Below are 57,671 nucleotides of genomic sequence, written 5' to 3' on the forward strand. Positions count from 1 at the left end.
AAGAGGTTCAGGTCAGCCATCCGACCGGCAAGCGCGCCATAAGAGACGATCGTGCCACCCATATTCAGCAACGCTGCGATATCCCCTAACAAGGCACCGGCAAGGCCGTCAAATACGACTGGAACGTCGCCACCCGCTGCCTTACGGACAGCGTCCTGCCAGTCACTCGACGAGGTATCGACAATGTCCTCGCCCGGCAGTACCGTGCTCAGACGCCTTGCACTTTCTGGCGAGCGGACCAGCCGGATCGGCGCGAGGCCATTCTTCAGCGCAAGGACGGTGATGAGTTTGCCGACCGCGGACGCCGCGGCGGTTTGCACGATCCGGCGCGGCGTCACCGGCAGCGCACGTAAGGCCGTCCGTAGAACATGTCGCGCCGTGATGGTATTGATCAGTATTTGCGTCGCGACGCTATCGGGCAGGTCGTCGGGTACGGCGACAAGGCTGGCCGCGGGCACAACCGCCCGGCTTTGCCATGCCCCCGGTGCGAAGAAGGCGACTCGCGAACCGAGCGCAATCCCGGTGCCATCGAGCGCGCGAGGCGCCGCTTCCTCGACTACGCCTGCGGCCTCAAGGCCTGGCACGCGGCCAGCAGGGATCGCCGGCGTGGGTTGCGAATACCTGGCCTCCACCAGTTGCAGATCGCCGGGATGGATGATGCTACGGGCTACACGTACCCGCACCTCGCCCTCAGAGAGCGGAGGCACGGCAACATCTTCCTCAACCCGAAGTACCGCATGCGGGTCGCCGAAGCGGTACTGGACGATGCGCCGCGAAAGATCCGTCACGCTGTTCATTACGGAACCTCCTTCCGTTCTCCATTGATCGCTGGAAACGAACGCGGCGCCGGCCAGGGGACGAAGAAATCGTGGCCGGCGACCGGCGCACCGACGGCCTGTATGCGGCCGCCGTCTCGTAGCGAGCCGAGGTCAACCGGTGCAAAGCCGAAGCTCTCCAGGAGATCCGCCACGGTGTCCTTCGCATCCTGACTGTCGCCAGACAGAAAAGCCACGCGACGCAGCTGCCCGGAGGCTGGCGGCTTGGCGAAATTCGTCATGAACACTGTGTTCAGCGCCTTGACCACACGGGCACCTGAAGCCAGTGCAGCTACGCGTTCGCTGGAACTGTCACCCTGAAAATCAACAAGGCCGCCGGCAGGATTGCCGCCGTGGAAGGCGTTGGTCGGATCGATCAGAATCTGGTCACGCCACGCCGGGAGCGCGCGCAGGGCCTCCTCAACCTTCGGCCAGGGAACGGCAAGCAGGACAATCGGTTGATTCACCGCATCCCGAAGTGACCCGGCTGCAGCCAGCGGCCCAAACTCTGCAACCTGAGACGCGAGAGTTTCCGGTCCTCGAGCGTTACTGAAGATGATGCCGTGGCCCGCGTCAATCGCCGTGCGTGCAAACGAACGGGCAACCTGGCCCGCGCCAATGATGCCAATCTGCATGGTTTCTTCTCCCATCAGTTAACGTGAGCACCACGAACGCCTACGATAGTATCGGCGTGGCAAGTTAGTTGATAGTACATACATTTCACTCGAAGCTAGGAGTGCATTATCCAATATGCTTTACGTATGGTAAGTATAAATGCTAACTGGCTGTGCTGTCTCTGGTCAGCGAAACTGTGGTGTGACGACAGATCTGAAACGGTACACAGAGGCTGACACTTAAGGAGGCAATTATGTCTGACACCACACAGCGCGACGGGCGCTCGGCTAACACCGCGCGGGCTACCGGAGCGGGATCGGTAACCGGGGTTCCCGAACTTCCGGATGGCTTTTCCGAGACGTTCGAGAGCTGCTATATCGATGTCAACGGCCTGCGTCTGCATGCCGTTATCGGCGGCGAGGGACCACCCCTGCTGCTCGTGTGCGGTTGGCCCCAGACCTGGTACGCGTGGCGCTACGTTATGCCGCGCCTCGCAAAGCGGTTCACCGTTATTGCCGTCGAGCCACGTGGCGTTGGACTCTCCGAAAAGGCCGCGGTCGGCTACGATTCCGACACGCTTGCAAACGACCTGCTCGGGCTGATGACGGCACTCGGCCACGAGCGCTTCGTGCTAATGGGGTTCAACATCGGCAACTGGACTGGTTATGCGATGGCGGCTGCGAGGCCGGATCGAATTGAGCGTTGGGTAATCGTGGAAAGCATTTTCCCGGGTGTGACGCCGTCCCCGCCGGTGTTCGACGTTCGGCAACTAAGTGATTCCCTCTGGCACGTCGGTTTCAACCGCGCCTACGGCATCAACGAGCGTATGGTTCAGGGGCGCGAGGAAATCTACTTCGGTCACCAGTTTGCGAGCAAGGCGGGCTCACCAACCGCCATTCCGGACTATGCGGTCGAGGTCTACGTCAACGCTGTAAAGAGCAGCGAAGCCTTGCGCGCGAGCTTCGAGTATTACCGTGCCATCGACGTGAATATGGAGCGAAACAAGGAGCGTGTGAGGACGCGCCTCCCGATGCCGATTCTCGCTGTCGGAGCGTCGCGTGCGTTGGGTGAGTACGTCGAAGGCACGGCGAGACTCGTTGCCGACAATGTGGCCGGCCTCGTAATCGCCGACTGCGGCCATTTCATTCCCGAAGAAGCACCCGATGCGCTTCTCGAAGCAGTCGAGCCATTCCTGTCGCCTCTCGATCAGCGCTGACTCCTGCGTCCCCTTGCAGATGCGGGGCGACGTATACCTTAGATGAAGCGCCGTATCGCCAGTTTGTCGTGCGGCGCTTGTCTGGCCACTCGGGTTTCGGGAGCTATGCGAACACCGCGCCGTCGACTTCCAGTTCGGCGCCACTGATGTAGCCTGCGGCCTCCGACGAGAGGAAGGCAACCGCAGCCGCAATCTCGTCAGGGCGCGCCACTCGTCCAAACGGAATCATTGCCGCGATCGCCGACTGGTCCGCCTCAGGAAGCCCGCGAAACATGGGCGTATCTGTCGGGCCGGGCATAACCGCGTTCACTCGGATGTTCAGTGATGCAAGCTCGAGTGCCGCGTTTTTTGTCATACCCCGAACAGCCCACTTAGACGCGGCATAGGCGAACTGTCCGGGTACACCACGCGTCGCGAGACAGGAAGAAATATTCACGATCGCGCCTTGGCGGTTGCCCCTAAACGCGTCGATCACTGCTTTCATGCCCAGGAAGGTGCCCAGCTGGTTGACGCGAAAGAGTGCCTCCATCGACTCGACTGTTGTATCCATCATCGCTCCGTGCCGATGAATTCCCGCGGCGTTGACCAGAACGTCCACCTTTCCGAATCTGTTCAGTGTCCGCTCCACGACGTCGCTCCAGGCCTGTTCCTGTGAGACGTCATGCTTGAAAAAAATTGCCTGGTCGCCCGACGACGCCAGCGGCTCGCCTGATTGCGCGAGATCCGTAAGCACGACCGACGCACCTTCGGCCAAAAATTGTTGCGCAATGGCGGTACCAATACCGCCATTGGCTCCGGTCACGATGGCTACCTTTCCTTCGAGAGAGGCTGGCTTCGTGCGGTTCTTCTCAAGATTCGTTTGCATAGCTAGATGTCTCCTGTCTGATTGTTGAGAACGCCAATGGCTGTTGGTCGGCGCTGGATGCTGGGTGTCACATATTACGGAATCTTGCGCGTCAAGGCGTCTGTGAGGACGCCTCTATACTATACGATAGGAAAATATAAAAGAAAAAGCCTTCCGCTGGGAACTGTACGAATGGAAAATATAATTAAAAGCTACGGGTGACGATGTCGCGCACGATCGAGCGCATGTTGCGGCTCTTATTGCACTGCAACTCCGAAAGGAACTGAAGGAACGCAGTGGGTTGCATGAGGACGCGCCGCCCTTCGCGTAAGAGCTGACGTTCCCCTTCGGGCGAGGGTTTTCCTGATCTATCGTGGCTATCAAGTTTGTCGGTATTGTCTATACTGTACGAACGTAAAGCATATCACTGACGGACCTAACGGAGACATTCGATGAAACGGCTAACAGGAAAGGTCGCGCTAGTAACCGGCGGTGCTCGCGGGATTGGTGCTGGCGTCGCTCAACGCCTTGCGAGGGAGGGCGCGGACGTCACCGTCACATATCCGGGTGCGTTCGACGGGCCCGATACCGTGCTGCGTGCGATCACCGACGAGGGAGGCAAGGCGTGGGCAATCGAAGCTGACAGCGCAGTACCCGAAGCCGTAACTGCCGCAGTCGATCAGGTGGCGCGGGACAGGGGAGGCTTGGATATTCTGGTGAACAACGCCGGCATCATCGTCGTCTCACATATCGACGAGTTCTCGACGGAAGATTTCGAGCGCATGATGGCAATCAACGTCCGAGGTGTTTTCATGGCCTCGCGAGCTGCGGCACGGCATATGAAGGAAGGTGGCCGCATCATCACGATCGGAAGTTGCAACGGCGACAGAATGCCGTTCGAAGGTGGGAGCGTGTACGCGTTGACTAAGGCAGCCGTAGCCGGATTCACCCGCGGACTGGCGCGCGATCTGGGTGCGAGAGGAGTAACGGTCAATAACGTTCAACCTGGTCCGACGAATACAGATCTGAATCCGTCCGACGGTCCCTATGCGCCGACCTTCAAGCAGATGCTTGCACTACCCAGGTTTGCTCACGTGGACGAGATCGCGGGAATGGTTGCCTATCTGGCGAGTCCTGAGGCCGGATTTGTTACGGGCGCCAGTCTGACGATCGACGGAGGGTTTAACGCATAGGGTACGGGGCAGAGGAACGTCACCGTGGCGACCCGTCGTGGTGGCGAAAACATTTTGGTGAGTTATGTGACTCAAGGAGACGGAGATGAAAGACGGTTTCGCCGCTGTGGTCCACCTGAAAATCAAACCTGAGAAACTCGACAGGATCAAGGCTTTGCTTTCGGAAGTTGGGGACGCAATGAGCGCGGAGAAGGAGTTTGTTCACGCATGGGTGCATCATCCGAAGGACGATCCGACGTCGCTGGTTATCTATGAAGCCTGGTCTTGCGACATCGATTATTTCATGACGAACTTGTTTAGCAAGTCCTACCGGAAGACGTATGAAGCCGAGATTTCGAGCGCTCTACGGGAGGAACGGAACATCGAAGTCCTCAACTATGTGCAGAGTTATCCGGGGCGGCAGGAGAGCTAACAAGCAGGAGCGCCGGTTGTGCTTGCGAGTGCAACTGGCCGATACCCCGGAGGTGTTCGGCGTCGCTTGGGCGACCGTTGGGGTAGCCGGGCGGACGCGCAATGAGAGACGATGAGGTGTACCGAAAGGCGGGACTCGTGGTTCGCGGGTGTCTGATTCATACACTTCGCAACATGCCCCCGCGACAAACAAAGTCCGTTGCCCATGTGAAGACGACTAGCGATATAAACAGAGTAGGAGACGCGCCATGATCAAGCTGACTGTATTGTTACCGAGGAACACATCGATGACTCGGGACGAGTTCGTGAACTACCATCGAGAGGTACATGCGCCGCTGCTTCGGGGAGACGAGTTCACACGATCGCTGGTGAGGCGGTACGAACAGGCACACAATACCGGTGTGACGATCCCGGGCATTGATCTTCCAGACCATCATTTTGATGGAATCGCGGAACTGTGGTTCGACAATCTCGACAATCTCGTCAAGTACTATACCGACGACCATTACTTCAAAGTAATTCAGCCCGATGAAATGCGCTTTATCGATCATTCGCGGGCACTCGTGATGATCTCGACCTCCAATGTCGTTTTCTGATGCGCAGTACGATGAACCTCCGACGACGACCCAACCTGTCCGCATCGGATAAGTCGGTTCTTTCGTAGTCCCTTGACGCATCGAGCACGCAGCACATGCTCTTCGGTGCCCATCCCTGGCTGTCCACCGCTTTCTCGACGGTTTAGCAGCAACCACGTCGAGCACCGAGTGAAATGATTCATTCGGCGCGTGATTGCGCCACAACCGTGCACGCCTCGTCGATCTTTTATATCCTTTACGGGTGGTAAGTATAAATACCAGCTAGCGATATCGATCGTTTTCAGCGAAATTGTCGAGAAGGACACAAGGGATGCTTTTCGGTACGAGTGAATAACTATTGAATGCGGACATGGCGCTCAGCAGCGCCGCAATGTGCGAACCGATCTGGAGGAAAAATGATTGAAGAACGCAACCTCATCGTGAAGATGCGCGACGGGACCCGTCTTGCCGTTGACGTTTACCGGCCGGATAGCGCTGGCAAGTACCCAGTGCTGTACGCCTCAGCGCTACACAACAAGGACCTGCAGGGACCGGACATTGCTGATGTTCTGCCACCGCAGCCCGCGCATGCGCCGCTATGGTTCGGACCGCTCGAAGCGGGCGATACCCGCCGGTTCATCGCCAATGGCTACGTGCACGTGATTGCCCAGCCGCGTGGTTCGGGCAAGTCGGAAGGGCACTACGGCGAGGAGCAGAGCGACCACTACGACTTGATTGAATGGATAACTCAGCAGCCGTGGGCGGATGGTAGCGTGGGCATGGTCGGAATTTCCGGATTTGCCGGCGAACAGTGGCGGGCTGCGGCGCAGGGGCACCCGGCGCTTAAGGCAATCTTTCCTTACGACGCGTGCAGTGCTTATGGCGGCATGTTCGGATTTCGCGACTTCAACCCGGGTGGCGTGGTGCATACCTTTCCGTACCTGCTTGACGTGTTCAGCACCGTGCATGAGTCGCGCGGCGTGCCCGGCGCATTGCCGCCAGAGCAAGAGGAACTCTGGCAGTCGGCAATGGGCAATCCCGACTACAAGATGTACATCAACCTATACAACATCCTGACCCAGAAGGGGCAACGAACCCGGGTGATGTATCACATACTGACCAATCCGTGGGAGCCGGAAGGGACTGTGGAACGAGCCGAGGAAGTCTTCAAACAAATTAAGATTCCTTTCTACACCGGTTCAGGTGCCTACGCTTACACATACAAACTGCACTGGCTCGGCGCACAGCATTACTTTCAGAATGTCAACCAACCGCGCAAGCTCCTCTTCACTGGTCCCGCGCACCTTGAGCGACCGTTCCATCAGTACCATGACGAGATTCTGCGTTGGTACGACTATTGGCTTAAGGGTATTGATACCGGAATCATGGATGAGCCGCCGGTCCGCTACTGGGTGATGGGGGCTAACGAATGGCGAACGGGCACCGACTGGCCACTGCCGGAGACGCAATGGGTCAAGTATCACCTTGCAGGGTGGGAGCGGCTCACTACGGAGGCGCCAGGTGCCACCGAGCAAACTGGCAATGCAGTGCGCGAGCCCGATGTCTTTACCCAGATGCCACTCAAGAAGACAACTCGGGTTGAGCGCTTGCGCTATATGTCCGAACCGTTGTCGCAGGATGTGCTGGTCGCGGGTCCGATCTCGCTCACCCTTTACGCAGAGATCGATCAGAGTGACACGAACTGGATTGTAGTACTGAAGGACGTGGGTCCCGATGTGTCGGTTGTTACTGCGCGGGTTGGCGAACGTACCGTTCCGGACACGTTGCCTGAGCGTGAACTCACTCGAGGCTGGCTGAAGGCCTCGTATCGCGCAACCGACCCTGACCGTTCCAAACCCTGGGAGCCGTTTTACAAACTCACCGAAGGTTCGATCGAACCGGTTACGCCGGGCGACGTTGTCAAGTATGAAATTCAGGTGCTGGCGACGGCGAACCAGTTCAAGGCGGGGCACAGGATCTGTCTGGAAATTTGCAGTCTGGATGTGCCTACCGGTACCGGGGCGATGACGGATGTCGAATACATCCCATATCACGTATGTAGCAGCACGACGGTCACGCACAAGATTTACCGCGATGCGGATCGTCCGTCACATTTGCTGTTGCCGATCATTCCTTTGACGGCTCAACCGTCGTGACCCGATGCACGTCCCGTGCCGTGCGATTCGCATATGGAACCTGGGACGCACGGATTCGACAGACTGAGGATAACAGATGAAAAGCATCCGATTCGAACGTGAGGGCCGTATCGGCACGATCGTGCTGGCCAACCCTCCGTACAACAGGCTCGATGTGCGCTTCGCGCACTGGCTGGATGAGGCCGTCCACGAAGCCAGCGAAAGCGATATCCGCGTGCTGGTCGTGCGTGCTGAAGGGCCGAACTTCAGTCTCGGTGGAGAAGTCCGCGAATGGCCGGGCAAAGACGCGAACTGGTTTCGTACGTTTGTCGGAAAGATCAACAGCACTTATCGGTCAATCGAGGCGCTGCGAGTTCCGACGGTGGCGGTGGTGCAGGGCGCGGCGTTCGGGGGAGGCTTCGAGCTTGCCTTGAGTTGCGATTTCGTCGTCGCTGCCGCAGACACGGTGTTCCGCTGTGTCGAGGTTACCACCGCAATGCTTCCTCTCGCCGGCGCATTGCAGCGCCTGGCTGAGCGTATCGGTCGCAGCCGCGCCTCGCGTTTTGCAATGCTGGGCGAGCCAATTCCTGGCGTGCAAGCCGGCGAACTCGGGATCGCAACGCATGTTGCGGAGGCTGGTTCGCTTGAGCGGGTTGCCGACGAGCTGATTATGCAGTTGGCGAATGGCCCAACACTCTCGTACGCAACCACGCGCACGCTGCTAAAGGCCTGGTCGAGCGGGGGTGTTGCGGCAGCCGACGCAGTGATGCTGGACGTCTGCATCGGCCTGTACGACAGCGAGGACGCGACACGCGGCTTTCGTAACACCGCTGAGGCCTTTGAAGCGGACGAAGTGCCGACCGATCTGATTTTCTTCGGACGGTAACGCGCAAGTCAGATGGCTGTATGCAAGTCGCATTGGCCAACAGTCGTTAAACGGAGGTGGCAGCGGACATGGACGCATTTCGATATACGGCTTTGCCGGCGCGCGTTGTCTTCGGCTCTGGCACGCTGAAGGAGGTGCCCGGCGAGATGCGGACGCTGGGATGCCGTAGGGCGCTGATTCTGTCCGATACCTTCCATGAGAAAAGTGCGGCTGCCACCCTTCGCTCGCTCCTAGGTTCGGTGGCTGCCGGAATTTCTACCGATGCGGTCATGCATACACCGGTCGAGGTCACGTCGCAGGTGATGGAAACCGTCAAACAGCTTGGCATCGACTGTCTCGTCGCGCTCGGTGGTGGCTCGACAATCGGACTGTCGAAGGCGCTAGCGTTGCGTACTGACTTGCCGCAGATTGTCGTGCCAACGACCTATGCAGGCTCGGAGGCCACTCCGATTCTGGGCCAAACTGAGCACGGCAGGAAGACGACGCTCCGTTCAGCGGCCGTATTGCCCGAAGTAATTGTCTACGATGTAGACCTCACGATTGGCATGCCAGTAAAGCTTTCCGTCACTTCCGGAATAAACGCGGTTGCTCACGCCGTCGAGGCGCTCTATGCAGAAGACGCCAATCCGGTGACATCGCTATTGGCGGAGAAGGCGATCGCTTCCTTCGCTTTTGCATTGCCACGCATCTCGGAGAAGGCCGACGATCGCGAGGCGCGAGAACAGGCGTTGTTCGGCGCATGGGCGAGCGGGACCTGTCTTGGCGCAGTTGGGATGGCGCTTCACCACAAACTTTGCCACACGCTAGGTGGCAGCTTCGATCTGCCACACGCTGAGACACATACCGTTGTGTTGCCCCACGCGGCCGCATACAACGCTGCGGCCGCGCCCGCAGCGATGGAGCGCATTGCGAAAGCGCTTGGTGTGGACCATGCGCCCTCTGGGTTGTTTGACCTTGCTCATCGACTAGGCGGTCCGACGGCGCTCAAGGATATCGGGATGCAGGAGTGTGACATCGAAGCCGCGGTCGAGGCCGCGTTGGTTGCACCGTATTGGAACCCGGCACCGATTGAGCCCGGCAGACTGCGGGATTTGCTCAACAACGCATTCCATGGAACCAGACCATAGCGAATCCTTCGGTCGAGAGCGCGGGCGACTAGTGCCCATTTGAGCGCCCGTGCGCATATGCGAATCATTTAACGCGTATCAGCCACGACCGGCCATATTTCGACGATACGGAGACTATTGATGTCTACGACTGAAATGATCGATAAAACTGACGAGCACTCTTCGATACTCCCCGAGCTGACACTCGACGTGATTGACCGTATGGCCGGCACAAGCAGCCCGCGGGTGCGCGAGCTTATGACTGCACTCGTATCGCACCTCCACGCATTTGTTCGGGAATCTCGACTCACTCAAGACGAATGGCGCGGCGCAATCGATTTTCTCACGCGTGCTGGTCAGATGTGTTCCGATAGTCGGCAAGAGTTCATCCTGCTCTCGGATATCCTTGGCGTGTCCATGCTCGTTGATGCAATCAATCATGAAAGCGGCCCGGGGGTGACCGATTCGACTGTCCTGGGTCCATTTTATACGGGGCGCCAGAGGGAACTCTCGTTTGGCGACTCCATTTTGCTGCGTGAGGAGCCCGGCAGTCCGCTCAAGGTCGCAGGTCACGTTCGAAGTGCCACCGGCCAGTCGATCCCGGGCGCAGTCGTCGAAGTATGGCAGACCGCAGGAAACCAACTGTACGACGTTCAGGACGAGCAGCAACCGCCCGGGCATCTGCGTGCCACGTTTACCACGCGCACTGATGGCGCGTTCCAGTTTCAAACCGTTTTGCCGGTCAGCTATCCGATTCCCGATGATGGTCCGGCGGGACAGTTGCTTGCGCTCCTTGGGCGTCATCCGAATCGCCCCGCCCATATCCACTTCATTGTTTCGGCGCCTGGCCATCGAACGCTGGTTACGCATCTGTTCATGGCAGGCGACGAATTCCTGAGCAGCGATGCTGTCTTCGGTGTCAAGCCCAGTCTGATAGTGCAGCCTCTAAATCGCGCTGGAGAATTGGAAATTGAGTATGAGTTCGGCTTGTTGGAGCTTCGATAGGAAGCTGATGCCGTTGAGTGGGTAAGGGCAAATATGGTCAACCTCGCACTTTCGGCTGCGGGCCAACAGGTGGTCTCCATTTTCAATTTTTGATGGCGCGAAGCAAGAGGCGTCGCCGGGCCTGGCAAGTAGCCGGCCGGCGAATAATCAAGCGAATTTGAATCGGGCAATCCAAAGCCCGGTAGCGGGAGATGGCTCCATGAAAGCGGCACAAGACTTATCTGCGCTGATCACGCCGCGCGACGGCCTTTCGTACGTACGTGGCTCGACGGAGATTCCGCTTAGTGAAGCCACCATTGGGCAGTTTCTTCGGGATACGGCGCGCCGCGTTCCGGATCGTCCTGCGGTTGTGTTCCGTGAGCAAGGCATCCGTTGGACGTGGAAAGCGTTCGATGAAGAAGTAGATCGACTCGCCTGTGGATTCGTTTCGATTGGCATATCAAGAGGTGATCGCGTCGCGATCTGGTCTCCCAATCGGGTCGAATGGTTGCTGACCCAGTTTGCGACGGCGCGGATCGGGGCTGTGCTGGTCAACATAAATCCCGCCTATCGGCTGGCCGAGGTTGAGTACGCTCTAAACAAGGTTGAGTGCAAAGCGCTGGTGACTGCCGAGCGGTTTAAATCATCGAATTACCTGGCGATGCTTCTCGAAATTGCTCCAGAGCTTGCTGTGCAAGACGCTGGCCGTCTTGAACTCGCGCGCTTGCCAGAACTTCGCCGTATCATCAGCATGGGAGATCCAGATTTACTGGGCGTGCTGGCATTCGCCGACGTCATGGAAACCGGTCAGCTTGCGCTCGAATGCGAGGCGGTTCGCGACCTGGATGCAATAGGTGCACAGCTGTCAGCCTACGACCCAATCAACGTTCAGTTTACGAGCGGTACGACCGGTAGCCCAAAGGGTGCCACGCTGACCCACCGAAACATCGTTAACAACGCACGTTTCATCGCGATGGCGATGAACCTGTCCGACGCAGACGCACTCTGCATTCCGGTACCGCTCTATCACTGTTTCGGAATGGTGTTGGCTGTACTCGCGTGCGTATCCGTGGGAGCGAATATGGTTTTTCCGGGCGAGGCATTTGATCCCGGGGCAATGCTTGCAGCGGTCGCCGACGAGCGATGCACGGCGCTTCACGGGGTGCCGACGATGTTTATTGCCGCACTCGAACATCCGCAATTCGCATCGTTTGAACTGGGCTGTCTTCGCACTGGCATTATGGCGGGTTCTCCTTGTCCGATCGAGACGATGAAACAGGTCGTGGCAAGGATGCATCTTCAGGAGATCACGATCGCCTACGGGATGACTGAAACCAGCCCGATCTCGTTTCAGAGCGCGACCACCGATCCACTGGATAAACGCACGACAACGGTCGGACGGATTCAGCCTCATCTTGAAGTCAAGCTCGTGGACGAGTCCGGCAACATCGTGCCGATAGGTGCAACCGGCGAACTCTGTACGAAGGGCTACTCGGTTATGCAGGGCTATTGGGCGGATGATGAGCGGACACGAGAAAGCATCGTAGATGGCTGGATGCACACTGGCGATCTCGCAACGCTTGAGGCTGATGGATACTGCAATATCGTCGGCCGACTCAAGGACATGCTAATCCGTGGAGGCGAGAATATCTATCCTCGTGAGATCGAAGAGTACCTGTTCCGACATCCAAAGATTCAAAACGTGCAGGTGTTTGGCGTGCCCGACGAGAAGTCGGGAGAGGAGGTTTGCGCGTGGATCGTGCTTCGGCAAGGGGAGGGGGCCACCGAGGACGAGATACGAGACTTTTGCCGAGGTCAGATCGCTCATTACAAGGTGCCAAAGTACATTCAGTTCGTGAGCGAGCTACCGATGACGGTTACAGGGAAAGTGCAGAAATTCGTAATGCGCGAGCAGATGATTCGGCTTTTGAAGCTGACTGATCAGAAGACCGCGTGACGCCGATAATGGTCCAGGACGGAAGTCCTTCTCGAGAATATATTTCGCAATGCGAATTAAAGAATTGTTGGATTATTCCGAGCCTCCTGACTTCGTTTCAAGGTGGTCGAGCAAGACGCGCCTGGAGGTGGTTTTGACGTGGACGATAGGCAATCTGCGAGGAGACTAATGCAAATGATAGGAGAAACTCTATGCCTGAAATAACTACGGATGTGCTTGTTGTCGGAACCGGCCCGGCGGGCTCCGCCTGCGCAGCGCTACTCTCGAGCTATGGGGTCCAGAATGTGATCATCAATGGCTACCGGTGGTTGGCCAATACCCCTAGAGCGCATATTACCAATCAGCGTACGATGGAGGTGCTCCGGGATCTGGGCCCCGAGGTTGAACAGGAAGCCTATTTGCATGCTACGGATCACGATCTGATGGGTGGGACCGTGTTCTGCGAAAGTCTGACGGGGGAAGAAATCGGCCGGGTGCCCAGTTGGGGGACGCACCCGTTGTCAAAAGCGGCTCGCGAATTGTCCAGTCCCACCAGGATGAACGATCTGCCGCAGACCTTCATGGAGCCACTGTTGTTCAAGACCGCGTGTTCACGCGGCACCCAGGCGAGGATGAGCACCGAATACCTGAGTCACACACAGAGCGGGGAAGGCGTTGTTACCCAATGCCTGGACAGATTGACGGGTGAGGAACTCACGATCCGCTCGAGGTTTCTGGTCGGCGCGGACGGTGGGAATTCCAGGGTCGCGCAAAACGCCGGTCTGCCGTTCGAAGGACAGATGGGCATACGAGGATCGATGAATATCTGGTTTCGCGCCGACCTCTCCGAATATGTCGCGCACCGCCCCGCTGTTCTCTACCCTGTGATGCAGCCTGGCGCGGAGGTAGGAGGAATTGGCATGGGGCTGATACGAATGGTCCGGCCTTGGTACGAATGGCTGATCGTGTGGGGCTACGACATCAATGAACCCACTCCGGTTGTGGACCAGGCGAAAGCTACAAGCATCGCACGCCAGCTCGTAGGCGATCCGGATCTCGATATCGAGCTATTGGGCGTTAGCACGTGGACAGTCAACAACATGTATGCGACCCACATGCAAGCTGGCCGGGTATTCTGCATGGGCGACGCGACCCACAGACACCCTCCGTCCGGCGGCCTGGGGTCCAACACATCGATTCAGGATGCGTTCAATCTGGCCTGGAAGCTCGCTGCGGTTATCAAAGGTCAAGCCAGCGAGGCATTGCTGGATACCTATTCGATGGAACGGGCACCCATTGCCAAACAGGTGGTAAGCCGCGCCATCCAATCGATCAGCGAGTTCGCTCCGCTTTATCAGGCGCTGGGTATCGCCGAATCTACGGATCCGGAAACCTTGCAGTCGAATATGCATGCACGCGGTCAGGCTACAGCTGCGGCGGAAACGCAGCGCGAAGCGATCCGCGAGGCGCTGGCCCTCAAGCGGTATGAACTCGACGCCCACGGAGTCGAAATGAACCAGCGCTACCGCTCAAATGCGGTGGTGACCGACGGTCACCCTGAACCGGTTTTCGAGCGAGACGCGGAGCTTTATTACCAGCCCACCACATGGCCGGGCGCCCGGCTGCCCCATGCCTGGGTATACGACGCAAGGGGTAGGAAGCATTCGACGCTGGATCTCGCCGGTCATGGTCGCTTCACGGTTTTCACCGGCATCGGCGGCGAGGCGTGGTCGGATGCTGCCGCAACAGTTGGCGAGGAACTGGGTTGCAAAATCGACGTGCACGTAATCGGCCCCCGTCAGCGCTATGCCGATCATACCGGTGAGTGGGCTCGCGCACGGGAAGTCGGCGACGGTGGTTGCATCCTGACGCGCCCCGATCACCATGTTGGCTGGCGTAGCGTGTCGTTGCCGGGTAACCCTACAACGGAGCTTCGCCGTGTCATGCGCAGCGTTCTCTCGAAGTAGACACGGCAAATTGCTGTTGACGCAGGATTACGGTGCGGATCGTGATGGAGGCGGGGAAGAGTGGAGAGCACACCATCGGAGCGCCGGCGGCAGGTACGGTGTCGGAGGTGCCGTATGGGGTGGGCGATCAGTTGGCGGGGCGCAGTTACTGGCTGGAGGTAGAGAAATGAAAGAGCGACAGCGAGAGGGCCTCGACAATGGTCCACAGATGCCAGAGCAAGTTCAAGTCGTGGAAGTTGGTCCCAGGGACGGTCTGCAGGCGGAAAAGACACTCATTCCAACCGAGCTCAAAATCGAACTCATTAATCGCCTGACTGCGGCCGGCATACAGCGCATAGAAGCAGCTTCTTTTGTCTCGCCGAAGTGGGTTCCTCAGATGGCTGACGGGGCGGCTGTGATGGCTGGAATAAGTCGAGCGGAAGGAGTCAGTTATTCGGCACTCACGCCAAATATGCGAGGACTCGAAGCGGCGATCGAAAGCAAAGTCGACGAGGTCGTAATATTCGGTGCGGCAAGCGAAGCGTTTTCCGTGCGCAACATCAATTGTTCGATAGCTGAATCCATCGAACGTTTCATTCCCGTGGCACGCGCGGCGAAGCAGGCCGGGTTGCATCTGCGCGGCAGCATCTCATGTTCATTCGGATGTCCGTATCAAGGCGAAGTACCCGTGAACTCAGTCGTCGATATGGTCAAGCGTCTCCGCGACGTGGGGTGCGACGAAATTGACATCGCCGATACGATCGGTGTTGGCACAGCGCACCATGTACAGCGAGTCGTGCAGGCTGCGGCCAGGGAGTTTCCGTTGGCGTCTCTTGCAGGACATTTTCATGATACATACGGACAGGCGTTGGCGAATATCTTTGCGGCATTGCAGGTTGGGATGTCGATTTTCCATTCGTCCGTCGCGGGACTTGGTGGATGTCCCTACGCAAAGGGCGCCACCGGCAATGTAGCCACGGAAGACGTTGTGTACTTGCTGCACAGCCTTGGTGTAGAAACCGGAGTAGATCTGGAAGCGGTTGTTGCAGCCGGCGAGTTAGTTAGCCAACGTATGGGCAAGGAGTATGGAGCGCGCGCAGGCCGGGCTCTCATCGCACGCAAGGCGGTAGTCTGAGCGAGCGTTACAAAATGACAAACAACATCACACTGAGTCAACTTGACGACATTGCAATAGTCTCAATGGACAACGGTGGTCGAGCGAACACTATTGACTTGGCGTTGTGTGAGGGACTACTCGATGCCTTGGGCGACATCGAGCGCTCCACAATGTATCGGGCGATGATCCTGCGAGCGACAGGTGGCCTATTTTCGGCCGGAGGCGATCTCCCTCAGATCCTGGCGGCGTTGGATCAACATAATGGCTTTCTGGAATCGCTCATCAGCACATTTCATTTCGCGATTCTGGCACTACGTCGACTGCGAATACCGGTCATCGCGAGCGTACATGGCACCGCCGCAGGAGGGGGATTTTCGTTGGCGATGGCTAGCGACGTCATTGTTGCATCGAGCAAGGCACGATTTATTGTAGGATATCCGAAGCTCGGTACTTCAAGTGACGGAGGACTTTCCTTCCAGTTGGCACGTCGGTTAGGGGTGGCGCGTGCGCTGGATGTCTTTCTGCTCAAAGGTTCTCTGAGTGTAGAGGAAGCATGTTCTCTGGGACTTGTTCAACGCATTACCGCCCCGTCGTCACTTGAAGACACCGCTCTGGCGCTAGCGCGAAAGTTTGCGAGCTACCCGTTGGCTGCCGTTGCCGAAATTAAATCGCTTGTCGGAATGGGTGCGGATGACGAGTTGGAGAGACATCTCGAGCGTGAAAAGCAAGCGTTCCTACGGTGTGCCTCTACGGCCGAGTTTCGCGCGCGCGTTGCCCAATTCGTCGCCCAATCCCGAGCAAGTACAGCACCAGGGCCGGAATAATGTGCAACTTGTCGATTTGGTGACGTTCTCAAACTTCCGTCGCAGCGAGTTCGCGTGAAAGTGAAGCTCGTCCCTCGTCGTGAACCTATCAATTACAGCGATGATCCATGGGTCGCTGACCCTGGCGCTGCGGCGCAACGGCCGCAGCCAGACAAACCGATGTTCCGGCATTGCTATCACATGCTGAATATCTGCAGTGTGGCGGCTATGGCGATCTGCCGGCGGAGCAGTTCAAGACGCCGAATATGCCGTCGGGAACACGCGTGGCGCACCCGCACGAGACCGGTGAATGGCGACATGCGTCTGATGTCATCAGTGAGTTCGTAACGCTGGTCGCACTGTATGATGCCCAACTCGCAAGCGCGCGACAGCAGAAGGTCCTGGAAGCAGAGCGACAGCTAAGATGTTTTCTGGCGGGAAAGACTGACTCTCCGATTTCGCTGTCGCCGTAGTCGAGGCTCTAGTGAAACGAATTTCGTTCGTTTGCATAAATCCGTTCCCGCTGCGTCACAGTCAAGCGGGCGTCTCCGTCCAGCCAGGAACAGTTTTGCAAAACGACGTTGCGCGAAACTGTTACTTCGTCTGACGGTTATCTAGCGTGCAATGCGGAGATGTCGGCGACGGTCTCAGTGCAACGTGCTCGGAACAATTTTCCGCCACAACCGAGAACAGTTCTTTGCAAGCCGCCGATTTTCCAGCGAAATGTATACAAGACTCCTATTCATTTGACATAATTAAAGTGATCACTTCTCGTGAACCTTTTAGTTCAAATCGTGCGCTGTCGGTTGCAGCCCACTTGTCTAGTGTCGGTTTCAACCGCCCACACGCGAGAACAAAAACCCGCTTGGCAACTAAGGCTCAGGGCGATGAAGATCCAGGTAAATGCGTTATGGTGATAAGCGACCACGGGCAGCAGCCGCGCGCCAGATCGTTACGTCGTTGGTGATTGATGTGCTTGTGACTTCTGGTAAATTAATCGCTGCTCGGCGCAGTACAAATACAAAGACCGCGGATGATATCGTTGAGGTGTGTCATGGAAGTTCTTGATCGCGCGCCCGCCGTCTCGCCGGACGGACGCGCCGTGGTGTTCATGCTGTCGGTCCGCGGCCGAGACGTCGAAGCCGCGGTTGCACGTGACGCACTCGAAGAACACTTCTGGCTGCCACCTGACGCCGACGCGGCACGCGCACTCAAGACATTCGAAAGCGGTCGCAACCGCATCGTCGCGGTCGCACAAAGAAAGTTACTCGCGCGGCCCGACGAACAGCTGCGGCTGACCGTGAACGACTTCGTGACCCGGTAGCCGACCGTTGGCTGACGATGACTGTCGCGCCGCGATGCGTCTCTCATACACAAAAAGCACGACCGTTCAAATGTTGCTAATTCTTTTTATGTAAAATGTAGGAATCCGAGAGTTATCGGCAGACGAAATCAATAATGCAACGACCTCTTCGGCAAGTGCTCCACCTGAATCGCAATCTGCCAAGGCTTGCCGATACGTCGATTACGGGATCGGGGAATGGTCCGTTCCCGTCAGAAAAACCCTCAATTGCCGCTCCGCTTCGAATACTTCGTGAAGAGGAGCCCTTGCGAGCTGGGCGTCATACAGCGCCAGCAGCGCTTCAAAGTCGCTGATTACCTCGGACGCGAGCCGCCACTCTCCCGTCTCATGAGCGTGCGCCAGGGTGTTCTCAACGGCATATTCGGCGATCTTGAACTGCTCCACCAGTTGGTTGCCATAACCAGCACGCTGCAGATACCAGCTCAGGTACACCGCGCGCATAAGTTCATTGACCAGATGGCTGTTGCCATGTCCGTCGCGGCATGCGACCAGCGCAAGATGACAGGACAGCGACCGTTCACTGGCGGAGGCCCGATCCATCGGCAATAGAAGTGCTTTCGTCAGCGGCCTGCGGGCTCGGCCGGGGGACCTGTTTCGCCTGGAAGACATTTTTTTGACATTGCGACGCCGGGAAGCGATTGATTATAGCGAAGCCATATCAGAGATACGGCCGCGACGACAATCAAGGGCCGAGTTCGACCCGATTTCTGCCTGATCCCCGGCTACGGTTGATGTGCCCTCATCCAGTCGCCATTCGCCCCTCTGTCCCGGCCGCGGTCGAACGCGGCCGAAATGGCGGCTTCCGCGACGACTAGCAGGCCGGTGAAATACCTCATGTAGCGGTCATCCGGGACGCAGGTGTAAACGTTGAACTGATGTCATCAATGAGAGCGAGATGGAACGGATGCGTGGGCCAGATGGTTTTACCGAGTCAATGTTCACCGTGTTGAAGCTGGATGATTTCGTGCCGAAGGACCATCCGTTGCGTCCGATTCGCAGTTGGCTCAATGACGCGCTCAAGCGCATGGACGACGTTTTTGCGCGGATGTACGAAGCTGACGCGAAAGGTGGCCGGCCGAGCATCGCGCCGGAGAAGCTGGTGCGAGCTCTTTTGCTGCAGGTGCTGTACTCAGTTCGTAGCGAGCGCATGCTGGTGGAACAGATTTCCTACAACATGTTGTTCCGCTGGTTCGTCGGCCTGCCGATGGACGGGACCGTGTGGGACCACTCGACGTTCAGCAAGAACCGCGACCGGTTGCTCGAACACGATGTGCTGGTGTTGCTCTTCAACGAGACAGTCGAGACCGCGCGCGAGCGCGGATATCTTTCTGGAGAGCACTTTAGCGTTGACGGCACGTTGATTCAGGCATGGGCCGGGCATAAGAGCTTTGTGCCCAAGGCAAGTCCGGACAAAGACGACACGCCTCCTGACGAACCGCCCGCGCCGAATGACAACTGGCACGGACAGAAGCGCAGTAACGAGACGCACCAATCCACGACGGACGAGCAGGCGCGCCTGTTTCGCAAGAGCAAAGGAACCGGAGCGATGCTCTGTTATATGGGCCACGTGCTGACCGACAACCGGCATGGCCTGGTGGTCAACGCACAGGTGACGCTGGCGACGGGCACCGCCGAGCGCGACGCGGCCGGGCGGATGCTTGCTGATGCCGCAAGTGTTGCGCCACTCGGCATCACAGTCGGCGCGGACAAGAACTACGACACCGCCGGTTTCGTGGCCAGTTGTCGAGCGAACCGTGTGACGCCGCATGTGGCGCAAAACGATGGGCGTCCAGGAGGTTCAGCAATTGACGAGCGAACTACGCGTTGGCCGGGTTACGCAGTCAGCCAGCAAAAACGTAAGCGCATTGAGCAGGTGTTCGGATGGGGCAAGACGGTCGGACGAATTCGACAAGCGATGTATCGAGGACTTGAACGCGTAGACCAGCTCTTCGTGTTGACGCAGGTCGGCTACAACCTGACGCGTATGCGCACACTTTCCGGTTGAGGAGCAGGAAGCAATGGATAACACCGATATGGCGAACCCGCGAGCAACGTCGAATGCCCGCAAACGTGTTCCGCGTTTCAAAAATGCGAACCGAGCATCCGTCGTAATGCACCTGAGCGCATCAACGACGGATATTTCACCGGCCTGCTAGTATTCTGTCCCAGAAATAACTTGTCGTAAATTTCGATTGTTCTATGATCAAATCCGGGAGAACAGGAGGCGACCATGGGACGCAAGGGAATCGAGGTTGTGGTGTCGGAACTGGAACGAGAGCAATTGCTGTCAATGAGCCGCTCACGTTCGCTGCCTCATTCTCTGGTCCGTCGTGCAAAGATTGTTTTGATGGCGGCTGATGGCCATACGAGCCAGGAAATTGCGATGCAGTGCGAAGTGACGCCACCGGCGATCACACACTGGAAGAAGCGGTTTGTCGCGCACGGGCTTGCCGGCCTGCATGATGAAGCCCGCCCGGGCCGCCCGCGCACACATGACGATGAGGTGGTAGCGGAACTGCTCGCCAGGGTACTGCATGAGAAGCCGAACGGGGCGACGCACTGGAGCGTGCGTTCCGCTGCTGCGCAGACAGGGATTTCAAAGAGTTCGGTGGCCCGATATCTATCGCTGTTCGGTGTGCAGCCCCATCGTTCAAAGAGCTTCAAACTGTCTACCGATCCGTACTTCGTCGAGAAGGTGCGCGATATTGTCGGGCTGTACCTGAGCCCACCGATCAATGCCCTGGTGCTGTGCGTGGACGAGAAGAGCCAGTGCCAGGCGCTGGAGCGTACGCAGCCGATGTTGCCGATGGGGTTAGGCTATCTCGAAGGGGTGACGCATGATTACGTCCGGCATGGCACCACGACCCTGTTCGCTGCGCTCAACACTGCAACAGGGGAAGTCATTGCGCAATGCAAGCCGCGCCACCGGCATCAGGAATTTCTGGCGTTTCTCAGGCATATTGACCTGGCGGTGCCGGCCAATCTCGATGTGCATCTGATTGTCGATAACTATGCGACACACAAGCATCCGAAGGTCAAGGCATGGCTGGCCAGGCACACGCGCTACCACATGCATTTCACGCCGACCTACTCGAGCTGGCTCAATCAGGTTGAACGCTGGTTTGGCCTGATTACGCAGCAGGCGATCCGTCGAGGGTCGTTCAGGAACGTGCGCCAACTCATTGCCGACATCGAGCGTTACATCGAGCAATACAACGAGCACAAGCGGGCTTTCGTCTGGACCGCGACAGCCGATTCCATTCTCCGGAAAGTGGCTCGGGTATGCAAAGTTATTTCTGGGACAGAATACTAGTGTGCCGTTCTGTTGTTAACTAATCTATGTTCACGTAGCATGCTGGTATCAACGGAACGGGAGATACCTGCATGCCGATGGGACGGCCGAAGGCCGAACTGGTGTTGAGTGAAGATGAGCGCTCGCAACTGACTTCGATAGCGCGTTCGCGCTCGATTTCGGCGGCGCTGGTGACGCGTGCGCGCATCGTGCTGGCTGCTGCTGCCGGGGAGCCCAACAGCGCCATTGCCCAGCGTCTTCAGCTCACGCGTGCGACGGTGGGCAAGTGGCGTATCCGGTTCCTGGAGCATCGCATCAACGGGCGGTATGACGAAGTGCGCCCCGGCAAGCCGCGCACGATCGCCGCCGAAACGGCTATCTCGCCCACGAGTGTGCACCGTTACTTCAAGCTGCTGGGCCTGCAACCGCATCGCAGCGAAAGCTTCAAGCTCTCGACCGATCAATTCTTCATCGAGAAACTGCGCGACGTGGTCGGCCTGTACCTGAGCCCACCGGAGAACGCACTGGTACTGTGCGTGGACGAGAAGAGCCAATGCCAGGCGCTCGGACGCACGCAACCCATGCTGCCGATGGGCTTCGGCTACGTCGAAGGTGTTACCCACGACTACGTTCGTCACGGCACCACGACACTGTTCGCCGCCCTGAACGTACTCAATGGCGCAGTGCTCGCCACCTGCAAGCCGCGCCATCGGCATCAGGAGTTCCTGTCGTTTCTGCGCGAAATCGACAAAGCCGTACCGGCTGAACTCGACGTGCACTGCATCGTGGACAACTATGGCAGTCACAAGCATCCCAAGGTCAAGGCGTGGCTCGCAGCAAAGCCCCGCTGGCACATGCATTTCATCCCTACCTACAGTTCGTGGCTCAATCAGGTCGAACGCTTCTTTGCGCTGATCACCGACAAGGCCATCCGCAGATGGCTCGTTTGGCTCGGTCAAACAACTGATCACGCGTATCGATCAGTTCGTTTCCCACTACAACGAAAACTGCAAACCATTCATGTGGACCGCTTCCGCTGATTCCATCCTCGAAAAGCTACACAGACTTTGTTCGCGAATCAGCGGAACGGGACACTAGCAGGATGCCCGCGGTCGCGCAGGCCCGACCCCAACCCCGACCTCAGAACGTGTGTTGAAGGCCCACGCGCACTGCAGTCTGCTCGGTTGAGTCCGAAACTGATCCGTAAGCCGCTTGTGCTTGAGCGCCAAAGGCGTGGTCACGGGCAAGCGTCGCAGCAATGTAGGTTGAAGTACGCTTGCTCAAAAGATAGTCAGCTACGATAGTCAATTGATTGGCGCTCGCCAACCCATTGTTTCGCGTTTGCAGCTGATAGCTAGCACCAAGCAAAATATCGGGCCTCAGATTATAAGTAGCGCCACCTTCGTAAGTTGTTGCGCTCGGCGTCGTATCCAATCCGATTTCGACATGGGTCACCAGTCCAAAAATATTGGCGTTGCCAATCTTGTACGAGGCGCCTCCCACGAACTCGCGCGTGTTGACATGCCTTGCCTCGGAATTGTTGTGAACAGCGATGTAACCAAGCGATGCGCTCAGGTCGCCAACGTTGTAGCTGATCACAGCGTTCGTGGTTGCGCCTGTGCCTAATGACCCCGCCACGTTGCCGAGTCCGTACATAGCGTTCAATTTAAATCCGCCGACGCTCGGTGAGGAGTAAGACACGGCATTGCCGACGTTCTCCCCCCAAACCCGGTCATCGAGCGAATATCCGCCGGCGGCGTCGGAGTGCAGACTCCATCCGAGAAGACCTGCCGGCGTCAAGGCACCGATGCTATAAAACGGAAATATCTGACCGATGAAGTCGTATTGCTGGCCGAGGTCAATTTCGCCGACGGGGCTGCGGACGCCAACATATGCCTGTCGGTTGAATTCGCTGCCAGTGACCGCCTGCGCTCCGTTCGAAGAAGAAAAACCGCTCTCCAGCTTGAATACCGTCTTCCAGTCGCCACCCAGATCCTCACTCCCGGTCAGGCCCCAGTGTTCGCCGATCGTGCTTCCGGAGATAAACTGCAGTTCGTGACTTGCCCCTGAACTGGTCCTCACATTGTTGGTATAGGTGATGCCATCGTCCAGCACACCGTAGAGCTGCAATGACGAATCTGCGAATGCCGTGGAGGTTACCAGGCACAGAGTCAAGCCACAAATCTTTTTCAAGAAATTCCCCAGTACTTTAAGGTCGATCCGCAAATCCATCAAGTCATATAGATTAGCTTACCTAAATGTCTATGCAGATATATTGTGAAGATGCACAGCGCGATATCAGGCCAGACTGGACCTCTGCTTCTCAAGGCGCTCCCGGATCGTCGCATGAGCACGGGCGTCGACCGGATACAACAGCATCACCATTGCTCCGAACACCAGAAGTAATGCAGGTAGATAGAGGCCAACCAGATTGACTGCTCGTGCACCTGCTTCGGTTAGAGTTTGCGATGGATCGAATCCCAGCTTCGACAGCAACGGCATCGCGATACCAACACTGGCAGCGATCGCAAGCTTGTAAATCAGGTTATAGATCGCCATGTACAGCCCTTCTTTCCTGCCACCGCCATTCAGTTCTCCGACATCTGCGGCGTCTGCCACGACCGCCGTCGGCAACACCCAGATAGGCGCGATGACGACGCCGAGCACAGCAAAAAACATGACTATGTCTGTCGTGTGATGCGGACGCGCTTGCGCGAGGACGCAAAATGCCACTGCGGTCATTACGGCGGATCCCGCAATCACTCTATGTTTTCCAAGACGGTTGGCAAGTTTGACGACAAGCGGCGTAACTGCGGTACAAATCAAGAATTGGAGGAAGACAACCTTCAGAAAATTCGATCCGGAAAAACCAAGTCGCTTTTCGAGAACGAAAAGTAGTCCTGCATTGTAAATATAGACGCCTAGCCAGATCGCCAGAAACGCGAAGAGGAGGTGCCCAAAAGTCTTATTATTACCAAGCGTCCTGACTGCCTTTGAGAGGGAAACCTTCTCATACGTCCCAGCCGGAAAATCCGGTGTGCGTCGGAGAGCCATAAATGTGGTTATTGGCAGCAGGATCAGCGTGAGCAGTGCAAAGACACCGAGAATTTCCCGGAGCGACGGCTCGTGGTTGTAAAAAACAATGGCGGGCACTCCTGTCGCAAGCAAAACGCCGATCATCGTCCCGCATTCCCGATACCCGACAACCCGATTTCTCTCGCGATAGTCACCGGAAAGCTCGGCCCCCCACGAAAGATAGGGAATCTGAACGACCGTCCATGTCAAGTAAAAGAAGAAGATGACGGCGAACAGATATTTCTGTGTTACCTGAGCCGGAGGTTGAAAAAGTAGGTACATCGCCATCAACAGTGGAACGATGCCGAACGCGATCCACGGTTTTCTACGCCCCCACTTTGATTGGGTCTGATCGGAAAGTGATCCGATTAAAGGATCGATAAATGCATCCCACAGTCTCGCGATGAAAAATATAAAGCCGATAGCAGGCATACTCAGCTTCATCTCCGTCGCATAAAATGGCGGAATGTAGATGATCGGCGGCATCAAAAGCATGGACAACGGAATAGCCGGTCCGGCATACCGAAGCAATGTTCCGAGGGAAAGTGCGCGCGTGTTGTTCATTAGTTACCCCGTGATTTCCAATGACATGAGTCTCGAATAGCTCTCTAGAGCTTCGAGACCCGTCTCGACACCAAAACCCGACGCCCGTGCTGGCTCCGACCCTAGCGAAAAGCCGACTCCACGTGCCGGTTCCAGGCTAGCTCGAATCTTGAGCTTGCCGACAACCAGTTCGTTGCTTACCTTCTGAATCGCTCTGAAATCTCGGGTCCAGACGCTTGCCGAGAGGCCGTACTCGGTACAATTGGCTATCTCAATTGCCTGCTCAATGCTGTCGAACGTAGTGATCGCTAGAACGGGGCCGAAAATTTCTGTTTGCGCGATGAAGTCACGCGGTTGAACCTGGTCGAAGACGACGGGATTCAGGTAGCTCCCGCTTCGTGACAAGACCTCCTGCGACGGCTCCAGCAGGCAACGATTTCCTTCACCCTTTGCCTGATTGATTTGGGCAATCATCCGGTCTCGTTGCGAACGGTTGACGATCGTCCCGAAAGACGAAGCGGGGTCGAAAGGGTTTGACGGAATTCGACGCGACGACGCAGCACACAACTCCTCGGTAAGGCGCGCAGCCAGATCCTTGTGTACGAGCACCCTGGAGCTGGCGACACAGAGCTGCCCCTGATTCGCATAGGTCTCTGCTGCAATCCGCTCTGCCAACGATGAAAGGTCATCGTCCATATCGGGCATGACGATCGACGCATTCTTCCCGCCGCATTCCATCAGGATCGGCTTGCCGTTAGATTCTGCTGCCGCTCTCATAATTTTTCGGCCGGTCTGATGCGATCCCGTGAAAGTGATCATGTCGCAGGCAGCGCTACGGGCAATCAGGTCGCCAATGTGCTCGCCGGTCCCTGTGACGACGTTGAGCACCCCATTGGGCAGCCCCGCTTCGCTTGCGAGCTTCGCAATGAGAAGCGTCGAAAGATACGCATGCTCCGAGGGCTTTAGGACGACTGAATTAGATGCGCAAAGAACCGGGGCGATCTTCAATGCAGCGTTACAAGTCGGATAATTCCACGGAGCGATGGCTCCGATCACACCACGCGGCGCGTACTTGTTATACGCCAGAACGGAGCTTTCGCTGACCATGCTTTTTGCGAACCACTTGTCGAGCGACTCGGCATAGTATCTGAAGAGATACGCGGACACGTGTGCATCAAACGTAGCGTCAGAGATGGTTTTGCCCATCTCGCCGGCGTCCAGCACGCCCAACAATTCGGCGTTCTCGTCGATCTTCGCTGCGAGCGCAAGCAGGATCTCCCGCTTTTCGTACGGAGGTACCCGTTGCCAGGCCTGCGTATCGCTAATCCGTCGGGCCGCTTGCAATGCGTTGGCGACATCAACTTTTCGGCTGAAGCGAGTAACGAAAAGCTCCTCGCCGGTACCCGGATGCACCTTCTTGAAGGTTGGGTCCACTTCACCAGGCACGTAGGCGCCATCAATAAACGAAGCACCTAGTTGTTCTTGTTGACGAACAATATCAAGTCCAGAATTTTTTTCTGTCATTATCTATTTGCAGCGTTAAGAATAAAATCTGAAGCACGTTCCGCGATCATGATCGTGGGAACATTTGTGTTTGCGCTCGGGATTACCGGCATAACAGATGCGTCGACAACGCGTACGTTACAAGTCCCGTGGACAATCAGTTCATTGCTGACTACGGCGTTCTCGTCCGCACCCATGCGGCAGGTCCCGCTCGGGTGGTACATCGGGAAAGCTGCTTCCTGAATGTAATTTCGCCATGCAGCTTCTGAATCGACACTCTTTCCGGGCAATCTCTCGTCAAGTGCATACTTCGAGAACGCGCGACTTTCGAAGATACCCCGTGCCAACCGGCCGCCATGCACGAGTAGATTCAAGTCCGCGGCATTGTCGACAAGCTTGTGATCGATAAACGGCTTCGCCTGCGGGTCTGCGGATCGCAAGAACACTCTTCCGCGCGTCTCAGGCCGGCAAACGTTAACTGCGATCATGACTGCCGGTTTGTGATACAACGTCACACCCTTGTCCGAGAAATCGTAGGCGATAGGCGAAAACGAGAGTTGTAATGTGGGTGCCGGCGCATCGGGTGAGTCACGGACAAATGCAACGCCATGTCCGATGGACGTCGTAGCTGGGCCCCGTCCGCGCAAGAGAAAATCGAGTCCATGGACAACCAATCTGTCGAGCCTCACTTCCTTATTCAAAGTACGTACGTTGACGTGCTCGAATAGCAAAATTCCTGGATGTTCCTGCAAATTCCTACCGACACCCGTCAAATCATGGAGAACGGGAATACCAACATTCCGGAGATGCTCGCCTGGACCAATGCCGGAAAGCATCAGGAGTTTTGGCGACGCAATTGCGCCCGCCGATAAAATGACCTCCTTGTTGCAGTGCGCTTTGTTTTGTCTGCCTGCCTTCAGAAAACTGACGCCGGTGGCCCTATCGCCTTCGAGATTGATCTTCGTGACGAAGGCGCGGGAAATGACCCTCAGGTTTTTCCGTTCGAGCGCGGGGCGAAGGTATGCCTGTGCAGTGCTATGTCGCCATCCCTTCTTTTGTGACGCCTCCGAACGGCCGATTCCTTCCTGCTTTTCCCCATTAGTATCATTGTTTGCGGGAATTCCGATTTCGACGCCGCCGCCAATAAAAGCCTCTGTGATTGGACTGTGAACGCGAGTTTGGGACGCGTGCAGTGGCCCATTACGACCCCGAAATGCATCTACTCCGGTTTCGCTGGTTTCCATGCGCTTGAAAAAAGGGAGTACCTCCTCGTACGACCATCCTTTGTTTCCCAGATTCGCCCAGTTGTCATAGTCATAACGGCTTCCTCGCACATACATCATGCCGTTGATCGAGGATCCGCCCCCGAGGACCTTGCCGGCAGGCCAGATGTCCTGCCGCCCGCCGCGCGTCGGATCCGGCAAAACGTCGTATTTCCAGTTATAGCGATCGCTTGCTATCGCCTTGACCTCGCCGGCAGGAATGCGAATAACTGGCGAAGAGTCTCCGGGTCCCGCCTCCAGCAGCAGTACCGACCACTGTCCGCTCTCGGATAGGCGGTTTGCGAGAACGCACCCAGCCGAACCGCCTCCAACCACTATGTAATCAAAGTTCACGATTTTTCCAAACAGAGATTTGGTACTGACAGCGATATTACGCGGAGAGCATGCAAGCTGACTTATGAGCAAAAATGACATTCTTATGGTCCACGGCAGTACCTCCTGCCGCAATTTTGAGCAGCCGGACGACTCGCGTACAATGGCCCGAATAGAGCGGACGTTGGGCTCAAACATTTGGGCAAGATAAACACGGGGGCGGCGACCTAACCATGCCAGCAATGACTAGTCGTGACAGCATGTCGGAATTGACCGCCCTCTCCGGCAACGATCCCTATTGGAATGGCATGCCGGGGGCCGCTCGCATTTCTAGATCGGGAGCCGGTATTGATTTCGAGGAATTTTTCGACGTCAGCGGCCGCTGTCTCGTTTCATTGCGCGACGGAATAAATTGCCATTCGGAGCATCATGTTTATCGGGGAGAGGATCTCGTCAAGTTCCATATTCGACTCAGAGGCACGTCGACCATCTCGCTCGACGACGCACCCGCGAGTGAAGTTGGCGGCCCCCTGTTTGGCGCGATGATTCAGCCGTCCGGGTGCGCAAAAGTCGAGATGTGGAATGCCTTGGAACATCAACGTTGGATCACTTTGGTTCTCGACAGGGAAGCGTTCGCAGATGTGTTTGCATCGGCTCTGGACGTCTTTCCCGTACCCCTTCGCAACCTGGCATCTAAGGGGGCGGCTGAGCCCTTTCAACTGAGGGGAGAATTGAGAGGCGATTTTTCGAGCGCCGCCGCTGCTATGCTTGAATCAAAGTTGTGCGGCTCGATGCGCCGGCTCTATTTCGAATCGAAGACGCTGGAGCTGCTCTTAAATATCGCAAATTATTTCAATGCTACGACAGGAAAGTCGGCAAAAAAACAAAATCTGACCTTGAGAGATCGCGAAAAAATCCGAGAGCTTCACGATCTATTGAAATCTGATTCATTACCAAACATCAGCATCGATTCCTTGTCAACAGAGCTAGCAATCAATCGCGATAAATTGATGAAGGGTTTTAAGCAAATGTACGGACAGACCATTACAGAGACGGCCTTGTACTTCAAAATGCATCGGTCGCGGTCGCTCTTAAATCAAGGACAATCAGTTACCCAAGTCGCACTGGAGACTGGATATGCTTACGTGAGCAATTTCTCGACGGCATACCGGAGATTTTTCGGCGTTTCCCCCAAAAAAGATTGTTAATGCCAAGCGGGCGCGCGAAATAACTCAAGGTGGGTTGCTCTCGTGCGCTTCCGACAGCCCAGGCGCCCGCGACTGCCGTCGCCAGAATGAGACCACTCCGGCGATCATTAACGCCGCAACCCTCACCACGATGGAGAACGGAACAGTCTTCAGTGTGGCATTTCCGTAGAGTTGCTCATTAAGACGACTGCCTCCTTGTGCACGGCAAAATAGGCGTGAGGCGTCGAGGCGTCAAAAAGCACACTGTCGCCGGTCTGCAGGATCAGAGGCTCATAAACCTGTGTGTAAAGGGCTACAGGACCCTTCAATACGAAGACGAATTCTTCGCCGGGGTGTGAAAGATACGAATTCACCGTCGCCGGTACTTTCTCCGTGATCAACACGCGCCAGAACAGGTTAGCCTTATCGCTCATGTCGCCGCAGAGAACCTCATACGTCTTCCCATCTTTCAGAAACTTCGGTCCGCCTCCAGCGACTGTTATGGCCCGACGGGCAACTGGGCGATTGTCTACCCGGCCTCCGGGGTTCAACAGGAACGCGGCCGGGATACAACTGGTTGCGAGTTTTCGGTCGGTGCCGAATTTGTCTGGGAGCCGCGCCAGGCGTGGATTTTTGATGAGCGGATCCGGATCGGTTAAAGTCCAGATTTATGGACGCGGCGAATGACCGGAAACCCCGGCTGGCAAGCAATTCCAACGAAATTGAGCCTTGAGCAGTTCGAGGAATTTGTCTTGCCACATCTGAGCCGTGGCCGACGAGGCCCACCGCCCACGCTGTCGTCGCACAAAATCTTCAACTACATCCTGCAACTGCTGTACATGGGCTGCCAATGGAAGATGCTGCCGATCGAAAGGAATACAGAAGGTCTCCCAGAAATCCACTACACACGTATCTACCGGGCGATGCGGCGCTGGCAGGCCAACGGCTTTATCGACAAGATATTTTCCAGCTCGGTGCGCAAGCTTCATCAGGACCAGCTGCTCGACCTCTCGGTCATTCACGGCGACGGCACGACCACGGCAGCGAAGAAGGGAGGCGACAATCTGGGGTACAGCGGGCATAAGCACCTGAAAGGCGACAAGGTCGTTGCCTTCTGCGATCGTCATTGCAACGTGATCGCGCCATCTGTTTCTGCCCCGGGCAACCGCAACGAATCGCCGCTGTTGCGTGACGCGCTGCCCAAGCTGAGCCAGATGGCCAGCGCCATTGACCTGGACCTACAGGGCGCAACCGTCAGTCTGGACGGCGTCTACGACTGCCGGGCCAACCGCAAGGCGATCTTCAACCGGGGCATGATTCCTAATATTCCCGAGAACTCGCGCGGACGCAAAAAGCCCAAGCGGGGCCGCAAGCAACGCTTCAATCCGGCCATCTTCGAGGAGCGCTTTCGGACCATCGAACATGTCTTTGCCTGGGAGGACAAATTCCGCCGCCTGCTGCTTCGCTTCGAGCACCTGAGTCAGGTCCACTACGCGCTCAAAACTCTTGCCTACACGATGATCAATCTGCGGCACTACTGCTGACCCTCAGCGTTGATGCGAGCAGCAAGGCGATGGTGCTTCACGCCAGGGAGTCGCATGCCAATTTAATACGTCATACTGATAAATAATAATCACACGTCACAAAACACGTAAATCCATTCACAACCAAAACCCTCCTCGACCGTCCTCGCATTTCATCGCACCACCCCCGGCTTGCGTTGCACGGAAACTAGCAACCAGTTGAATGCCATAAAATCAAGGACAACCCGATTCAACTGCAAACGCTTGCCCCTGATTTCACATATCCCAGCGTGCCGGCATATTGATCACGGAGCAACGATGCTCGCCGACTTGCCCTCCCACCGCAGCAGCTGAACGGAGGCAATTGCCTTTCCCTGCTGGTTCTCGCCGCCGACCAGAAGTACACCATTGTCGGCCATGAAGGACAGACCATAGGCTCTCGACTCCGGCAAATGTCCGGCCGCCTGCCACTTTCCGTCGACGAGCGCGTAGACATCGTCGTGCCAGGTTTTCTGCAAACCACGATGCGCGTAGTTCTGCCCCTGCCGATACTGGTTCCATGCACCCGGGAAATTGGCGCCGCCGGCCACAAGCAGAACACCGTTGCTATAGCCCGCGAACGCGCCCGCCAGCCCTTCCTGCTGCGACTGTCCCGTCGGCGCGACCAGATCCGGCCCGCTGTGCGATGCCACCCTATCGTCGTCGATCGTAAAGCGATTGACTTTGTAGGAACGCAATCCCGGCTTCAACTCCCCGTTTATCAGCGTGACTTCGTTACCGTTTACTGCTACTGCCGCACCCGCTGTGGGCGGGTACGCAACCTTGCCGAGGGTTCCCCATATGTTCTCGGCCGGCGTATAACTCAACACGTCGGTTGAAAACAGGTAGTCTTGCGGCCGCTTGCCAAGGTACGCGTTTGCAATCTCGCTCTTGCGTTTCTCGTCGCTGCCTGCCGCTTTCAGGTCCTGGAAATAGCCATCGAAGATCGCCTTGTTGACGCCACTGAAGAACAGCACACGCTGCCCGTCGATAGACACGGCCACCGCACCCAGCAAGCCGAGCGGGCTGTGCGTTTCGAGCTTCCGCCAGTTGTTGGCCACCGGGTCGAAGCAGTAAACATCCTGGAACATTACCGTGTCCGTGCTGTTGTCGGACCGCTTGATCTCCCCTGCGCCACCGAAGATATAGATCTTTCCGTCAACAGACGCGGCGACACTCTGATCGCGGGGTTCGGCTGGGAAATCCGCAAGACGTTGCCACTTCGACTCGGGCGCAGAAAGGTCGAGTGAGAACCAGTCTTTTCCAGCGGATCCGAGCCCCGCATAAATGACATGTCCGACCTTGACGCCCGCTCCGTTCTTGAGCGGAACAGGAAGTTCCGGATAGGCCGTTACCGCGTATGCAGTTGCGCTACTGAAAATAGCCATAATGATGCCAACCTTTAAAATCGGTATAAGAAGCTAACCATGTTGTCTCCATACTGAACTGCAGGTCGAAGACTACGGAATGGCCACCACCGAGATCTTCCTGACCTTTGAATCCCAGCAGACTCTCCTCTCCCTGTCCCTCACGAAACTGACCGTTGCCATCGATTTCCCTGCCGATACTGGCATCGGCACGGCCGTATATTGTCAGCGACGATTGAGCCATTAAGCGTGGATCTGTCGAGCCGAAACACACCGCGATTGATAACTTCAGAGCTTCCCGGGATTTCATGTATATGAATTTTTCGTTGCCTGCGTGAAAGAGATATCGCCAGCCCGTGAACTTCGCGCTTAACTTCGCATTACTTATTTAATTATTGGCTGCTTGCCACATGAATCAGTTGCCTCAGACCGACAATGCTTCGACGTTCCCCCCACTACGGCGCCAATGTAACGCCGGGCTACGGGTCATCGAAACGAGCACTTGCCCCGCACGCTCTGCAAGAACGCCTTCAGGCTCTCATGCACAAGTTCGCGCGGACACTTACTTTACAACCCGAAATACCAGATATCGGATATCAAATGTGGTGGGCGAAATCCTAACACATCAAGATTTGTGGGAGATCAGTATTTGCCCTGAAGGTGCATCGCCCGGTTGGCAATGGCCAACCCGTAGAGCTTTGTTTCAGGATGCGAATTGCGAAAAGAGATTTCGGTGGGCAATGTCGCCGCGAAGTAAAACGGAAGGAGGAAAACCGCCCGGACGCAGCGATGGGCAGCGTCCAGACGTCCTATAAGCGCGTGGGGTTACAAGGTGTGGCGTGAGGCCAGTTCGAGTGAAACATCATTAAGTCAGGACGCTTCCCTGATCATCGGTGACGCATCCATCCGGGAAAATATCGTGTTGAAGTGTCTTTCGTAAGCAATCATCAGTCCGTTCAGGTCCTTGGCCTCAATCATCTTCACGATATCAGCATGGTCACGCGCAGACGCCTCCAGCGCCTTGCGCGTTGGCGGTAGCTCGCTATGATTCATGCGATTGAACACACGCCAGAAAAGATCGGTCAGCGTGCCCAGAAACGCATTGCCAAGGCAACGGTACATCGTAGCGTGAAACTGCCGGTCCTCTTCTTCGAAAAGCTCTCCGACTTTCGCCTTCTTCACCATCCGGCTTGCCAACTCCCGGAGTTCCTGGACATCGGCCGGCGAAATTTGTCTTAGCACTGCTGGAACGGAGCCAAGTTCGATCGCGGCCCGAACGTGCAGCAGATCCCTGACGCTGCGACCGCTGGAGACGAACGCATAAGGGAGGTTCTCGATAATCGAATCGAAAGAGAATGCCTTCACGTAGATACCTTCCCCGTGACGCGACTCCACAATACCAAGCGACTCGAGGCTTTTCACGGCTTCGCGCAATGACGGCCGGCTAATACCCAGATCCTGGGCCAGCACACCCTCAGGTGGCAGCGCGTCGCCAAATCGCAACTGATGATCTTCGATGTATTTCTTGATTTCTATCTGGGCCTGCCGGTAGGCAGGAACACGAGCGGTCATTTTCATCTCCACCTTCCCATGAAGTTTGCCTTAGCGCGACAAGCTTTGCGACAAGGTCGCAACGAAGCGCTTGCAACGTCGACTTTTGGAATGCTAGGATAAGACATCAGATATCTGATTCTAACACAGTAAAAAATGGACTCCTTCGCTCGCTGACCCGACTGGGAAAGCACGGGTGATGCGGTCGCTCCCCAGCGAGCTTGACGGATTCGCCGTGCTGCGCCGGCTCCAGATGTGCTTCATATTTTCATCCGGCAGGCGCAACGTTATTGTACGTAGACCGAATTAAATAGAGATATTCACGTTTGGTACGGATTGATCCAGGCGAGCAACCCGTCCTTACACCCAAACGGGAGGAAATATGGCAAACCCGTCGATTGCGTATCGAGTGGCAAGGTGGTTTTTTGCCCCGCTTGCACTCATTGCTGTGACGTCACTGTTGAGTGCGTGCGGCGGCGACACTGGAACAGCCAGCGCGCCACCCGCTCAGAGTCCGCCCTCACCCAATTCGTAGTCGCTACGTTCCTCGATCACCGCGCAGTAGCCACGGCCTCCTCAATCCTGCGGCCGGCCGGATATCTCGTTGCACCAACTAACGGACGGGTTCTCACTGAAAACCTCGCACAACAGACTTGTAGCCAGTGCATGTCTCCTTGCGGCATGTACTTAATCTCACGCCGATATTCCAGTCGTCAGTCCCTATCCCTTCAGCCTTTGAAAGGTTCCTCGTGATGAAGCTTTTAAGCAGAATTCTTGCTGGGCGCTGGCTGTCCATCTTGATGCTGTCATTGCTGGCCGTCTCTCAGGCCAGCTACGCTGGCATCTCCGCATCCACCGTGTTCCCCGCGTCTGATTCCAGCTACGGCTGCTACCGCATCCCGGCCACGGTCACCCTGCCCAACGGGAACGTCCTCGCGTTCGCCGAAGGCCGCCCGTCCGGTTGTCCGGACTTCGGCAACATCCAGATCGTGATGCGCGTAAGCATGGATAGCGGCACGACCTGGGGACCGATGAGCGTGGTGGCGAGCAACGGAACGCTGGAGGCCGGCAACGCCTCGCCAGTAGTCGACACGCAGGACCCCAACTATCCCAATGGCCGCGTGTTCCTCTTCTACAACACCGGCAACAACACCGAAACCAATATCCGCAACGGCAACGGCTTGCGCGAGCTGTGGTACATCACATCGACTGATGGCGGCGTGACCTGGAGCAGCCCGACCAATATCACCTCTCAGACAGCCTCGATGGGTGCTTCGCCCTATAACAACCCCGCGGACTGGCGCGCTCTGGCCATGGGGCCGGGCCATGCTCTCCAGTTGCCCGATGGCCGCATCGTGGTGGCAGGCACCTACAGCTCAGGCCCGCCCCAGACCAACTATGCCGACTACAATTCATACGCCTTCTACACGACGGACCACGGAGCCACGTTCCAGATCGGCGGCAACACGGGCTATCCCGGGACCAATGAATCCCAGGTCGCGCAGCTGAGCACCGGTGCGGTCATGATGAACAGCCGCAATCAGAGCGGCCTGACCAAAAGCCGCCTCGTATCGACCAGCACCGACGAGGCAGTGACGTTCAGCTATGCCCAGCCCAATCCGACGCTGATCGACCCGATCTGTGAGGGCAGCATCCTCAACATCACCTGGAACGGCAAGCCCTATCTGATCTTTTCCAATCCCGCCAGCACGACCAGCCGCGACCACCTGACGATGCGCGGCAGCAAAGACGACGGCAACTCCTGGCCCTTCTCTCTGCTGATCACGGCTTATTCTTCGGCCTACAGCGACCTCACGCAGGTCGATGCCAACGACATCGGGATCATCTACGAGGACGGTTCCAACGGCATCCGCTTTATGAAGGTGCCCGTCTCTACCGTGATCACCTCGCCTTGAAGGCGCGACTCAGAGCTGCCCGAAGACGCGCAGAGCCCATTCAGGGTCCCGGGCGGAGCCCGGGACCTTCTCCTCCATTTCTACCCCACTGCCGAAGAGGCGTTTTGGAGATGCACTTGCCCCGGCCTCCTGTTAGCATCAGCATTTGCAGTCCACGCGGCCCTGGAGAGAGTCCTCACAGGTGCCTTTGATCTCGGCTCCAGTGGCAACCCGCAGAGGCTCAATCCGCTCACTACGAGTGCCGGCCTCACCTGGTGCAACAAATACCTCGGCACACTACAGCGCGGGCGCAGTCGTGCGAGCACGCCACCAGGATCGCACCACTGCGCGGCCGATCGAACTGTCCGGCGTGTCCCGGCTCATCCTCGCCTCGCGATGAAGCCACAAGCGGGCGCATCACCTCGCGCCCGCCCCTCACGCCGCGAGCGGCGACGTATCCATGCGCACAAAGATCGTATTGAAGTGCTTTCTATACGCCTTGGCGAGCCCCTCGAGGTTGCGAGCTTCGATCATGTTGACGATCTCCATGTGGTCACGTGCCGTTGCCTCGACTAGCCAGTGCTCTGGCTGTCCTGTCGAGGCATTGAGGCGGTGAAACACCTGCCAGAACAGATCGGTCAACGTGCTCAGGAACGGGTTATCAAGACACCGGTACATCGTTGCGTGAAATTCGCGATCCTCCTGCTCGTACAGCTCACGGGCCTGCGCTTTTTCGAGCATTCTTGCGGCCAGCTCGCGCAACGCGCGGGTGTCGTCCGCTGTGATGCGTTCGAGGATAGCTGGTACCGCGCCCAGTTCAATGGCCGCGCGAACTTCCAGCAGGTCTCGCAGACTATGGCCGTCCGCGATAAACGCATAGGGAAGGTTGTCGATGATCGAATCGAATGAAAACGCCTTCACGTAGATACCTTCGCCATGCCGTGATTCGACCACACCGAGCGATTCGAGACTCTTCATCGCCTCACGCAAAGACGGGCGACTCATCCCCAGTTCCTGCGCGAGCTGCCCCTCAGGGGGGAGCGCATCACCAAAGCGCAACCTATGCTGCTCGATGTACTTCTTGATCTCGACCTGGGCCTGCCGGTAGGCCGGTACACGTGCCGTCATTGTTGCTCTCCACTCAATCGGCTCAATCGCCTGTTCGGTCCATCCCCGTGCGCCGAGACGTGCCGCAACCGCGCGTCGTCTCCTGTCGTTTTCCCTGGGTCCCAAAATCGCAAAAAGCGCTTGCATGGCCGAATTTTGCGATGCTACGATTTGACCTCAGATATCAGATATCTGATTCTAGCACGGGTTTCGAGTGTGGCGTGACAGTGGTGTACCGTTTTGAGAAGATCAGACAAAAGATCTGCGCCTGATTTCGAACGAACACCAAACCATGGCTCAACCATCCAAACGTAGAAAGATTCAAAACTATTAGCCATGATTTGCTTAGGAGATCAGACGATGAAGAAGACGGGATGGATTTCGTGTGCCGCAGCCGCGCTCTGTGCGTTCTCGACAGCAGCCAGTGCGCAATCGAGCGTCACCTTATCCGGACGCATTGATACCGGCTTTGCATACTTTAATAATGTTCAGACCGCGCCGGGCAAGACCGCATCGCGGTTCGGCATGCAAAGCGGGGATTGGGGCACCGGCATGTTGAACTTCAGCGGCACCGAGGACCTCGGTGACGGGCTGAAGACCATCTTCTTCCTGTCCGACTCGCTGAAAGCGACCACCGGCACGGCCGGGGCCCAGGACCGGAAGGCGTGGGTAGGCCTGACCAAAGACAACTATGGCACACTCAAATTTGGCCGCGACCTGTTCATCAGCAATGGCGTCGCCGCGATCGACCCGTTCGTTCAGGAGCTGTTCGGATCTGCCTCTCTGGTACGTGGGCGTAACTGGCAGCAGACCAACAACAACGTTTCATACCTGAGTCCGTCGTATCATGGCTTCGATTTTGCCGCTCAGTATTCGTTCGGCGGACAGGCCGGCAGTTGGAACGCGACCAACTTCGGCCCGTTCGGCCGCTCCGACGGTGTTCAGCTGACATACCGCGCCGGTCTTTTCGACATCCGCGCCATCTATGACGAACTACGCGACGCCAACGGGCACTTCAGCAACGTCTTTACCGCTTCCCGCGAATTCATCGTGGGTGGGAACGTCAGGCTCGGGCCGTTCACCATTCAGGGTGCAGCGACGCGCATGATCGCGCCGGACACCACGCCGGGATTGGCCAGCACAGCCAACCACTACTGGCTCGGCACCAATTATCAGGTCTCGCCTTATCTTCTGTTGACGATCGGCGCGTATCACGTCGATGTCGGCAATGGCAACGGGGACGCGACGCACGATGCTCACGGCCACGCAACGATGTATGAGATCGGCTCGACCTACAACCTGTCGAAACGGACATTCCTGTATGCCACGGCCGCCTACGTGCGCAACAGCGGAAATTCGACTTTTTCGCTCGAACCGAACAATCCGGGCCTGAACAACAGCAATCTGGACAACCCGTTACCGGGTCATTCACAGACCGGCGCTTACTTCGGTATCAATCACTCGTTCTGATGTCCCGGGTGAGACGTGCGCCTTACATGAAGTCAGTGAAGCGACTCGGTAAGGTGATTTAGCCCCGCTCTGCCTTCTAGTTTCTCCATGCCGTACCCGCGGCTTCCGTGCCGGTTCAGTCCGATCGGCACGGATTTTTTTTGTCATTCGTTTGCACTCTTTCACCGCTGACTCAGGATCATGAAAAACCCACCTCACCTCGACGCCACTTCGTTTGTCCTGTTCGGGGGCACGGGTGATCTGGCGATGCGCAAGATTCTGCCTGCGCTCTACGACGCCGAAATGTGCGGCAGGCTGCCGTCGGGATTACGCATTCTGATTGTCGCCCGCAAGTTCGACGTCCGGCCGCAGTTGATCGACTGGCTCGACGACTGCGTTCGCAACCATGTTGCGCACGAGCGCTTCGAAGCGGCCGCATGGCAAAGGTTTGTGGAACGCGTCGAGTACGTCCGGCTCGATTTCTCGCAAGCGAAGGATTTTCCCGCATTGTGTGACGCGCTGGGCGAACAGAGCGGCCAGACCATTTTCTACCTGGCAACCGGGCCCGCTTTGTTCGTGCCAATCTGCCGGGCACTTGCCGCAGTCGGCTTGAACAGGAAAGCCCGCATCGTCCTCGAAAAGCCGCTCGGTTACGATTCGCGCTCGTCGCGGCAGATCAATAACCAGGTCGGCGAAATTTTTGCCGAGGACCAGATCTACCGGATCGATCACTACCTCGGCAAGGAGTCCGTGCAGAACCTGCTCGCGCTACGCTTTGGTAACACGCTGTTCGAGCCGCTATGGCGCCGTGAGTGGGTAGAAAACGTCCAGATTACGATCGCTGAAGAACTTGGCGTCGAGGGTCGTGGGCAGTTTTACGACGGCATCGGTGCACTGCGCGACATGGTCCAGAATCATTTACTGCAACTCCTGTCGATCATCGCCATGGAGCCGCCGCACTCGATGGATGCGGATGCCGTGCGGGACGAAAAGCTGCGGGTGCTGCGGGCTCTCAAGCCCGTGCCGGTCAACGACGTCGACAGTATCGCCGTACGCGGCCAGTACAACCGCGGCGTGATCCGCAGTTCGCCGGTACCAGCCTACGCTGAAGAGGCTGGCATTCCTCAGGGAAGCATGACGGAGACGTTCATTGCGTTGCAGGTCGAGGTGGAGAACTGGCGTTGGGCGGGCGTGCCGTTTTTCCTCAGAACCGGCAAACGGCTTGCCGACCGCGTCGCGGAAATCGTCATCACGTTCCGGGCGGTTCCCCATTCGGCGCTCGGGCCCGATTCGATTCGTCCAGGTTCCAATCGGCTCGTCATCCGGCTGCAACCCAATGAGGAAATCCGGCTTTACTGTCTGGCCAAACGTCCTGGCGACGGCATGACGCTACAACCCGTTCACCTGAACATCGATTTCGACCGGTTCTTCGCTCCCGATCGCATGGACGCATATCAACGTCTGCTGATTGATGTGATTCACGGCCGTCTAGTATTCTGTCCCAGAAATAACTTGTCGTAAATTTCGATTGTTCTATGATCAAATCCGGGAGAACAGGAGGCGACCATGGGACGCAAGGGAATCGAGGTTGTGGTGTCGGAACTGGAACGAGAGCAATTGCTGTCAATGAGCCGCTCACGTTCGCTGCCTCATTCTCTGGTCCGTCGTGCAAAGATTGTTTTGATGGCGGCTGATGGCCATACGAGCCAGGAAATTGCGATGCAGTGCGAAGTGACGCCACCGGCGATCACACACTGGAAGAAGCGGTTTGTCGCGCACGGGCTTGCCGGCCTGCATGATGAAGCCCGCCCGGGCCGCCCGCGCACACATGACGATGAGGTGGTAGCGGAACTGCTCGCCAGGGTACTGCATGAGAAGCCGAACGGGGCGACGCACTGGAGCGTGCGTTCCGCTGCTGCGCAGACAGGGATTTCAAAGAGTTCGGTGGCCCGATATCTATCGCTGTTCGGTGTGCAGCCCCATCGTTCAAAGAGCTTCAAACTGTCTACCGATCCGTACTTCGTCGAGAAGGTGCGCGATATTGTCGGGCTGTACCTGAGCCCACCGATCAATGCCCTGGTGCTGTGCGTGGACGAGAAGAGCCAGTGCCAGGCGCTGGAGCGTACGCAGCCGATGTTGCCGATGGGGTTAGGCTATCTCGAAGGGGTGACGCATGATTACGTCCGGCATGGCACCACGACCCTGTTCGCTGCGCTCAACACTGCAACAGGGGAAGTCATTGCGCAATGCAAGCCGCGCCACCGGCATCAGGAATTTCTGGCGTTTCTCAGGCATATTGACCTGGCGGTGCCGGCCAATCTCGATGTGCATCTGATTGTCGATAACTATGCGACACACAAGCATCCGAAGGTCAAGGCATGGCTGGCCAGGCACACGCGCTACCACATGCATTTCACGCCGACCTACTCGAGCTGGCTCAATCAGGTTGAACGCTGGTTTGGCCTGATTACGCAGCAGGCGATCCGTCGAGGGTCGTTCAGGAACGTGCGCCAACTCATTGCCGACATCGAGCGTTACATCGAGCAATACAACGAGCACAAGCGGGCTTTCGTCTGGACCGCGACAGCCGATTCCATTCTCCGGAAAGTGGCTCGGGTATGCAAAGTTATTTCTGGGACAGAATACTAGCGCTGTTCGTGCGTCGAGACGAACAGGAAGCCGCGTGGCGATGGGTCGAGCCGATTCTCAACGAATGGTCCATTCGGAACAAGCCGCCCAGGCCCTATGTGTCCGGCTCGTGGGGTCCCGCTGCATCGAGCGCAATGCTGGCTCGCGCGGGGACCTGCTGGTTCGAAGAAGAAAACTGACGCAGGAAGCGGGCGCGCACCGAGCGGTAGCGCCCGCCTGATGCCTGGATCAGCGTGGAATCGACACGCCGACCTTGTTGTCGACGGACTTGACGCCCGCTACGGCCTGCGCAATCGCGCCGGCTTTCTCAACCCCTGCGTAGTCATGCGGCGAGGCACAGCAGAAGCTGATCTGCGTACCCCGCCTCACAAGGTCAGTTGTAGGCCCGCGCCGTGATCTTGTTGCTGACCGCGGTTATACCTGGTACCTGTTGAACGGCGTCACCCGCCTTCTGTATCTGATCGACCGCAGGGACCGAACCGCTCAATGTCACTGCGCTTCCTGACACCCGCACCGAGATGCGCTCGTTGCTCAAGCCGGGCGTTTTCGCCAGCGCGCGCAATACGTCGCGGCGCAGCTTTTTGTTGGCCGCCTTGACCTCCTTCGCGTTCGACGAAGCCACAGCGCCCGATGCGGGCGCACTAGCAGTGCCCGGTTGGGCGCACACGTTCAACGCAACAGCCAGTGCAATCGAGCCACCAACCGTCTGTAAGACTGCTTTCATCCTCATTGTCTTCCCCTGTTTTTCCTGCGGATTGATTACTTGCACTGCGAACTGCGCCCGATATCGCGCACGCGTATCACTGCCTGCCGATACCGGGGTTCCAACCACGACAACGTTCATCTGATCGCCGTTGAACATTCGCGATCAGAAGTACGCCAACAGCATCTGCATTGTTCGCATGCCGCGCGGCCCAACTCATCGGCGCGGTTTGTCAAAACAATGGCTAGTGAGTTTCGGTGACCTTGTTCAGATGACGCGGCGTATCCGGATTGCGTCCACGCGCGGCAGCAAGCCCCGCGGCCATTACATAGAACGACAGGATCGCGGCGATCGGATCGAGGCTCTCGTGCGCCGTTGTCGCCAGCGGCAGCGTGGCCTCGGCGACCTCCGGCGGAGCGGCCAGCAACACGCGCGCACCACGCGTGCGCATGTCGCGTGCAAGCTGCAGCAGGCTCGCCTGCTCAGGCCCACGCGGTGCGAACACAAGCAGTGGATAGTCGCGGTCGATCAGCTCCATTGGGCCGTGTCTCACTTCAGCGCTGGAAAACGCCTCAGCCTGGATGCTCGAGGTCTCCTTGAGTTTCAACGCCGCTTCCTGCGCGATCGCGAGACCCGGGCCACGACCAATGACGATCATCCGCTCTGCCGCACGCAATTCCGGAATCGCCGCCGACCAGTCGAGTTCGCAGGCTGTCTGCAGGGCAGCGGGCAAACTTGCCAGCGCATCGATCAACGCGCTGTCGCGCTGCCAGAACGCAACCAGTTGCGCGGAGACCGCGAGCATCGCGACATAGCTCTTGGTGGCAGCCACACTCAGTTCGGGACCGGCGAGCAGCGGCAGGTTCCATTCACAGGCATCCGCCAACGGGGAGTCTGGCGCGTTCACGGCAGACACCGTCAAAGCCCCTGCCTTGCGCAACACCTCCATCGTGCCGACCAGATCCGGACTGCGGCCTGACTGCGAGAAGGCCACCGCAAGCTGCCCCTGAACCCGCAGCGGCGCGTGCTGCAACGTCGCGACCGACATTGGCAGCGACGCGACCGGCACGCCGAGCCGGCTCATCGCCAGCGACGCGAAATAGCTCGCCGCGTGATCGGAACTGCCACGCGCCACGGTCAGTGCGACGTTACCTGCGCGCGCCGCGAGCATGTCCGCCAGCGCCCTGACAAGCGATGTGTTCGCCAGTTGCGCGGCGACAACAGTCGGCGAAGCCAGCGCTTCATTGAGCATTTTCGACAATCAACTCTCCTTCGACATAAGTTGCAGTAAGCGCCAACGCGCGATCGAACACGACCAGATCGGCCCACGCACCGCGCTCGATGCGCCCGCGATCGGTCAGGCCGAGATAGTCGGCCGCGTGGCGGGATAAATGGTTGGATACCTCGGCGAGTGGTAATCCGATCGACACCAGGTTGCGTAACGCCTGGTCCATCGTCAGCGTGCTGCCTGCAAGCGTGCCATCCGCGAGACGTACACCGCCCAGGCACTTCGTCACGTACTGGCTGCCGAGCCGGTATTCGCCGTCGGGCATACCGGCCGCGGCCGTGCTGTCCGTGACGGCGTAGAGACCAGGAATGGCCCGCACAGCCGCGTGAATCGCGCCGGGATGCACATGCAGCAAATCGGGAATGATCTCCGCATAGTCGGCGTGCGCCAGCGCCGCCCCAACCATGCCCGGATCGCGATGATGCAGAGGCGACATTGCATTGAACAGATGCGTAAAACCGCCTGCACCATGCTTGAGAGCCTTCACGCCATCGTCATACGTGCCGATTGTGTGGCCGAGCTGCACCCGTACGCCGCGCGCCGCAAGCTGGCTGATGATCTCCATATGCCCTGCAACCTCCGGCGCGAGCGTCACGATGCGCACCGGCGCGAGTTCCAGGTAAGCGAGCACCTCATCGAGCACCGCGACGACGGCGGCATCCGGCTGGGCGCCGAGCCGGTTCGGATTGATGTAGGGGCCTTCGAGGTGAACGCCCAGCACGCGTGCGCCACCAGGGGCCCGGGTGTGGGCAATCGCCCCGAGTTCCCCGAGCACGCGAACCAGTTCGTCGTGAGGCGCCGTCATCGTCGTAGCCAGTAGACCGGTGGTGCCATGACGCGCGTGCAAACGCGTCATGGTGGCCACGGCCGCGGCGCCCTCCATCACGTCGGCGCCACCGCCGCCGTGTACGTGGAGGTCAAGGAAGCCTGGCAGAATGTACGGGTCATCGTTGCTCGACGGATCGGCGTGATTGCCCTCCAGCGCCACGATACGTCCATCGTGCATGTGCAGACGACCGTGAATCCAGCCATCGGTCGACAGAATGTTTCCGCTCAGCATGTCATATCTCATTCGTTACAGGCTGGTGGCACACTTCAGCCACCAGGTCGTAGGCGTCGCTTCGGCAATACATATGGGTCAGTTCGATCGCACGCCGCTCCGCCGTGTAGCCAATTCGTACGATCCGCATAAGCGCTGTGCCAGCTTCCAGTCCCATATGCCTGGCAACCAGGGGCGGCGCATTGACCGCACAGAACTGCTGCAGCGCGCGCACGACAGGCGTGCCGCGTTGCACGAGAAACGCGTACGGTGAGTCGCCGATGGCATTCGGATCGGGCATCACGGTGGCGGGAAACGTCGAACTTTCCAGCGCCATCACGATGCTGCCCGCAACCTGCAGCCGCTGTATATGGGCGACCTCGGCGCCAGGTGAAAGCCCCAACTGGATCATCTCGTCACCATCGGCTTCGCGAATCGCCCGGGACACCCAGCGCAGCTCACCGGTGGCGCCGTGCCGGTGCTTCATCGTCGCCAGCGTGAGCGGACTGGACAGTGGATCGTCGATGCGCGGCGCAATAAACGTCCTCGCACCCTGAGCCCGCCTGATCAACCCCTGCTCGACCAGCAGCGCCATCGCCTTGCGCGACGTGATCCGCGACACACCCAGTGCATCCGCCAGCATCCGCTCGGATGGCAACGCCTCACCGATCGACCACGTCCCGCCAAGAATCGCGGTTGCCAGCTTGCGGGCCATCTGGATGTACAGCGGCGTCACGCTGGCGGCGTCGGGCTTGATGCTCTGCCATGGGATGTCCATTGGAACTCCGGATAGGACGGTTTTTTGCCGTGCAGGGACGCTCACCACTTCTAGCGGCCCAACGCACGGCATAAGGCCGCCGTCGATGCCTGCCAGCAGTGTTTCGCCGCATCCGCTGCGTCGACCGCATCGAACCCATGGGGCGCGCCTGGATAAACATGCAGTTCGGTCGGCACGCCTGCGGCAATGAGGCGGTTCGCGTAGGCCAGATTTTCTTCAACGAACAGATCGAGGGTGCCGACCGCAATAAATGCAGCAGGCAGACCAGCAAGGCTTTCGGCCCGCGCGGGCGGCAAGTACATGGACATCCTGTTTATGCCGGGCTCGTAACCAAGCGCGGCAGACCATCCAAAGCGATTCGAAGCGCTGGACCAGACGAATTCGCCAGCGTACGGATGCGCATCGACGGTCGAGCCCGTCCGGTCGTCAAGCATGGGATAAGTAAGCAACTGGAACTGCACCGGGATCTCGTTACGGTCCCGGGCGAGCAACGCGAGCGCAGCCGCGAGGCCTCCGCCCGCACTCTCCCCGCCCACCGCGATCCTTGTACGGTCCACCCCGATCGAATCGGCGTTGCCATCGACCCACTTCAACGCCGCGTAGCAATCCTCCACTGCACCAGAGAACCGTGTTTCCGGCGCCAACCGATAGTCGACTGACACAACGACGCAGCCGACGTCCACAGCAAGGCGCCGGTTGCGCAGGTCCGCGGCTTCCGGTGTTCCCATGACCAGCCCGCCGCCATGCATATGAACCAGCACGGGTGGCAAACCCGCGTCGACAGCCGGTGTGTACACCAGCACGCGGACGTACGGCGCGCCGGTCGGTCCACGCACGAATCGCTCGGCGACCCGCACGGCATCCAGCTCGCGCGAAGCGGTCTGCGATCTCTGCGCCGCCAGTTGCACAGCCAGCACGCGCCGGCTATGCAACGTATCGTGCGTCAGCGGCAGCAACGTTGTGTCGGCCAGCAACTGATAGGCGGGGTCAAGAAGATGCCTGGAGGACATGGATTGACTGTGACCTTTCGAAGGGACGTGTGGCGATCAGGGCTATGCCGGCGTCAGTGGCGCGGCAACTGTCGCAGCCTCTTCCGTGCCATAGAGCAGGCACGCGACATCATGATGGCCCGGCATCTTCACGAGCGGTGGCACCGCGCCTGAACATTGCGGCATCGCACGCGGACAGCGCGTATGGAACACGCACCCCGACGGCGGGTTCAACGGACTCGGCACCTCGCCCTTGAGCAGATCTTCCGCGGCGAGTCTGCGTGCCGGATCGGGCACCGGCGAACTGCGTGTCAGCGCCTGCGTGTACGGATGCAAACCGCCATCCTGAATGCCCGCCCGGCTCGACAGTTCCATCACGCGTCCCAGATACAGCACCAGCACACGGTCGCACAGGCCCTGCACGATCGGCAGATCGTGCGACACGAACAGGATCGCGAGATCCAGCGATTTGCGCAGATCGAGCAGCAGATTGACGATCTGGGCCTTGACCGACACATCGAGCGCCGCGACGGCTTCGTCGGCGACCAGCACTTTCGGTTCGAGCGTCAACGCGCGGGCGATGACGACGCGCTGCTTCTGACCACCCGATAGTTCGTGCGGATAACGTTGCAACACCGAACCCGGCAGACCGACCACGTCCAGCAGCTTCGCAATGGTGGCACGCTGCTCGGTGCGCGAGCCGAGCTTGTGCAGCGTCAACGGTTCAAGCAGACTCTGCTCGATCGACATGCGGCCATTGAGGCTTGCATTCGGATCCTGAAAAACCATCTGCAGATCGCGGCGAACCTGGCGCAGATTCCTGCCGCGCAGTTCCGCGAGATTTTGCCCCCGGTAGCGCACCGAGCCGCTCGTGGGCGGCATCATGCCGAGCGCGATCCGGCCCAGCGTCGACTTGCCGCTGCCCGATTCGCCCACGATACCGATGATCTCACCGGGCCGCACATCGAACGACACATCGGTCAATGCATGCAGAATCTTCTGCGGCTGCAGGAACCCCTGTTCGACGGGAAACTCGCGGCAAACACGGTCGAACGAGAGAATGGGCGGTACGGCGCCCTTGTCATCTGCCTTCATGTCGTTCATCCCTTTTTCATCCCTTCATCATCCCTTTGCCAGAAATGACAGCGCACGCTATGGATAGCGTTAACGTGCGATTCCACCGGCACCTCGACACTGCAACGCGCTTCGGCCAGCGGGCAGCGATTGGCGAAACGGCATCCCCTCGGCGCGCCGACAATCGCTTCGATCTGCCCGGGAATGCCACGCAGGACGCCCCCTTCCGACGGGCGCGGAATCGAGTCCAGCAGTGCTCTGGTGTAGGGATGCTTCGGAGCGGCGAACAGTTCGGCCGTCGGCGCTGTCTCGACGATCTGGCCGCCGTACATCACCGCGACACGATCCGCAATCTGCGCGACCACGCCCATGTCATGCGTGATGAACACGACCGCCATTCCCTCCTCACGCTGCAGCTTGCGCAGCAGGTGCAGGATCTGCGCCTGGATCGTGACGTCGAGCGCCGTGGTGGGCTCATCCGCGAGCAGCACCGTGGGCTCACAGGCAAGCGCGATCGCAATCATCACACGCTGGCGCATGCCACCTGACAACTGATGCGGATACTGCCGCGCGCGCGAGGCCGGATCCGAAATGCCTACCTTGCCCAGCAATTCAATTGCGCGTGCCCGCGTATCGCCGCGCTTGCCCGCGCCATGAATCGTCAGCGCCTCCTCCACCTGCCGGCCGATGCGCTGGACCGGATTAAGCGACGTCATCGGCTCCTGGAAAACCATCGAGATCCTGTTGCCGCGCATCTGCAGCATCTGCTTCTCGCTGAGCGCAAGCAGATCGACCGCGGGCGCGTTGTCCGCATGCACCCACGCCTGACCCGAGAGCTGCGCGCGACTGTCGAGCAGACGCATCAGCGAGAGTGACGTGACCGATTTGCCACTCCCGGATTCGCCGACGAGCGCCAACGTCTCACCGCGCCGCACCTGCAAGGTGACGTCCGTCACGGCGTGAATCTGGCCGATGGGTGAAGCGAACCGCGCGGACAGTTGCTTCACGTCGAGAGCGATGGCGTCGTTGCTCATGTCAACCTGCCTGCAGCAGTCCGCTCTTTTCCACGATCGCACGCACCTTGGCAGCGTGCACATCGGACAGGACGGCGTTTGGACGATTCATGTGACGATGCGCGATGATGCCCATCATCTGCATCGCGGTCTTGAAGGCGCCGACACCCGATGCGTTGCGACTCACGTCCGGATATGCCTGAAACACGATCTCGAAGAGTTCGATCAGGCGTTGCTGCTCGGCACGCGCGGCAACCCAGTCACCCTTCCTGGCGGCTTCATACAGGCGCACATAACCCGCCGGGTCCACGTTCGCGAGTCCGGGCACCGCGCCGTGCGCGCCGCCGAGCATCGCATAGTCAACCGTGATTTCGGAACCGGTGAGCACGGCAAAGTCGGGATGACTGGCGAAGTCGCGCATCACCATGCGCATGTTGCCGTCGTCGCCGCTGCTGTCCTTGAGGGCGACGATGGCCTTGCGCTCGTACAACGCATGCAGCGTGTCGCGTTCCAGTTTGATGTTCACGCAAACTGGAATGTCATAGGCGATCAGCGGCAGATCGACCGCATCGCGGACATAGCAGAAATGATCAATGATTTCCGTCTGCGACGTGCGGGCGTAGAACGGCGCGGTCAGCACCAGACCGTCCACGCCAAGTTCATGGGCCTGCTTCGCGTGCTGGACGCAGCGGTCGGTAGTGGTATCGATCACGCCTGCGATCACCGGCACGCGGCCGGCGGCCTCGTCGACCGCGATCCGGATCACATCTGCGCGGCGCGCCGGATCGAGAAACACGACTTCACTGGACGACCCGAGGATGAACAGGCCATGCACGCCACCATCGATCAGATGGCGCACGACGCGACGCAGCGACGGTGCATCGATCTGCATATCTTCGGTAAGCGGCGTAACAACCGGAGGCACGATTCCGTGCAAGGAAAGCTGATTCATTTTGCGTTTAATTCCTGATTGACTTTGGATCAAAGGCGGCACGAAGTCCGTCGCCGAAAAAGTTGGCGGCAAGCGCCGTCACAACGATAAGAATCCCTGCGGGCAGCCACATCCACGGATAGGCTTGCATCATCGACGCGTCGGTCGTCAGGCTCAGCAGGCTGCCCCAGCTCGCGAAGGGCATCTGCACGCCAAGGCCGAGAAAGCTCAGACCCGCTTCCATCATGATGGCCGACACGAAGTTCAGACTCGCGAACGCGACGATGACGTCGGTCGTATTGGGCAGGCAGTGGCGCACGATGATGTACGCGTTGCCCGCGCCCATCAGGCGCGCCGCCGACACGAAATCAAGCTCGCGCACGGTCAGAATGCGTGCCCTCACGAGACGCACCGCGAGCGGTGAGGTGAGCACGCCGATGATCACGACGGTCTTGCCGGTTCCCGGTCCGAGTACGGACGCGAGCGTCAGCAACACGATGGTGGTCGGGAAGATCATGACGACGTCGACCAGACGCATGATCAGCGTGTCGATGCGGCCGCCGAAGTAGCCGGCGATTCCGCCGAACAGCAGGCCGATCACGACCGACAGCAGCGCGCTCAGCACCCCGACCGTGAGTGATACCTGGCCGGCCGAGAGCGTGCGCGCAAACATGTCACGCCCGGTTTCATCGGTGCCGAACCAGTGTGTGGCCGAGGGCGGCAGCGACACCGCGTTCAGATCGATCGTGTTCGGCCCGAAATGGCTCGCGATCGGCCCAAGGATGCACAGCAGCACCACGAGACCGAACACGCTCAGACCGAAGACCGCAAGCCTGTTTCGCATAAAGCGGCGCAGAACGGGCGACTTCATGCGACGCTCACCCGTTGAAGCGACGTGCGCAATGGCAATGTTCTGTTGCATTCAAAACTCTCCTTCAATGCTGCTCCAGGCGTGTTCATCCGTAGCCAGCGCGGCTTACACGGCGTGCCGCGGGCATCTTTCGCTTCGCTCCCGGCATTCATTGCACTAAGCCGCTCAACCAAGCGAAATGCGCGGGTCGATGAACGCATACACGACGTCCGTCAGAAGGTTGACGATCAGCACGGCGATCGCGATCCACAGCGTGATCCCCATGATCAACGGATAGTCGCGCGCCGCAATACCGTCCAGCAGCAACGTCCCCATGCCCGGCCACGAAAAGATCGTCTCGAGAAACACGGCGCCGCCGATGATGTTCGCGAAGTTCGCACCGATGACCGTCACAATCGGAATCAGTGCATTGCGAAACGCGTGCCGCGTCAGCACCTGCGAACGGCTCAATCCCTTCGCGCGGCCGGTGCGGATATAGTCCTGCGTCATCACTTCAAGCAGGCTGGCTCGCGTGTAACGCATCAGGGTCGCCACATACTGGATCGATAGCACCGAGGCCGGCAGGATCAGGTGCCACAGGATGTCCGCGACGCTTCCGTTGCCCGGTGTCGCATAGCCGCCCGTCGGGAACCAGCCAAGCGTCATCGACAGGAAGTAGAGCGCGAGAATGCCGAGCAGGAAGACCGGTCCGCTGACGCCGACGTAGGCGAGCAACGACAACGCGTGGTCGACGACGCTATCTTTCATATGCGCACTGACAAGACCCAGCAGAACGCCCAGCACAACGCCGATGCCGATCCCGGTTCCGGTGAGCAGCAACGTCGCCGGGACGCGTCGCTCGATCTCGCGAGCAACCGGCGAACCATCCTTGTAGCGGTACCCGAGATTGCCCTTCGTCACCTCTTTCACCCAGTAGTAGAACTGGACGTAAGGGGGGCGGTCGAGTCCCAGCTCGTGGCGCAGCGCCTGCTTCTGCACAGCCGAGATGTCGTGTCCGGGTGGTGCGAACGCGTCAACCGGGTCGCCCGGGGCCAGACGGACAAACACAAAGACAACGACGAGCACCGCGAGCAGGATCGGAATGTTGAGCAGGAACCGTTTGATCAGATAGTTAGTCATGTTTAACACTCACACGAGCGACGATTGGACAGATCGCGCAAAGGCGACCGTCCTTGCGTCATTTGATCGACCAGCGTTCGGCATGCTCCATATAGCGTCCGCCGCCAGGGGCCGACGTCCATACGAAGTCCTGCACCTGATTGGACACGCCGGCAAAGCGGTTGGCTTCCAGCATCGGGAGCCACGGCAGGTTGGCGTTGGTATAGCGACAAACGTTCTGGTAGATGGCGGGGCGCCTGGCGACGTCGGTTTCCGTACGCCCCTGGTCAAGCAGGGTATCCAGTTCCGGCATATTGACGTGCATCAGGTTGTAGCCGCGCGGCGGCGCATATTCCGACTTCAGCACGCTGCTCAGTACATCCGGATCCGGACCGTTGGTCGTGCCGGCAAACACCATCGCAAACTTGCCCGCCCGCACCAGTTCGCCATAGGTCGGCGCGTCGACGAAACGCGGCTGCACGTTGACGCCGACCGCGCCGAGCATGGCCTGGATCACCGCCATCGCGTTCTTCGATACCGGATCGGTGTAGTACGTCAGCAGTTCAATCGGTGCGCCCTTGATCTTGTCCCAGCCTGCCTGAGCCAGCAACTGCTTCGCGGCGTCCGGGCTATAGGCGTAAGGGTTGAGGTTCGTCGGCACATATTGCGGATCTGTCAGCACGCAGTTCGCGACCTTGGCCTGTCCGGCGTAGAGCGTTTTGATCAATCCCGCGCGGTCGATCGCCATCAGCAGGGCCTGGCGGATCCGGACATCCTTGAAGCGTGCGTCGCCGAAATTTAACCCGATGTAATTCATCACCCGCGACGGCCCGGCAATCGTCCGGAACTTGTCCGACTTCGTATTGCGCACCTGCGCAAGCGACATATAGCTGTACTGGATGTCGCCCGACTGAAGTGCGAGCACGGCAGCGCCATCGTCCTTGAAATAACGGTTAATGAGCGTGTCGATCTTCGGCCGGCCGCGGTAGAACGCCGGATTTGCATCGAGTTCGACATACTGATCCGGCACGTATTTGCCCCACTTGTAGGGTCCGGTGCCGACCGGTTGCGTCTTCCACCAGGCGGCCGTGCGCAGATCCTTGACGGGAATACTGGCGAGCGAATGCTCGGGAACGATCATCACGTTGGTCAGTGCGTCGAGCAAGGCGATGTTGGGCTTGCTGAGCGTCAGCACAACCGTATTGTCGTCCGGCGCGTCGACGCTCTGGATGTCCGACAGGCGCGCCCAGAACTGATTGGGCAGATCGGGGTTTTTCAGCAGATCCAGGGTGAACTTGACGTCTTTCGCGGTGAACTTCTGACCGTCGTGCCATTTCACGTCGTGGCGCAGGTGGAAGGTGATTTTCTTGCCGTCGGGTGCAATCGTCCAGTCGCTGGCCAGATCGCCACCGATCTTGTTCATCTCGACGTTATAGAGCACCAGCGTGCCAAAGTACTTGTTGAACCAACTGTAACCCGCCGTTGCTGTGAGCGGATTGAATTGTTGCGGCGCGCCAGCGGGGCCGGTATCGAACGCACCTGTGAACGTGCTTGCGCCCGCCTCGGCGGCACCCAGCATCGTACTTGCGGCAATCACGAATGCGGCGACAACCTGCGCGCTATTCTGAAACTTCATTTCTGTCTCCTTCGTTGTGTTCAGGCAGAAGGCTTGGTGTGCCTACGATACCGAACGGGTGCCGGTCTCTAGTGAATCGTTGGGTGATGCGCGGCGCTCCCCGCAGGGCGTTCCTTCGACGGATCATCACCAGCCGCCCACCGGGCTGCGCCGATCAATCCTGAATCCGCCCCAAGAACCGCCTTCGTCACAGGAATCTGCGTCAGGCCGGACTCCGCCTGCAACGCCGACCTGATACGCTCGACCATCCCTGGCGCAAGTCCGACGCTTCCCCCGATCACCGCGCATTCCACGTCCAGCAGCATCACACAGTTGGCAATCGCCTCGGCAACCGCGTGTGCCGCGTTGACCAGAATCCGCTCTGCCCTGCTATCGGATACCGCACGCGCAAACACCTCGCGACTGTCGATCGACTCACCGAATACGAACGACGCCTGACGCGCGATGGCTGTTCCGGACGCTATCGTTTCGAGGCAGCCTGTGCGTCCGCACCCGCAGGTCATCCGGCCATCGACAGGAAGCGTGCAGAGCGTAGCGTGTCCGATATGCCCCGCGAGCCCGGTGCTGCCGACTCGCAATTGATGATTGACGACGAGCCCCCCGCCCACGCCGGTCGACAGCGTCAGATACAGCAGGTTGCCAATCGGCGCATCGCAGGCAAGATACTCTGCCCACGCGGCGGCCTGCGCATCGTTAAGCATCACGATCGGACAGGCAAACCGCGCAGCCAGAAACGCGTGCAACGCGAAGCCATTCCAGAAACTAATGATGTTCTGGTTGACCGCGTGAGTGTGGCCGTTCCGGATGAAGCCGGTCGATGCCACAGCGATCCGCTCGGGCACCGGCATGTCCGCAATGAGTTCATCTATCGCGCGGCTGAAGCACTCGATATGCTGCGGCATCGCAACCTGCCGACGTGTCACCACCCGCCCCTCTTCGACCATCGCGGCCGCGAGCTTTGTCCCGCCGATGTCGAATGCCAGAATCACTGCAGTTCTCCCGCGGGGGCGCTCATCGCCTGCACGAACCATTCCGTGATGTGCTCGACGCGCGTAATGGCTGATCCCACCGTCACGGTAAACGCGCCCGCGTGCAGCGCGAGCGCGGCGTCGCGTGCCGTCTTCAGACGTCCTTCCGCCACCACGCAAAGTCCTTGCCGACTCCACGCCGACATCAACGCGTAATCCGGCTTGTCCGAAGCGGTCAAGGTTTCCTGCGTATAGCCGGACAATGTCGTCCCCACCATCTCAAACCCGAGGGACGCCGCACTCAAGCCATCAATCTCCGTCGCACAGTCCGCCATCGCGAAGCAACCCGCCTGATGGATCGCGCTCAGCAACGCAGCCACTGCGACAGGACGCGGCCGGTCCGTTGCATCGACGGCGATGATCTGCGCGCCGGCGTCGGCCAATGCGCGGACGTCCTTTTCGAACGGCGTGATGCGTACGGGCGTTTCTGCCAGATCCCGTTTAACGATGCCGATAATGGGGACATCCACGACTGCGGATACTGCGCGCACGTTTTCAACACCCTCGATACGAAGTCCGCTTGCGCCGCCTGCCACGGCAGCACGCGCCATCGCGACGATCATCTCAAGCCGATCCATTGGACCGTGTGTGACCGGTTGGCACGACACGATGAGCTTGCCTTTGAGTACTTCTATATTCATGTTCCGGCACTCCGGGGGTGGCTGTCAGACGGCGGCAAGTACCTTGCCGCCGTCTACTTCGTACACCATGTTGGATATCTGATATCTGATCTTAACACCACAGATTTCCGGGCGGCAACAGTTTTTTCGTGATGGAGCATGAAGATCGCCGCTACCTTGCCGGAAGCCGAAAACGCCCTACTGGGGGTTGTACTGATAATCGCGGTGAATCTCGAGAACGCCGGCGCTGCGCGCTACGATCTGCCGGTACGCGCGTGGATCGGCACTGGGATAATCGGCACGAAAATGCGCGCCCCGGCTTTCCGTGCGCCCCAGCATCGCGAGCAGCAGGACTTTCGCGACGACCAGCGCGTGGTACGCGTCGAAGCCGTGAACGAGCGGACTATAGGCGGTTTCCAACTCGTCGAGTCGTGCTAGCGCGTCGGACAACGACCCATGCTCCCTGAGGACATTTGCATTGATCCAGAGGAGTTGCCTGACTGTTTTGAGCACCTCTGTGGCCGTGCGCGTCGATTTGATGTCCGCGAATCTTGCACACCATGACTGGAAGTCATGCGCCATCTCGTCGAACGAGACGCTGCTCTCGTGCAAATCCCGATACTGCGCCGCCCTTTCGATCGCACGATCGGCGAACACCAGCGCACCGCCCACCGAGTTGCCGCCCAGGCGGTTCGCCCCTTCAATCGCCGAAGACACCTCTCCCACCGCGAACAAACCTGCCACGGCGGTTTCGCCGTGTTCGTCGATGCGAATGCCGCCATTACAACTGTGCGCAAAGGGCGCGACACATATCTCGTCCGCACACATGTCGATTCCCCTCTCGCGCTTCAGCCAGTCGAGGTAGATGGCATAGAACTCGGAACGGTCTTCGTACAGATTTGCGCCGAATGTCAGACGCACACCGTCGGAGCCGGCGCGAATCGCCTCCATCATCCGTATGTCGAAAATCTGCGATGCGTAGTCGCAACTGAACGGTGCATACGCGCTGCGTTCGACGAACAACGCCTCGCTCGCCGAGCGAGACAAGTCGGCGAACAGGTCGTTCCCCTCCCGGTCGACCATGCCGGTGCAGTACTTCAGGGTGTGCTCGCCGAATAGCACCTTGTTTTTAGGCGCGACCAGCCCGGGAATGAACTGGATATATTCCATGTTGACCAGCTGACAGCCGGCTTCGAGCGCCGCAGCATGGCCGCCGCCATAGAGATGGTTTGGATAGAGATTATGCTGATACAGACTCGCGAGGCCCCCTGTCGCGAGCACCATCGCCTTGCAGCGAATCAGCAGATACTCGCCGTCGCGCTCGATCACGGCCCCGACAATCCGCCCATGGTCGGTCAGGATCCTGATCAGGCTCGAGCGCTCAAACGGGACGATGTGTTTGCTACTTCCGATGATCGCGCGAGCATTGCGCGAGGCTTCTTGCCAATCGCTGATCATGAAGATGTCGCGCGGGTGCCGGGCAAAACATGCGGGCCGATTGTCGCCGCGCAACCATGGACGAAAACCGATCCTGTTAAGCAGGCCGATCTTGCGCGGAGAATCGGTCAGGTAGGCGTCAACGATCTTCGGATCGTTCATCTCTTTCGCAACCTGCCCTATGTCGTCTTTGAACAGTTCGTAGTCGCTCGCCCCCTTGGTCACCTGGATGCCGAGACTCGCCTTCCCGGGAAAATAGCTGGCGCCGCCGGCAATCTTCCCCTTGCAGGCGACGATGGTTTTCATTCCCCGTTCGGCCGCCTGAACAGCCGCCACCAGGCCGGCAATGCCGGCCCCGACGACCAGTACATCACATTCCGATCTTTCCAGAATCGTACCCATTGACATGCTGATTTAACGTTAGATATCTGATATCTTAACATCATCAGGCAGATCGCAACCTAGGGTTTCCCCCCCTGTCGCCAGGGTCCGTCGCGCCCGCAAGAAACCCCGGGCGGGTCCTTCGGAAACGCGGGTGGGGCGCGTTTCAGTCAAGCCCTTCAATTTCTTGATCAGCGCCGGGTTCGGAGCCTTCATCGGATCACCCATGAGCGATCGGATATCTCCGGAATTCTGCCGCCTCCCTGCTGCAGCCACGCGACCGTCGTGCTTGCCCCGATCGGGCCGTCCTGAACCGATCGAGGCGAGCGCGGTTTAGCACCGGCCATGTGGTACTCAGTCGGCGAGCGGCCCGCGCGATGTCTCCCGACTAGCGAGCATGGCTATCAAGGCAACGCCTGCCGCACCTACCATGTACCACGCCGGGGCTAGTTTGCTGCCGGTCGCATGGATCAACCAGGTCGCGACGAACGGTGCCGTACCGCCGAACAACGCGTTTGCTGCATTGAAACAGAACGCAAAGCCGCTGTAGCGCACGCGCGTCGGAAAGATCTCTGACAGAAAACACGGTAGCGTACCGTCGTTCATCGTCAGCAGCGCGCCGAACGCGATCTGAATCAGCACGATCGTCATGAAACTGGCGCCGACGAGTCCCTTGAACAAAGGCACCGTCAACAGGGCGAACAGCACCGAAGCACCGATCAGCATCGTCTTACGACCGACTCGGTCCGACAGCGCCCCCATGATGAAGATAAAACCGATATAGGCGGCAAGGGAAATCGTGGCCGCAATGAACGATGCCGTTTCACCCATACCCATCTCGGTCGAGAGGTAGGTGGGCATGTAGCTCAGCACTAGATAGAACGCCACCGCGTTCAGGCACGTGACCCCAAACGCGATCAGCATCTTGCCGCGATGGACTGTCAACAACTCCGTGACCGGCGCACGGGCGACGTGGTGGGAGATCTCAAGCGCCTTGAACTTGGGCGTATCTTCCAGGCGCACCCGGATGTAGCGCCCGATCAGTCCGAACGGCGCCGCGAGCAGGAACGGCAGGCGCCAGCCGAAAGACTGGATCTGCTCAGTGGTGAGCACAGCGTGCAGCACCGCGACGAAGATCGAACCAAACAGCAGACCCGCTGCCGTGCTGGCCGGCACGATGCTGGTATAGACGCCCCGCTTGCCCTCCGGCGCATATTCGGCCAGAAAAGCGGACGCCCCCGCATACTCACCGGAGGCCGAAAATCCCTGGATCAGGCGAACCAGCAGCAGAAGGATCGGTGCCATGACGCCAACCTGTGCATAGGTTGGCAGGAACGCGATCACGAAGGTCGAAGCCGACATTATCAGGATCGACAGCGAGAGCGCTGTCCGACGCCCGATCTTGTCACCGAAGTGCCCCCAGACGATCCCGCCGATCGGACGGACGATGAACGAGATCGCAAATACGGCGTAAGCGGCAAGGAGGCCCGTCGCTGCGTCGGTCTTGGGGAAAAAGACGACGGCAATGATGGTCGCGAGATAGCCATAGGACGCGTAGTCGAACCATTCGACAAAATTGCCGATGAAACTGGCCATCGCCGCACGCTTAAGCAGACGCCCGTCTGGCACTGGCGCGGCCTGACCATTGCCCGAAGCATACGGGGATGGCATGCCGACCTGTGCCATGACGCCAGCTGCCGCCTGCCGCCCTGAAACCGCTTTCCTGGTACTCATTTGCTGTCTCCAAACATGAATCATAAGATTGCTGCGTTTTCGGCTGCGGCTCTTGAGTCCGCTTCACCGGCGAGTTGCTACTGAAGTACGACGGTTCTGTTACCGTTGATAAAGATTCGGTTCTCGATAAAAAGCTTGACGGCGCGCGCAAGCGCGAGGCACTCCATATCACGTCCGGTCGCGAGTAGTCGGTCAGGGCCATACGCGTGAGTGACGCGTTCCACGACCTGTTCGATGATTGGCCCTTCGTCGAGATCATCGGTCACGAAATGCGCTGTCGCGCCGATCAGCTTCACCCCGCGCGCATGCGCCTGGTGATAAGGCTTCGCGC

49 protein-coding genes and 3 pseudogenes (2 of these 52 running past the window's edge) are annotated in these 57,671 nt (G+C 58.5%); 23 read left to right on the forward strand and 29 right to left on the reverse strand.

Annotation, left to right across the window (positions count from 1 at the left end):
- Together ACUN0E_RS02480 and ACUN0E_RS02485 are read right to left on the reverse strand one after the other, a co-directional pair.
- Positions 1–797, reverse strand: partial view of a zinc-binding dehydrogenase gene (locus tag ACUN0E_RS02480; protein WP_121113678.1) — the 5' portion only. The gene continues 223 nt to the left of window position 1, outside the view; the window shows 797 of its 1,020 coding nt (coding positions 1–797); its start codon is at positions 795–797; its stop codon lies off the left edge, out of view.
- Positions 797–1,450: an NAD(P)-binding domain-containing protein gene (locus ACUN0E_RS02485; protein WP_121113680.1), complete on the reverse strand. Its 654-nt coding sequence runs from the start codon at positions 1,448–1,450 to the stop codon at positions 797–799. The genes ACUN0E_RS02480 and ACUN0E_RS02485 overlap by 1 nt, the downstream gene beginning before the upstream one ends.
- A 233-nt stretch (positions 1,451–1,683) precedes the next feature.
- Between ACUN0E_RS02485 and ACUN0E_RS02490 the strand changes: the two genes are divergently transcribed.
- Positions 1,684–2,646, forward strand: a complete 963-nt coding sequence (locus tag ACUN0E_RS02490; protein ID WP_121113682.1) for an alpha/beta fold hydrolase — start codon at positions 1,684–1,686, stop codon at positions 2,644–2,646.
- A 103-nt stretch (positions 2,647–2,749) separates the two neighbouring features.
- Here ACUN0E_RS02490 and ACUN0E_RS02495 read toward each other — a convergent pair whose 3' ends face one another.
- Entirely contained in the window at positions 2,750–3,511 is a 762-nt protein-coding gene (locus tag ACUN0E_RS02495; protein ID WP_121113684.1) for an SDR family oxidoreductase, read from the reverse strand.
- Between the two features lie 431 nt (positions 3,512–3,942).
- Here ACUN0E_RS02495 and ACUN0E_RS02500 point away from each other — a divergent pair, with 431 nt between their 5' ends.
- From ACUN0E_RS02500 to ACUN0E_RS02555, 12 genes are all read left to right on the forward strand, one after another.
- Positions 3,943–4,683, forward strand: coding sequence for an SDR family oxidoreductase (locus ACUN0E_RS02500; RefSeq protein ID WP_133748447.1), 741 nt, complete (start codon positions 3,943–3,945; stop codon positions 4,681–4,683).
- Positions 4,684–4,768: 85 nt separating this feature from the next.
- The gene (locus tag ACUN0E_RS02505) at positions 4,769–5,095 is read left to right on the forward strand and encodes a putative quinol monooxygenase (RefSeq protein WP_445565519.1); all 327 of its coding nucleotides are present in this window, start codon (positions 4,769–4,771) and stop codon (positions 5,093–5,095) included.
- A 247-nt stretch (positions 5,096–5,342) separates the two neighbouring features.
- Positions 5,343–5,690: an EthD domain-containing protein gene (locus ACUN0E_RS02510; RefSeq protein WP_445565520.1), complete on the forward strand. Its 348-nt coding sequence runs from the start codon at positions 5,343–5,345 to the stop codon at positions 5,688–5,690.
- Between the two features lie 395 nt (positions 5,691–6,085).
- The gene (locus tag ACUN0E_RS02515) at positions 6,086–7,825 is read left to right on the forward strand and encodes a CocE/NonD family hydrolase (RefSeq protein ID WP_166664773.1); all 1,740 of its coding nucleotides are present in this window, start codon (positions 6,086–6,088) and stop codon (positions 7,823–7,825) included.
- Positions 7,826–7,901: 76 nt separating this feature from the next.
- Positions 7,902–8,690 (forward strand): enoyl-CoA hydratase/isomerase family protein, encoded by a 789-nt coding sequence (locus tag ACUN0E_RS02520; protein ID WP_121113694.1) that lies wholly within the window; start codon positions 7,902–7,904, stop codon positions 8,688–8,690.
- A gap of 68 nt (positions 8,691–8,758) precedes the next feature.
- Entirely contained in the window at positions 8,759–9,817 is a 1,059-nt protein-coding gene (locus tag ACUN0E_RS02525) for a maleylacetate reductase (protein ID WP_445565521.1), read from the forward strand.
- Positions 9,818–9,937: 120 nt separating this feature from the next.
- Complete coding sequence (locus tag ACUN0E_RS02530; RefSeq protein ID WP_121113698.1) at positions 9,938–10,801, forward strand: dioxygenase family protein; 864 nt, start codon at positions 9,938–9,940, stop codon at positions 10,799–10,801.
- 199 nt (positions 10,802–11,000) lie between these two features.
- Positions 11,001–12,737: an AMP-binding protein gene (locus ACUN0E_RS02535; protein ID WP_121113700.1), complete on the forward strand. Its 1,737-nt coding sequence runs from the start codon at positions 11,001–11,003 to the stop codon at positions 12,735–12,737.
- Between the two features lie 191 nt (positions 12,738–12,928).
- Positions 12,929–14,683 carry an FAD-dependent oxidoreductase gene (locus ACUN0E_RS02540; protein ID WP_445565522.1) on the forward strand — a complete coding sequence of 585 codons (1,755 nt, stop codon included), beginning with the start codon at positions 12,929–12,931 and terminating at the stop codon, positions 14,681–14,683.
- Positions 14,684–14,849: 166 nt separating this feature from the next.
- The gene (locus tag ACUN0E_RS02545; protein WP_445565523.1) at positions 14,850–15,797 is read left to right on the forward strand and encodes a hydroxymethylglutaryl-CoA lyase; all 948 of its coding nucleotides are present in this window, start codon (positions 14,850–14,852) and stop codon (positions 15,795–15,797) included.
- Between the two features lie 14 nt (positions 15,798–15,811).
- Positions 15,812–16,603 carry an enoyl-CoA hydratase/isomerase family protein gene (locus ACUN0E_RS02550; protein WP_445565524.1) on the forward strand — a complete coding sequence of 264 codons (792 nt, stop codon included), beginning with the start codon at positions 15,812–15,814 and terminating at the stop codon, positions 16,601–16,603.
- A gap of 1,033 nt (positions 16,604–17,636) precedes the next feature.
- A complete protein-coding gene (locus tag ACUN0E_RS02555) occupies positions 17,637–17,906 on the forward strand; it encodes a DUF1488 family protein (protein ID WP_445565525.1) in 270 nt (89 codons plus the stop codon).
- A gap of 201 nt (positions 17,907–18,107) precedes the next feature.
- Here the strand turns inward: ACUN0E_RS02555 and ACUN0E_RS02560 are convergent, their stop codons facing one another.
- On the reverse strand, positions 18,108–18,485 hold the full coding sequence (locus ACUN0E_RS02560) for a hypothetical protein (protein ID WP_408214909.1): 378 nt from the start codon (positions 18,483–18,485) through the stop codon (positions 18,108–18,110).
- 364 nt (positions 18,486–18,849) lie between these two features.
- Between ACUN0E_RS02560 and ACUN0E_RS02565 the strand changes: the two genes are divergently transcribed.
- From ACUN0E_RS02565 to ACUN0E_RS02575, 3 genes and pseudogenes are all read left to right on the forward strand, one after another.
- Positions 18,850–19,950 (forward strand): IS5 family transposase, encoded by a 1,101-nt coding sequence (locus ACUN0E_RS02565; protein ID WP_445570360.1) that lies wholly within the window; start codon positions 18,850–18,852, stop codon positions 19,948–19,950.
- A 225-nt stretch (positions 19,951–20,175) separates the two neighbouring features.
- Entirely contained in the window at positions 20,176–21,258 is a 1,083-nt protein-coding gene (locus ACUN0E_RS02570; RefSeq protein WP_445565526.1) for an IS630 family transposase, read from the forward strand.
- A 71-nt stretch (positions 21,259–21,329) separates the two neighbouring features.
- Positions 21,330–22,335: pseudogene (locus ACUN0E_RS02575) on the forward strand (IS630 family transposase).
- A gap of 42 nt (positions 22,336–22,377) precedes the next feature.
- Here ACUN0E_RS02575 and ACUN0E_RS02580 read toward each other — a convergent pair.
- The 4 genes from ACUN0E_RS02580 to ACUN0E_RS02595 all read right to left on the reverse strand — a co-directional run bounded on the left by ACUN0E_RS02580 (position 22,378) and on the right by ACUN0E_RS02595 (position 28,055).
- Positions 22,378–23,469, reverse strand: coding sequence for a porin (locus ACUN0E_RS02580; RefSeq protein WP_445565527.1), 1,092 nt, complete (start codon positions 23,467–23,469; stop codon positions 22,378–22,380).
- A 66-nt stretch (positions 23,470–23,535) separates the two neighbouring features.
- Complete coding sequence (locus ACUN0E_RS02585) at positions 23,536–24,876, reverse strand: MFS transporter (RefSeq protein WP_445565528.1); 1,341 nt, start codon at positions 24,874–24,876, stop codon at positions 23,536–23,538.
- A 3-nt stretch (positions 24,877–24,879) separates the two neighbouring features.
- The gene (locus ACUN0E_RS02590) at positions 24,880–26,379 is read right to left on the reverse strand and encodes an aldehyde dehydrogenase family protein (protein ID WP_445565529.1); all 1,500 of its coding nucleotides are present in this window, start codon (positions 26,377–26,379) and stop codon (positions 24,880–24,882) included.
- Entirely contained in the window at positions 26,379–28,055 is a 1,677-nt protein-coding gene (locus tag ACUN0E_RS02595; protein ID WP_445565530.1) for a GMC family oxidoreductase, read from the reverse strand. Before ACUN0E_RS02595 ends, ACUN0E_RS02590 begins: the two co-directional genes overlap by 1 nt.
- A 131-nt stretch (positions 28,056–28,186) precedes the next feature.
- Here ACUN0E_RS02595 and ACUN0E_RS02600 point away from each other — a divergent pair, with 131 nt between their 5' ends.
- Positions 28,187–29,161, forward strand: a complete 975-nt coding sequence (locus ACUN0E_RS02600; protein WP_445565531.1) for a helix-turn-helix transcriptional regulator — start codon at positions 28,187–28,189, stop codon at positions 29,159–29,161.
- 149 nt (positions 29,162–29,310) lie between these two features.
- Here ACUN0E_RS02600 and ACUN0E_RS02605 read toward each other — a convergent pair whose 3' ends face one another.
- Positions 29,311–29,574, reverse strand: coding sequence for a cupin domain-containing protein (locus ACUN0E_RS02605; RefSeq protein WP_445565532.1), 264 nt, complete (start codon positions 29,572–29,574; stop codon positions 29,311–29,313).
- A gap of 249 nt (positions 29,575–29,823) precedes the next feature.
- On the opposite strand from ACUN0E_RS02605, the gene ACUN0E_RS02610 reads away from it, so the two are divergent.
- Positions 29,824–30,684 carry an IS5 family transposase gene (locus tag ACUN0E_RS02610; RefSeq protein WP_445565533.1) on the forward strand — a complete coding sequence of 287 codons (861 nt, stop codon included), beginning with the start codon at positions 29,824–29,826 and terminating at the stop codon, positions 30,682–30,684.
- A gap of 284 nt (positions 30,685–30,968) precedes the next feature.
- Here ACUN0E_RS02610 and ACUN0E_RS02615 read toward each other — a convergent pair whose 3' ends face one another.
- The 3 genes from ACUN0E_RS02615 to ACUN0E_RS02625 all read right to left on the reverse strand — a co-directional run bounded on the left by ACUN0E_RS02615 (position 30,969) and on the right by ACUN0E_RS02625 (position 33,641).
- Entirely contained in the window at positions 30,969–32,090 is a 1,122-nt protein-coding gene (locus tag ACUN0E_RS02615) for an N-acetylneuraminate epimerase (RefSeq protein ID WP_445565534.1), read from the reverse strand.
- Positions 32,074–32,379: a porin gene (locus ACUN0E_RS02620; protein WP_445565535.1), complete on the reverse strand. Its 306-nt coding sequence runs from the start codon at positions 32,377–32,379 to the stop codon at positions 32,074–32,076. The genes ACUN0E_RS02615 and ACUN0E_RS02620 overlap by 17 nt, the downstream gene beginning before the upstream one ends.
- 560 nt (positions 32,380–32,939) lie before the next feature.
- Complete coding sequence (locus tag ACUN0E_RS02625) at positions 32,940–33,641, reverse strand: FadR/GntR family transcriptional regulator (protein ID WP_445565536.1); 702 nt, start codon at positions 33,639–33,641, stop codon at positions 32,940–32,942.
- A gap of 731 nt (positions 33,642–34,372) precedes the next feature.
- Here ACUN0E_RS02625 and ACUN0E_RS02630 point away from each other — a divergent pair.
- A complete protein-coding gene (locus ACUN0E_RS02630; RefSeq protein WP_445565537.1) occupies positions 34,373–35,536 on the forward strand; it encodes a sialidase family protein in 1,164 nt (387 codons plus the stop codon).
- A gap of 414 nt (positions 35,537–35,950) precedes the next feature.
- Here the strand turns inward: ACUN0E_RS02630 and ACUN0E_RS02635 are convergent, their stop codons facing one another.
- Positions 35,951–36,643, reverse strand: coding sequence for a FadR/GntR family transcriptional regulator (locus ACUN0E_RS02635; protein WP_445565538.1), 693 nt, complete (start codon positions 36,641–36,643; stop codon positions 35,951–35,953).
- A gap of 339 nt (positions 36,644–36,982) precedes the next feature.
- On the opposite strand from ACUN0E_RS02635, the gene ACUN0E_RS02640 reads away from it, so the two are divergent.
- The 4 genes and pseudogenes from ACUN0E_RS02640 to ACUN0E_RS02655 all read left to right on the forward strand — a co-directional run.
- Positions 36,983–38,092 carry a porin gene (locus tag ACUN0E_RS02640; protein ID WP_445565539.1) on the forward strand — a complete coding sequence of 370 codons (1,110 nt, stop codon included), beginning with the start codon at positions 36,983–36,985 and terminating at the stop codon, positions 38,090–38,092.
- A 180-nt stretch (positions 38,093–38,272) separates the two neighbouring features.
- Positions 38,273–39,583: pseudogene (gene zwf / locus ACUN0E_RS02645) on the forward strand (glucose-6-phosphate dehydrogenase); the annotation flags it as partial.
- Positions 39,584–39,637: 54 nt separating this feature from the next.
- A complete protein-coding gene (locus tag ACUN0E_RS02650) occupies positions 39,638–40,720 on the forward strand; it encodes an IS630 family transposase (protein ID WP_445565526.1) in 1,083 nt (360 codons plus the stop codon).
- A pseudogene (locus ACUN0E_RS02655) lies at positions 40,717–40,899 on the forward strand (glucose-6-phosphate dehydrogenase); the annotation flags it as partial. The gene ACUN0E_RS02650 and the pseudogene ACUN0E_RS02655, both read left to right, overlap by 4 nt.
- Positions 40,900–41,093: 194 nt before the next feature.
- On the opposite strand, the gene ACUN0E_RS02660 reads toward ACUN0E_RS02655, so the two are convergent.
- The 16 genes from ACUN0E_RS02660 to purU form a co-directional block, all read right to left on the reverse strand.
- Positions 41,094–41,444, reverse strand: a complete 351-nt coding sequence (locus ACUN0E_RS02660; RefSeq protein WP_445565540.1) for a BON domain-containing protein — start codon at positions 41,442–41,444, stop codon at positions 41,094–41,096.
- A 223-nt stretch (positions 41,445–41,667) separates the two neighbouring features.
- Positions 41,668–42,675, reverse strand: coding sequence for an SIS domain-containing protein (locus tag ACUN0E_RS02665; protein WP_445570361.1), 1,008 nt, complete (start codon positions 42,673–42,675; stop codon positions 41,668–41,670).
- Positions 42,665–43,771 (reverse strand): N-acetylglucosamine-6-phosphate deacetylase, encoded by a 1,107-nt coding sequence (gene nagA, locus ACUN0E_RS02670; RefSeq protein WP_445565541.1) that lies wholly within the window; start codon positions 43,769–43,771, stop codon positions 42,665–42,667. Before nagA ends, ACUN0E_RS02665 begins: the two co-directional genes overlap by 11 nt.
- Before the next feature lies 1 nt (position 43,772).
- On the reverse strand, positions 43,773–44,528 hold the full coding sequence (locus ACUN0E_RS02675; protein WP_445565542.1) for a GntR family transcriptional regulator: 756 nt from the start codon (positions 44,526–44,528) through the stop codon (positions 43,773–43,775).
- A 50-nt stretch (positions 44,529–44,578) separates the two neighbouring features.
- Complete coding sequence (locus tag ACUN0E_RS02680; RefSeq protein ID WP_445565543.1) at positions 44,579–45,538, reverse strand: alpha/beta hydrolase; 960 nt, start codon at positions 45,536–45,538, stop codon at positions 44,579–44,581.
- Positions 45,539–45,580: 42 nt separating this feature from the next.
- The gene (locus ACUN0E_RS02685) at positions 45,581–46,621 is read right to left on the reverse strand and encodes an ABC transporter ATP-binding protein (protein ID WP_445565544.1); all 1,041 of its coding nucleotides are present in this window, start codon (positions 46,619–46,621) and stop codon (positions 45,581–45,583) included.
- Positions 46,618–47,625, reverse strand: a complete 1,008-nt coding sequence (locus ACUN0E_RS02690; RefSeq protein WP_445565545.1) for an ABC transporter ATP-binding protein — start codon at positions 47,623–47,625, stop codon at positions 46,618–46,620. Before ACUN0E_RS02690 ends, ACUN0E_RS02685 begins: the two co-directional genes overlap by 4 nt.
- A gap of 1 nt (position 47,626) precedes the next feature.
- Positions 47,627–48,556 (reverse strand): dihydrodipicolinate synthase family protein, encoded by a 930-nt coding sequence (locus ACUN0E_RS02695; RefSeq protein ID WP_445565546.1) that lies wholly within the window; start codon positions 48,554–48,556, stop codon positions 47,627–47,629.
- A 7-nt stretch (positions 48,557–48,563) separates the two neighbouring features.
- Positions 48,564–49,457: an ABC transporter permease gene (locus ACUN0E_RS02700; protein ID WP_445565547.1), complete on the reverse strand. Its 894-nt coding sequence runs from the start codon at positions 49,455–49,457 to the stop codon at positions 48,564–48,566.
- Positions 49,458–49,571: 114 nt separating this feature from the next.
- Positions 49,572–50,525: an ABC transporter permease gene (locus ACUN0E_RS02705; RefSeq protein WP_445565548.1), complete on the reverse strand. Its 954-nt coding sequence runs from the start codon at positions 50,523–50,525 to the stop codon at positions 49,572–49,574.
- Between the two features lie 58 nt (positions 50,526–50,583).
- Positions 50,584–52,140 carry an ABC transporter substrate-binding protein gene (locus tag ACUN0E_RS02710; protein WP_445565549.1) on the reverse strand — a complete coding sequence of 519 codons (1,557 nt, stop codon included), beginning with the start codon at positions 52,138–52,140 and terminating at the stop codon, positions 50,584–50,586.
- A gap of 68 nt (positions 52,141–52,208) precedes the next feature.
- A complete protein-coding gene (locus tag ACUN0E_RS02715; protein WP_445565550.1) occupies positions 52,209–53,129 on the reverse strand; it encodes an ROK family protein in 921 nt (306 codons plus the stop codon).
- Positions 53,126–53,809: an N-acetylmannosamine-6-phosphate 2-epimerase gene (locus ACUN0E_RS02720; RefSeq protein ID WP_445565551.1), complete on the reverse strand. Its 684-nt coding sequence runs from the start codon at positions 53,807–53,809 to the stop codon at positions 53,126–53,128. Before ACUN0E_RS02720 ends, ACUN0E_RS02715 begins: the two co-directional genes overlap by 4 nt.
- A 177-nt stretch (positions 53,810–53,986) precedes the next feature.
- Positions 53,987–55,627, reverse strand: coding sequence for an FAD-dependent oxidoreductase (locus ACUN0E_RS02725; protein ID WP_445565552.1), 1,641 nt, complete (start codon positions 55,625–55,627; stop codon positions 53,987–53,989).
- Positions 55,628–55,960: 333 nt separating this feature from the next.
- Complete coding sequence (locus ACUN0E_RS02730; protein WP_445565553.1) at positions 55,961–57,340, reverse strand: MFS transporter; 1,380 nt, start codon at positions 57,338–57,340, stop codon at positions 55,961–55,963.
- 77 nt (positions 57,341–57,417) lie between these two features.
- On the reverse strand, positions 57,418–57,671 hold the final stretch of the coding sequence (purU, locus tag ACUN0E_RS02735) for a formyltetrahydrofolate deformylase (protein WP_445565554.1). The gene runs 634 nt beyond the window's last position; only the last 254 of its 888 coding nucleotides appear in the window; the start codon falls outside the window, past its right edge; its stop codon occupies positions 57,418–57,420.

It is taken from the genome of Paraburkholderia sp. D1E, assembly GCF_052682275.1.

Coding starts and splice junctions, on each gene's coding strand:
- ACUN0E_RS02485 (WP_121113680.1), bottom strand. CDS start 1,450: ATGCAGATTGGCATCATTGGCGCGGGCCAGGTTGCCCGTTCGTTTGCA.
- ACUN0E_RS02490 (WP_121113682.1), top strand. CDS start 1,684: ATGTCTGACACCACACAGCGCGACGGGCGCTCGGCTAACACCGCGCGG.
- ACUN0E_RS02495 (WP_121113684.1), bottom strand. CDS start 3,511: ATGCAAACGAATCTTGAGAAGAACCGCACGAAGCCAGCCTCTCTCGAA.
- ACUN0E_RS02500 (WP_133748447.1), top strand. CDS start 3,943: ATGAAACGGCTAACAGGAAAGGTCGCGCTAGTAACCGGCGGTGCTCGC.
- ACUN0E_RS02505 (WP_445565519.1), top strand. CDS start 4,769: ATGAAAGACGGTTTCGCCGCTGTGGTCCACCTGAAAATCAAACCTGAG.
- ACUN0E_RS02510 (WP_445565520.1), top strand. CDS start 5,343: ATGATCAAGCTGACTGTATTGTTACCGAGGAACACATCGATGACTCGG.
- ACUN0E_RS02515 (WP_166664773.1), top strand. CDS start 6,086: ATGATTGAAGAACGCAACCTCATCGTGAAGATGCGCGACGGGACCCGT.
- ACUN0E_RS02520 (WP_121113694.1), top strand. CDS start 7,902: ATGAAAAGCATCCGATTCGAACGTGAGGGCCGTATCGGCACGATCGTG.
- ACUN0E_RS02525 (WP_445565521.1), top strand. CDS start 8,759: ATGGACGCATTTCGATATACGGCTTTGCCGGCGCGCGTTGTCTTCGGC.
- ACUN0E_RS02530 (WP_121113698.1), top strand. CDS start 9,938: ATGTCTACGACTGAAATGATCGATAAAACTGACGAGCACTCTTCGATA.
- ACUN0E_RS02535 (WP_121113700.1), top strand. CDS start 11,001: ATGAAAGCGGCACAAGACTTATCTGCGCTGATCACGCCGCGCGACGGC.
- ACUN0E_RS02540 (WP_445565522.1), top strand. CDS start 12,929: ATGCCTGAAATAACTACGGATGTGCTTGTTGTCGGAACCGGCCCGGCG.
- ACUN0E_RS02545 (WP_445565523.1), top strand. CDS start 14,850: ATGAAAGAGCGACAGCGAGAGGGCCTCGACAATGGTCCACAGATGCCA.
- ACUN0E_RS02550 (WP_445565524.1), top strand. CDS start 15,812: ATGACAAACAACATCACACTGAGTCAACTTGACGACATTGCAATAGTC.
- ACUN0E_RS02555 (WP_445565525.1), top strand. CDS start 17,637: ATGGAAGTTCTTGATCGCGCGCCCGCCGTCTCGCCGGACGGACGCGCC.
- ACUN0E_RS02560 (WP_408214909.1), bottom strand. CDS start 18,485: ATGGATCGGGCCTCCGCCAGTGAACGGTCGCTGTCCTGTCATCTTGCG.
- ACUN0E_RS02565 (WP_445570360.1), top strand. CDS start 18,850: ATGCGTGGGCCAGATGGTTTTACCGAGTCAATGTTCACCGTGTTGAAG.
- ACUN0E_RS02570 (WP_445565526.1), top strand. CDS start 20,176: ATGGGACGCAAGGGAATCGAGGTTGTGGTGTCGGAACTGGAACGAGAG.
- ACUN0E_RS02580 (WP_445565527.1), bottom strand. CDS start 23,469: ATGGATTTGCGGATCGACCTTAAAGTACTGGGGAATTTCTTGAAAAAG.
- ACUN0E_RS02585 (WP_445565528.1), bottom strand. CDS start 24,876: ATGAACAACACGCGCGCACTTTCCCTCGGAACATTGCTTCGGTATGCC.
- ACUN0E_RS02590 (WP_445565529.1), bottom strand. CDS start 26,379: ATGACAGAAAAAAATTCTGGACTTGATATTGTTCGTCAACAAGAACAA.
- ACUN0E_RS02595 (WP_445565530.1), bottom strand. CDS start 28,055: ATGTCATTTTTGCTCATAAGTCAGCTTGCATGCTCTCCGCGTAATATC.
- ACUN0E_RS02600 (WP_445565531.1), top strand. CDS start 28,187: ATGCCAGCAATGACTAGTCGTGACAGCATGTCGGAATTGACCGCCCTC.
- ACUN0E_RS02605 (WP_445565532.1), bottom strand. CDS start 29,574: ATGAGCGATAAGGCTAACCTGTTCTGGCGCGTGTTGATCACGGAGAAA.
- ACUN0E_RS02610 (WP_445565533.1), top strand. CDS start 29,824: ATGACCGGAAACCCCGGCTGGCAAGCAATTCCAACGAAATTGAGCCTT.
- ACUN0E_RS02615 (WP_445565534.1), bottom strand. CDS start 32,090: ATGGCTATTTTCAGTAGCGCAACTGCATACGCGGTAACGGCCTATCCG.
- ACUN0E_RS02620 (WP_445565535.1), bottom strand. CDS start 32,379: ATGAAATCCCGGGAAGCTCTGAAGTTATCAATCGCGGTGTGTTTCGGC.
- ACUN0E_RS02625 (WP_445565536.1), bottom strand. CDS start 33,641: ATGACCGCTCGTGTTCCTGCCTACCGGCAGGCCCAGATAGAAATCAAG.
- ACUN0E_RS02630 (WP_445565537.1), top strand. CDS start 34,373: ATGAAGCTTTTAAGCAGAATTCTTGCTGGGCGCTGGCTGTCCATCTTG.
- ACUN0E_RS02635 (WP_445565538.1), bottom strand. CDS start 36,643: ATGACGGCACGTGTACCGGCCTACCGGCAGGCCCAGGTCGAGATCAAG.
- ACUN0E_RS02640 (WP_445565539.1), top strand. CDS start 36,983: ATGAAGAAGACGGGATGGATTTCGTGTGCCGCAGCCGCGCTCTGTGCG.
- ACUN0E_RS02650 (WP_445565526.1), top strand. CDS start 39,638: ATGGGACGCAAGGGAATCGAGGTTGTGGTGTCGGAACTGGAACGAGAG.
- ACUN0E_RS02660 (WP_445565540.1), bottom strand. CDS start 41,444: ATGAAAGCAGTCTTACAGACGGTTGGTGGCTCGATTGCACTGGCTGTT.
- ACUN0E_RS02665 (WP_445570361.1), bottom strand. CDS start 42,675: ATGCTCAATGAAGCGCTGGCTTCGCCGACTGTTGTCGCCGCGCAACTG.
- nagA (WP_445565541.1), bottom strand. CDS start 43,771: ATGCTGAGCGGAAACATTCTGTCGACCGATGGCTGGATTCACGGTCGT.
- ACUN0E_RS02675 (WP_445565542.1), bottom strand. CDS start 44,528: ATGGACATCCCATGGCAGAGCATCAAGCCCGACGCCGCCAGCGTGACG.
- ACUN0E_RS02680 (WP_445565543.1), bottom strand. CDS start 45,538: ATGTCCTCCAGGCATCTTCTTGACCCCGCCTATCAGTTGCTGGCCGAC.
- ACUN0E_RS02685 (WP_445565544.1), bottom strand. CDS start 46,621: ATGAACGACATGAAGGCAGATGACAAGGGCGCCGTACCGCCCATTCTC.
- ACUN0E_RS02690 (WP_445565545.1), bottom strand. CDS start 47,625: ATGAGCAACGACGCCATCGCTCTCGACGTGAAGCAACTGTCCGCGCGG.
- ACUN0E_RS02695 (WP_445565546.1), bottom strand. CDS start 48,556: ATGAATCAGCTTTCCTTGCACGGAATCGTGCCTCCGGTTGTTACGCCG.
- ACUN0E_RS02700 (WP_445565547.1), bottom strand. CDS start 49,457: ATGCAACAGAACATTGCCATTGCGCACGTCGCTTCAACGGGTGAGCGT.
- ACUN0E_RS02705 (WP_445565548.1), bottom strand. CDS start 50,525: ATGACTAACTATCTGATCAAACGGTTCCTGCTCAACATTCCGATCCTG.
- ACUN0E_RS02710 (WP_445565549.1), bottom strand. CDS start 52,140: ATGAAGTTTCAGAATAGCGCGCAGGTTGTCGCCGCATTCGTGATTGCC.
- ACUN0E_RS02720 (WP_445565551.1), bottom strand. CDS start 53,809: ATGAATATAGAAGTACTCAAAGGCAAGCTCATCGTGTCGTGCCAACCG.
- ACUN0E_RS02725 (WP_445565552.1), bottom strand. CDS start 55,627: ATGGGTACGATTCTGGAAAGATCGGAATGTGATGTACTGGTCGTCGGG.
- ACUN0E_RS02730 (WP_445565553.1), bottom strand. CDS start 57,340: ATGAGTACCAGGAAAGCGGTTTCAGGGCGGCAGGCGGCAGCTGGCGTC.